General features: G+C 45.8%; 40 protein-coding genes. 25 read left to right on the top strand and 15 right to left on the bottom strand.

What is annotated here, in order from left to right; all coding sequences use genetic code 11:
* Nucleotides 1-402 precede the first annotated feature (402 nt).
* On the bottom strand, nt 403-987 hold the full coding sequence (locus QUB08_RS22170; protein ID WP_333038070.1) for a zf-TFIIB domain-containing protein: 585 nt from the start codon (nt 985-987) through the stop codon (nt 403-405).
* 45 nt (nt 988-1,032) lie between these two features.
* Nucleotides 1,033-1,431 (bottom strand): heterocyst frequency control protein PatD, encoded by a 399-nt coding sequence (patD, locus tag QUB08_RS22165; protein WP_333227157.1) that lies wholly within the window; start codon nt 1,429-1,431, stop codon nt 1,033-1,035.
* A 462-nt stretch (nt 1,432-1,893) separates the two neighbouring features.
* On the opposite strand from patD, the gene QUB08_RS22160 reads away from it, so the two are divergent.
* From QUB08_RS22160 to QUB08_RS22150, 3 genes are read left to right on the top strand one after another with little or no spacing between them, the layout of a single operon-like run.
* The gene (locus tag QUB08_RS22160) at nt 1,894-4,167 is read left to right on the top strand and encodes a bifunctional (p)ppGpp synthetase/guanosine-3',5'-bis(diphosphate) 3'-pyrophosphohydrolase (RefSeq protein ID WP_333227155.1); all 2,274 of its coding nucleotides are present in this window, start codon (nt 1,894-1,896) and stop codon (nt 4,165-4,167) included.
* 15 nt (nt 4,168-4,182) lie between these two features.
* Nucleotides 4,183-4,500 carry a DUF6883 domain-containing protein gene (locus tag QUB08_RS22155; protein WP_333101993.1) on the top strand — a complete coding sequence of 106 codons (318 nt, stop codon included), beginning with the start codon at nt 4,183-4,185 and terminating at the stop codon, nt 4,498-4,500.
* A 16-nt stretch (nt 4,501-4,516) separates the two neighbouring features.
* Nucleotides 4,517-4,741, top strand: a complete 225-nt coding sequence (locus QUB08_RS22150) for a DUF4926 domain-containing protein (protein WP_242719868.1) — start codon at nt 4,517-4,519, stop codon at nt 4,739-4,741.
* On the opposite strand, the gene QUB08_RS22145 is transcribed toward QUB08_RS22150, so the two are convergent.
* Nucleotides 4,742-4,996: a hypothetical protein gene (locus tag QUB08_RS22145; RefSeq protein ID WP_333227153.1), complete on the bottom strand. Its 255-nt coding sequence runs from the start codon at nt 4,994-4,996 to the stop codon at nt 4,742-4,744.
* 91 nt (nt 4,997-5,087) lie between these two features.
* Nucleotides 5,088-6,008, bottom strand: coding sequence for a glycine betaine ABC transporter substrate-binding protein (locus QUB08_RS22140; RefSeq protein WP_333227151.1), 921 nt, complete (start codon nt 6,006-6,008; stop codon nt 5,088-5,090).
* Between the two features lie 162 nt (nt 6,009-6,170).
* On the opposite strand from QUB08_RS22140, the gene QUB08_RS22135 reads away from it, so the two are divergent.
* Nucleotides 6,171-7,538, top strand: coding sequence for an aldehyde dehydrogenase (locus QUB08_RS22135; RefSeq protein ID WP_333227149.1), 1,368 nt, complete (start codon nt 6,171-6,173; stop codon nt 7,536-7,538).
* Between the two features lie 267 nt (nt 7,539-7,805).
* Nucleotides 7,806-8,156, top strand: coding sequence for a 4a-hydroxytetrahydrobiopterin dehydratase (locus tag QUB08_RS22130; protein WP_333227147.1), 351 nt, complete (start codon nt 7,806-7,808; stop codon nt 8,154-8,156).
* A gap of 26 nt (nt 8,157-8,182) precedes the next feature.
* Here the strand turns inward: QUB08_RS22130 and QUB08_RS22125 are convergent, their stop codons facing one another.
* A complete protein-coding gene (locus tag QUB08_RS22125) occupies nt 8,183-8,917 on the bottom strand; it encodes a response regulator transcription factor (RefSeq protein WP_333227145.1) in 735 nt (244 codons plus the stop codon).
* Nucleotides 8,918-9,512: 595 nt separating this feature from the next.
* On the opposite strand from QUB08_RS22125, the gene QUB08_RS22120 reads away from it, so the two are divergent.
* Nucleotides 9,513-9,767 carry a DUF6761 family protein gene (locus QUB08_RS22120; protein WP_333101986.1) on the top strand — a complete coding sequence of 85 codons (255 nt, stop codon included), beginning with the start codon at nt 9,513-9,515 and terminating at the stop codon, nt 9,765-9,767.
* Nucleotides 9,768-10,067: 300 nt separating this feature from the next.
* Here the strand turns inward: QUB08_RS22120 and grxD are convergent, their stop codons facing one another.
* From grxD to QUB08_RS22105, 3 genes are all read right to left on the bottom strand, one after another.
* A complete protein-coding gene (grxD, locus tag QUB08_RS22115) occupies nt 10,068-10,391 on the bottom strand; it encodes a Grx4 family monothiol glutaredoxin (RefSeq protein WP_172192602.1) in 324 nt (107 codons plus the stop codon).
* Between the two features lie 201 nt (nt 10,392-10,592).
* On the bottom strand, nt 10,593-10,853 hold the full coding sequence (locus QUB08_RS22110) for a BolA family protein (RefSeq protein WP_172192604.1): 261 nt from the start codon (nt 10,851-10,853) through the stop codon (nt 10,593-10,595).
* A 42-nt stretch (nt 10,854-10,895) separates the two neighbouring features.
* A complete protein-coding gene (locus QUB08_RS22105) occupies nt 10,896-11,519 on the bottom strand; it encodes a hypothetical protein (protein WP_333227142.1) in 624 nt (207 codons plus the stop codon).
* A gap of 41 nt (nt 11,520-11,560) precedes the next feature.
* On the opposite strand from QUB08_RS22105, the gene QUB08_RS22100 reads away from it, so the two are divergent.
* Complete coding sequence (locus QUB08_RS22100; protein WP_333227140.1) at nt 11,561-12,244, top strand: hypothetical protein; 684 nt, start codon at nt 11,561-11,563, stop codon at nt 12,242-12,244.
* 281 nt (nt 12,245-12,525) lie between these two features.
* On the top strand, nt 12,526-14,853 hold the full coding sequence (locus QUB08_RS22095) for a S8 family serine peptidase (protein WP_333227138.1): 2,328 nt from the start codon (nt 12,526-12,528) through the stop codon (nt 14,851-14,853).
* Between the two features lie 284 nt (nt 14,854-15,137).
* Here QUB08_RS22095 and QUB08_RS22090 read toward each other — a convergent pair whose 3' ends face one another.
* Nucleotides 15,138-15,869: a WecB/TagA/CpsF family glycosyltransferase gene (locus tag QUB08_RS22090; protein ID WP_333227137.1), complete on the bottom strand. Its 732-nt coding sequence runs from the start codon at nt 15,867-15,869 to the stop codon at nt 15,138-15,140.
* A gap of 206 nt (nt 15,870-16,075) precedes the next feature.
* Nucleotides 16,076-16,219 (bottom strand): hypothetical protein, encoded by a 144-nt coding sequence (locus QUB08_RS22085; protein WP_333227135.1) that lies wholly within the window; start codon nt 16,217-16,219, stop codon nt 16,076-16,078.
* A 111-nt stretch (nt 16,220-16,330) separates the two neighbouring features.
* On the opposite strand from QUB08_RS22085, the gene QUB08_RS22080 reads away from it, so the two are divergent.
* From QUB08_RS22080 to QUB08_RS22065, 4 genes are all read left to right on the top strand, one after another.
* Nucleotides 16,331-19,540, top strand: coding sequence for a glycoside hydrolase family 15 protein (locus QUB08_RS22080; protein WP_333227133.1), 3,210 nt, complete (start codon nt 16,331-16,333; stop codon nt 19,538-19,540).
* A 158-nt stretch (nt 19,541-19,698) separates the two neighbouring features.
* Entirely contained in the window at nt 19,699-20,538 is an 840-nt protein-coding gene (locus tag QUB08_RS22075; protein WP_333227131.1) for a TdeIII family type II restriction endonuclease, read from the top strand.
* A 49-nt stretch (nt 20,539-20,587) separates the two neighbouring features.
* A complete protein-coding gene (locus QUB08_RS22070) occupies nt 20,588-21,763 on the top strand; it encodes a DNA cytosine methyltransferase (protein ID WP_333227129.1) in 1,176 nt (391 codons plus the stop codon).
* A 34-nt stretch (nt 21,764-21,797) separates the two neighbouring features.
* Nucleotides 21,798-22,748 (top strand): PmeII family type II restriction endonuclease, encoded by a 951-nt coding sequence (locus QUB08_RS22065; protein WP_333227127.1) that lies wholly within the window; start codon nt 21,798-21,800, stop codon nt 22,746-22,748.
* A 45-nt stretch (nt 22,749-22,793) separates the two neighbouring features.
* Here QUB08_RS22065 and hisB read toward each other — a convergent pair whose 3' ends face one another.
* Together hisB and fabI are read right to left on the bottom strand one after the other, a co-directional pair.
* Nucleotides 22,794-23,432, bottom strand: coding sequence for an imidazoleglycerol-phosphate dehydratase HisB (hisB, locus tag QUB08_RS22060; protein ID WP_445300946.1), 639 nt, complete (start codon nt 23,430-23,432; stop codon nt 22,794-22,796).
* A 310-nt stretch (nt 23,433-23,742) separates the two neighbouring features.
* A complete protein-coding gene (gene fabI / locus QUB08_RS22055; RefSeq protein ID WP_333227123.1) occupies nt 23,743-24,519 on the bottom strand; it encodes an enoyl-ACP reductase FabI in 777 nt (258 codons plus the stop codon).
* A gap of 318 nt (nt 24,520-24,837) precedes the next feature.
* On the opposite strand from fabI, the gene ntcA reads away from it, so the two are divergent.
* The 4 genes from ntcA (at nt 24,838) to QUB08_RS22035 (ending at nt 29,670) form a co-directional block, all read left to right on the top strand.
* A complete protein-coding gene (gene ntcA, locus QUB08_RS22050; protein ID WP_006634020.1) occupies nt 24,838-25,503 on the top strand; it encodes a global nitrogen regulator NtcA in 666 nt (221 codons plus the stop codon).
* A gap of 77 nt (nt 25,504-25,580) precedes the next feature.
* Nucleotides 25,581-27,269, top strand: a complete 1,689-nt coding sequence (locus QUB08_RS22045; RefSeq protein ID WP_333227121.1) for a DUF3084 domain-containing protein — start codon at nt 25,581-25,583, stop codon at nt 27,267-27,269.
* A gap of 363 nt (nt 27,270-27,632) precedes the next feature.
* Nucleotides 27,633-28,757, top strand: a complete 1,125-nt coding sequence (locus tag QUB08_RS22040; RefSeq protein WP_333227120.1) for a formylglycine-generating enzyme family protein — start codon at nt 27,633-27,635, stop codon at nt 28,755-28,757.
* A 502-nt stretch (nt 28,758-29,259) separates the two neighbouring features.
* Entirely contained in the window at nt 29,260-29,670 is a 411-nt protein-coding gene (locus tag QUB08_RS22035) for a pre-16S rRNA-processing nuclease YqgF (RefSeq protein ID WP_333227118.1), read from the top strand.
* Nucleotides 29,671-29,749: 79 nt separating this feature from the next.
* Here the strand turns inward: QUB08_RS22035 and QUB08_RS22030 are convergent, their stop codons facing one another.
* The 3 genes from QUB08_RS22030 to QUB08_RS22020 form a co-directional block, all read right to left on the bottom strand.
* On the bottom strand, nt 29,750-30,349 hold the full coding sequence (locus QUB08_RS22030; protein WP_333227115.1) for a hypothetical protein: 600 nt from the start codon (nt 30,347-30,349) through the stop codon (nt 29,750-29,752).
* Nucleotides 30,350-30,488: 139 nt separating this feature from the next.
* The gene (locus tag QUB08_RS22025; protein WP_333227114.1) at nt 30,489-30,935 is read right to left on the bottom strand and encodes a hypothetical protein; all 447 of its coding nucleotides are present in this window, start codon (nt 30,933-30,935) and stop codon (nt 30,489-30,491) included.
* A gap of 459 nt (nt 30,936-31,394) precedes the next feature.
* Nucleotides 31,395-32,975: a photosystem II high light acclimation radical SAM protein gene (locus QUB08_RS22020; RefSeq protein WP_333227112.1), complete on the bottom strand. Its 1,581-nt coding sequence runs from the start codon at nt 32,973-32,975 to the stop codon at nt 31,395-31,397.
* Nucleotides 32,976-33,349: 374 nt separating this feature from the next.
* Between QUB08_RS22020 and QUB08_RS22015 the strand changes: the two genes are divergently transcribed.
* From QUB08_RS22015 to QUB08_RS21980, 9 genes are all read left to right on the top strand, one after another.
* Nucleotides 33,350-33,739, top strand: a complete 390-nt coding sequence (locus QUB08_RS22015) for a DUF1830 domain-containing protein (RefSeq protein ID WP_333227110.1) — start codon at nt 33,350-33,352, stop codon at nt 33,737-33,739.
* A 238-nt stretch (nt 33,740-33,977) separates the two neighbouring features.
* Complete coding sequence (locus QUB08_RS22010) at nt 33,978-34,568, top strand: hypothetical protein (RefSeq protein WP_333227107.1); 591 nt, start codon at nt 33,978-33,980, stop codon at nt 34,566-34,568.
* Nucleotides 34,569-35,316: 748 nt separating this feature from the next.
* On the top strand, nt 35,317-36,498 hold the full coding sequence (locus tag QUB08_RS22005; protein ID WP_333227105.1) for a BMP family ABC transporter substrate-binding protein: 1,182 nt from the start codon (nt 35,317-35,319) through the stop codon (nt 36,496-36,498).
* Nucleotides 36,499-36,729: 231 nt separating this feature from the next.
* On the top strand, nt 36,730-37,839 hold the full coding sequence (locus QUB08_RS22000; protein WP_333227103.1) for an ABC transporter permease: 1,110 nt from the start codon (nt 36,730-36,732) through the stop codon (nt 37,837-37,839).
* Nucleotides 37,840-37,880: 41 nt separating this feature from the next.
* Complete coding sequence (locus tag QUB08_RS21995; protein ID WP_333227101.1) at nt 37,881-38,807, top strand: ABC transporter permease; 927 nt, start codon at nt 37,881-37,883, stop codon at nt 38,805-38,807.
* A 29-nt stretch (nt 38,808-38,836) separates the two neighbouring features.
* Nucleotides 38,837-39,538 carry a biuret amidohydrolase gene (gene biuH, locus QUB08_RS21990; protein ID WP_333227099.1) on the top strand — a complete coding sequence of 234 codons (702 nt, stop codon included), beginning with the start codon at nt 38,837-38,839 and terminating at the stop codon, nt 39,536-39,538.
* Nucleotides 39,539-39,794: 256 nt separating this feature from the next.
* The gene (locus QUB08_RS21985) at nt 39,795-41,384 is read left to right on the top strand and encodes an ABC transporter ATP-binding protein (protein WP_333227096.1); all 1,590 of its coding nucleotides are present in this window, start codon (nt 39,795-39,797) and stop codon (nt 41,382-41,384) included.
* Between the two features lie 110 nt (nt 41,385-41,494).
* Nucleotides 41,495-41,857, top strand: a complete 363-nt coding sequence (locus QUB08_RS32200) for a cupin domain-containing protein (protein ID WP_445300945.1) — start codon at nt 41,495-41,497, stop codon at nt 41,855-41,857.
* Nucleotides 41,848-42,525 (top strand): cysteine hydrolase, encoded by a 678-nt coding sequence (locus tag QUB08_RS21980; RefSeq protein ID WP_333227094.1) that lies wholly within the window; start codon nt 41,848-41,850, stop codon nt 42,523-42,525. The genes QUB08_RS32200 and QUB08_RS21980 overlap by 10 nt, the downstream gene beginning before the upstream one ends.
* Nucleotides 42,526-42,605: the final 80 nt, after the last annotated feature.

Here is a 42,605-nt window from a genome sequence, read left to right as displayed (position 1 = left end):
CTGTTGTCTGTTGTCTGTTGTCTGTTGTCTGTTGTCTGTTGTCTGTTGTCTGTTGTCTGTTGTCTGTTGTCTGTTGTTATTTATTATTTATCAATCTACTGGCGGTTAGTTGTTAGTTATTAGTATTGTTCAGAACTTATTAGTTATTGGCAAGAGACAGAGATGCTGTTTGTAAATACCAATAGAAATTTCTACAAACAAATATTTTATCACTACATCATTAATTGACCAACTGCTTACTGACAACAGTCAACAGTCAACCGTTAACAGTCAACCGTTAGAAATTGCTACAAACAAAGATTTTATCACTACATCATTAACCGACCAACCGCTTACTAACAACAGTCAACAGTCAACCGTTAACAGTCAACCGTCAACAGTCAACTGTCAACTAATAACTGACTAAATTTCCTTTCGCTTCAACTCAGCTCTCCGCAGTATGTAAGTAGCGGCACAATCTGCGTGAGGATGGTCTGCTAAAACTTCCGCGAGTTCCAACACATATCCGGCGATATCCGGCCCCAGCTTCTCAGTCAGCACTTGACGTTCCCGGGAGGCAAGTTCTTGCACGCGGGCCTTAGCTTGCCAATTCGGAGAAAACATCTTGTCAATCTCGGTGTGGAATCCCAGACTTTCGAGAATGTCCCACTCGCCGTTATCGCACCAAATACCCCCGCACAACATACAGCGCTCTATGTAAAAGGGCACTCTGCTGAAAGGAACTTTCGCCCGCGACAGATAGTGACCGTCTTCGGGACACAGCGCTGCTTTGCTGTCGTAGACAGACGGGGTGAATTCTATGCCGAGAGTCCCTGTCGCATCAGGCTTCTCGGATTTGTTGTACCACTGGCTTTGCTCTTTCTGCCAAGCTTCGTATTCTCTGCCTGGAATCCAGATACCGTAACAGTTGGGACACCACTGCACCGACATACGGCCGGCTAAGGTACCGCCTTCTAAATTGGGATGTTTACATTTTGGACATTCCACCGCTTTATTTCTCCTTGCCTTCTTAATTCCCTGTTAATTCAATTATTAATTCTGTATCTGGGCGGGCCCTGAAGAACCAGAATTTTTTTGCAGCAGCGCGCCACAGTAGCCAATTAGCGTGTTAAGCCGCGCGATCGCCGCAGTTTGCCTCGCCTTTGCTGTCGCTGGCTGGCGCGACGCTTGCAAAAACGTGACATCTGTCCCCAATAACCGCAGTTGCTTGTGAATTTCCGTCAAATAGGACTGCTCTGGGGGTGTTTCTGAGGCGTCTAAGTCATCGCTTTCGGCTCTCATAATTTGGTTTCCGAAAAATTGTTGCACTTTTGTGTATTCGATCGCCAGCGCGGCCCCATCCAGATTATCCTGTGCAGCAGTTCTTTGTAGTTGTTCTAGTGCTTGCTGTAATTCTTGGTAGCACTGGCGGCGGTCTTCGGACAATATCATGATTTTGTAAACAAATTTGTATTTATAATCAAAGTAGATACTTACTTAAGTTTGCTCATATGGAGGGAAGCCAGGGGGTTTTGGAGCAATTCCCTGTTTTGTGACAACTTTTTTTGATTTGCTGCCCTGACTCTACCCTTCTGGCTGCTGCTTTTAGTTTAGCGTTGCCGGTAAATGCCGATCCCCCGCAACCTAAACGGCTACCGCCAAAATATGCTGATTTTACCCGATTTTCCCCGAACGACAGACTGCGGCGGCGGCAGTGGTGTCACTATGTTTTCCTACCTCCGAGGGGGGGCGACTCGGGATTACATAGGTATAGTTTGAGAAAAATCGACTATTTTTTTGAATTGCAAATTGTGGCATTCAATTAGTTTAGTATAGCTAAACACATAATTTCGGCAATTCAACCGGAAACCGGCTTTTAACCATTTGTATTTCTAAGTTTTAAAGGTGTACCCCATGAACGCGAACACTCTGACTCCCTCTCCTTCGATCGATCCTGCTGTAGTTCCCGATTGGCTGCAAGAATGCCTGAATACTCGATCGCAGCCTGATGGGGGTTCTAACCCGAATTGCTCGACGGACGACAGCTTAATTTGTCGGGCCTTTGAATTTGCCCGCGACTTGCACGAAGGACAGTACCGCAAATCGGGAGAACCTTACATTTGCCATCCGGTAGCTGTGGCTGGAATACTCCGGTATATGGGCGGCAACAACGTCATGATTGCCGCGGGCTTCCTCCACGACATTGTTGAAGATACAGATATTACTCTCGAAGAAATAGAACAGCGGTTCGGCGCGGAAGTTCGACAGTTGGTTGAAGGTGTCACCAAGCTTTCTAAGTTTAATTTTTCCAGCAAAACAGAGCGCCTTGCGGAAAATTTCCGCCGAATGTTCCTAGCAATGGCTAAAGATATTCGCGTCATTGTCGTCAAACTCGCAGATCGGCTGCACAACATGAGGACTTTGGAGCATTTGTCCGAAGAAAAGCAGCGCAGTATTGCCCTAGAAACCCGAGATATTTTTGCTCCCCTAGCGAACCGTTTGGGTATCGGCCGCTTTAAGTGGGAATTGGAAGATTTAGCGTTTAAATACCTGGAACCTGAAGCTTACCGCGAAATTCAGGAATTGGTGGCCGAGAAGCGAGTCGATCGAGAAACTCAACTCGCAGAAGTCACAGATAGTTTGCGAGAAAGGCTTGACAATTTAGGCATTAAATGCTATGAAGTTAGCGGTCGTCCCAAACATTTGTACGGGATTTATGGGAAGATGCAGCGCCGCCAAAAAGGGTTTAAGCAAGTGTACGATATTGCTGCGGTGCGGATCATAGTAGAAACCAATGATGACTGTTATCGGGCTTTGGCGATCGTCCACGATTCTTTCCGCCCGATTCCCGGCCGCTTTAAAGATTATATCGGTTTACCAAAAGCCAACCGCTACCAATCTTTGCACACCGGAGTAATCGGAACCAGCGGCCGCCCCATCGAAGTGCAAATTCGCACCGTAGCAATGCACCACATTGCAGAATACGGCATTGCCGCGCACTGGAAATACAAAGAAACCGGCGGTTCTAACACAAAAGTCACCGGCGATGACGAAAAATTTACTTGGCTGCGACAACTCCTTGAATGGCAAAGCGACCTCAAAGACGATCGCGAATATTTACAAAGCATTAAGGACAACTTATTCGACGAAGATATTTACGTTTTTACTCCTAACGGAGACGTGATTGCTCTCAATAGCGGCTCAACTCCCGTAGATTTTGCTTACCGCATTCACACAGAAATTGGCAATCACTGCACCGGTGCCAGAGTAAACGGGCGAATGGTGACACTAGACAAGGTTTTAAAGAACGGCGATATTGTAGAAATCTTGACCCAAAAAAATGGTCATCCGAGCTCCGACTGGCTGAATTTTGTCAAGACAAACGGAGCCAAAAACCGAATTCGCCAGTGGTTGAAGCGATCGCACCGAGATGAAAATCTCGCTCGCGGGCGGGAATTGCTGGAAAAAGAATTAGGTAAAAACGGCTTAGAATCTTTGCTAAAATCTGAACCCATGCAGTCTGTGGCTCAGCGCTGCAACTACCACAGCGTCGAAGATTTAATCGCCGGTTTGGGCTACGGCGAAGTTACCTTAAATCTCGTAGTAAATCGACTGCGAGATTTAGTAAAAGTGCAGCAAAAAATTGAAGCTGCTCCCGCAGGAACCCACGAACTGCCCCAGCTAATACCTGCATCGACGACACCGAAACCAGTACCGAGTTCGTCTCCGAGCAAATCGCCGATCGCAGGTGTAGAGGGATTGCTGTACCATTTATCCGGCTGTTGCTGTCCGATTCCTGGGGAATCAATTATTGGAGTTGTGACTCGCACTCGCGGAATTTCGATTCATCGGCAAGGATGTTCAAATGTTGAGAACGTGCCTGGGGATCGCTTGGTTCCTGTGAGTTGGAATTCCAGCAACCGCAATGAATCTCGACCCAACACTTATCCGGTTAACATTCAAATTGAAGCCCTCGATCGAGTCGGAGTTCTCAATGATGTTTTATCGCATTTAAAAGACAACCAAGTAAACGTCCGCAGCGCTCAAGTCAAAACATATCCCGGATTGCCTGCCTTAATTGACTTGTGCATGGATATCCAGGATAAACAACAGTTCGAGCGCACTTGTATGCAAATTAAAAAGATGAGCGATATTTTGAATTTGCGGAGGCTGAGCGAAGGGACTTAACAGGAAATTCTTCCTATGGCAAAACTCAGCCTTAACTCGGTTATTCCTTCAGCAAAGCTGACCAACTATTTATTAATCCGGCTTCCTAAAGACGACAAATCTCAGTTTCTCGATCGAGGTGGTTACAGCATAGAAAACTGGCAACAGCTCGATCGAGATTTAAGAAGCCAGATACTTCCTCTGGAAGCGGAGCAAATGGAAAACACCAGATACGGTCAAAAGTACATGATTAAAGGCAGTTTAACAGGTCCAAACGGTACGATTTTACAAGTTAAAACCGTTTGGATCGTTACTCCATCCGAAACCAGATTTGTTACATTAGTTCCTGATTGACAAGAGGTTAAACCCCATGAAATTTGAACTGTTTTCACAGGTAGCATTGCGAGAAGATATTCCTAAGTATGGCCTAAAAAAAGGTGATACAGCAACTATCGTTGAACACTACCAGATGCCGGAAGGTGAAGAAGATGGTTATAGCTTAGAGGGTTTCAATATCGAAGCAATTACAGTTGAAGTTGCCGAGTCCCAGATTGAAGCAATAAAAGCTCCTGTTTTGCAGCTTGGAAAATATTGATTACCATTCGCCTTCCACCAGCCTGCGATGAGAGCGACTCATCTTGCGAAGCAAAACTTGTTCTTCTTTAGAGAGAGGTGCTTCGCAAGCAGCATTAATTTTTTCTAACAGTTGTTGATTTTCGCGGCGGCGGATAAATTCTTCAAGCGCTATTTCGATCAAAAAGCTCTGCGAAATTTGCATTTCGCCAGCTAATGTTTCGGCTTGTTCAAATAAAGATGCTGGCAATGAGATAGCAGTTTTGACAGTTGTCATAGCTTTATACCTTCATTTATTTATATGAGTCTAACTAATAGTATAGCTAACCACAATACGTTTCAGCAAACAAGCAGAACAATGAAACCCTTTATTTCGCAGGATCGACAGGCTTTGACACGCCTAACTTTTGCTGCAAAAACTCCTGGGCTACTTGTCCGGCTTCCTGCTGTTTCTTATCAACTTGATAATTCAGTTGTCGCATATCTTCCTCGGAGATTTTGCCGCCCAATTCTGCGAGCACTTGACGCAATTCCGGGTATTTTTCCAAAATTTGCGATCGCACAACCGGAACTGCTTCGTAGGGCGGGAAATAGTTCTTGTCATCTTTGAGAACTACTAAACCTAAACTTTGAATCAAACCATCCGTCGTATTACCAGCAATCACATCTACTTCTTTTTGTTGCAGCGCTTGATAAAGCAATCCTAACAGCAATTCCTTCGGCTGTTCTCGAAACTTAATCCCGTAAGTTTTAGCCAATCCGGGAAATCCATCTTCTCTCTCGTTAAATTCTGGGCCGAAACCAGCCCGGAGGTTAGGTGCAGCTTTCCCAAGTTGCGATAGAGTTTGTAAATTGAGTTTTTTGGCATCATCTCCCCGCACAATAATCGCAAAACTGTTATTAAATCCCAGCGGTTCCGTCCATTCTGCTTGAAACTGTTTGGGATATTCTTGTTTGAGGTAATCGAGGACTTTTTTGGGGTCAGAAATCGGTTTCTGTTTGAGCAGGTTGGCGTAAGCAGTCCCCGTGTATTCGACGTACAAATCGATTTTACCTGTTGTTAGGGATTGATGGCAAAGCGAACCTCCGAGATTCAGCTCTCGTTCTACTTTGATATCTGTTTTAGCTTCGATATGGCGTGCTAAAATTTCTGCGAGGATGACTTGTTCGGTAAAGTCTTTCGAGCAGATGACAACTTGCTTTTGGGGCTTAGAGGTACATCCTGCTACTGCAAGCAAGGAAAGCAGCCAGCAGGAATAGAAAAAAAAATCGTTCTTAGATATTTTCATGACTTAACTCAAATTAAAAATCTACAATTAATACCTTATAAGTTATAGCATAAAGCCCCGATCGCAGACTTATTGAAGAAGTCTGCGCTTTAACAGCATCGCACTTTACCCAAGTTCCGTTTTCCTGTTGTAACATTTATTTATAGACATGGAGGACTAAATATGGTAATCAGCGTCAGCGATATTATCCAGCAGCAGCGGCAATTTTTTGCGACTGGGAAAACGAAAGATGTGGATTTTCGGCTTGAACAACTGAAAAAACTTAAAAGTGCGATCGAACTTAATCAATCACGAATAGTCGATGCCGTCAAGGCAGACCTCGGTCGGCCGGAATTCGAGGCTTATCTTGAAATCGCATCGATTGCCGAAGTTAATTATGCCCTCAAAAACCTCAAATCATGGGTAAAGCCGAGAAAAGTGCCTGCTTCGATAGATCAATTCCCAGCATCGGCCCGCATTTACCCAGAACCTTTGGGCGTAGTGTTAATAATTGGGCCTTGGAATTACCCGTTTCAGTTAATGATATCACCTTTAGTCGGGGCGATCGCCGCCGGTAACTGTGTACTTCTCAAACCTTCGGAAATCGCCTCACACACCTCCGAAGTTATCGCCGACATGATATCCAAAACCTTCGATCCCGCCTACGTAGCCGCCGTCGAAGGAGGCGTGGAAATCAGCCAACAATTATTAGCCGAAAAATTCGACCACATCTTCTTTACCGGAGGCACTAAAATCGGTCGAATTGTCATGGAAGCTGCCGCTAAACACCTGACACCTGTAACCTTGGAATTAGGCGGCAAAAGTCCTTGCATTGTAGACTCAGACATTCAGGTTGAATACACCGCAAAACGCATTGCGTGGGGCAAATTTATCAATGCTGGACAAACTTGCATCGCTCCCGATTACCTATTAGTTGATAAAAAAGTTAAACCTGCTTTGATGACAGCAATTAAAACAGCAATTTACGAATTTTACGGCGACAATCCGCAAACAAGTCCCGACTATTCGCGGATTATCAACCAGCGGCAATTAGACCGTTTGAGTGCGTTTATCAAAGATGGAGAAATTGTCGTCGGTGGGGAAGTTAAGCCGGAAGATAGATATATTGCACCGACGGTTTTAGATCGTGTTTCCTGGGATTCGCCGGTGATGCAGGATGAGATTTTTGGGCCGATTTTGCCAGTTTTGGAGTATGATGATTTCGGAGAGGCGATCGCCCAAATCAACGCCCGTCCCAAACCCTTAGCTTTGTATTTGTTCTCGAAAAATAAAGAGAAACAAGAGCGAGTTTTGCGGGAAACTTCTTCCGGCGGAGTTTGCATAAACGACACGGTTATGCAAGTCGGAGTAAAAGATTTACCTTTTGGCGGAGTTGGCGACAGCGGCATCGGTAGCTATCACGGCCAAGCAAGTTTTGATACTTTTTCTCATTACAAAAGCGTGCTGCAAAAGTCATTTTGGCTTGACTTGAAATGGCGGTATGCTCCCTATAAAGGCAAGTTGGATTTGATTAAGAAAATTATCGGTTGATTGATCGCACTTGGAGGGGCGGGTTCGTCAACGTTTACAATATCAGCGAGAGAGTCAAATCAACCCGCCCGTTCCTGATATTATCGGTTAAGCGATTCTAGGGTGAACGATTATTTGCAGAAATTTTAAATGATTGCTCATCTGTTTTTGTAACGATTTCCCTCACAATCTCTACGTCACTCCTAAATGACAGTTGCCCCATCCAAAATAATTCAAATTAGAAATGTCTATAATATCTTTTAGCATCTTCTCGCTAAACAGCAATTTATGGAACCTTTATCAAAAGAACACTGTGCCGCCTGCCGCCCCAACTCTCCCCGCGTCACAGCTTACGAAATTGTCCAGCTAAAACCTCAAATTCCCGACTGGAATTTCATCGAAAAAAATGGCATTCCCCAAATAGAACGCACTTACGAATTCCAGGATTTCAAAAGTGCGATCGCCTTTACAAACAGCGTCGGCGAAGCAGCAGAAACTGAAGGACATCACCCCGCACTGTTAACCGAGTGGGGGAAAGTTACCGTTACTTGGTGGACTCACGCGATTTCTGGACTGCACCGCAATGATTTTATTATGGCTGCGAAAACAGATGCGATCGCCAATCAATTCCCAAAATAAAATCCGACTTATAGCTCGATCGTAGTCTAAGAAAGCACCGCTTTGGGCACTGGGGAATGCGGTTGATTAGCATTATTCAACAATTCCAGATTCAGCCGGTAGCCGACATTCCGTACAGTTTGAATCAGGCTCGGCTGTCGCGGGTCGATTTCGATTTTTTTACGCAGAGAGAGTACGTGAGTGTCGATCGTCCGGGGGTTATCAATCGCATCAGGCCAAGCCCGACGCAGCAAATCCGAGCGCGACAGCGGCACTCCTCCAGCTTGAGCTAGCACGTACAGCAGGCTAAATTCCTGGGGAGTCAGCTCAATATGTTCCTCGTACAACCTGACTCGGCGCTGCACCAAATCAATTTTCAGCAGCCCGCACTCCAGCGTCGCCGGCGGTAGCATCGTGCGGTTGCGGCGCATCAGAGCTTCCACCCTGGCCATAAACTCTTGCATCCCAAAGGGTTTAGTCAGGTAATCGTCTGCCCCCGCCTTCAAACCTTCAACAATATCCGATTCCGAATTCCGCGCCGACAGCATCAAAATCAGTGACTGCTGCTGCTGTTGCAGCCAGTTGCAAAATTCCAAACCGTCCCCATCCGGCAATTGGGCATCCAGAATGACTAGGGTTGGCTGGCGGCTGAAAAATATTTCCCTAGCGTGACTGATATCCGCTGACTGGTGCACCCAGTGACCGACTTGCTGTAGATGCCAGCCCAAGAGCGATCGCAGGTGCGGATTCCCTTCAACAATTGAAATACTTGCAGATTCCACAGAGGCGAGCTTCCCATATCACTAATTGCTACAAGGTTAACAGAGCTTTTGTCAAGCTTTTGTAACCATCGCTACTCAAGCATGAGCTGCGTTTAAAGCAGCGGACATACCTAGGGTAGGAATTTTAAAGATTGGGTTAATTTGGCAGGGTCAGCCTGCAGAAAGGTTAAATCATTCTGGCGATGAGCTTACAATGAAAATAGGACAGTGTAAAGCCGATCGATCCCATGCCCCAACCGCCTGCCAAAAGCGATCCCCCCGACCCAGCCCCCACTCCCAGGAGGTTGACAAATCGCGCAAGTGAAACTAGAATTCCTCCAACCGTTCGCTCGGTAGCCGGAACACTCAGCCACTTTGACCGTCAAATTCAGCCACATCCCGACTCCATTAAACGCACAGCGAATTATCTAGGTGCGCGCAAAAAGTCGAGCAACTGCATTGCCACGAGTGAAATTTTTTATGGAGGGTAGCCTGTTGAGCAGGGTAAAAACTTTTATTTAGAAATAGTCTCAAGCTGAGCCACTCAGCATCAATCGAGGCCGTTCCTAAATCCCGCCGTCATTATACAAACCACAAAGGATTTCAAACTCACACCATGCTACAAGACACCCAAACAATCCGGCACTACCAAAAACTCACCGACGCCCTCGTCGAAATGTGGAATAGAGGTTATCGCTTTGATGACCTACGGCTTTACTTAGACGGCTATTTAGCAGCCCTGCGGCATTCCAACAGTTTGGAGCCCTATCTGATTCACAGACTAGAGGAAGAAGCAGCCCGTTACATTCACGACCCCTCCAATTTTGCAATGCCACAGACACAGACACAGGCTGAATCAGACTACTATTAAATAGCAAATTCGGTTTGATAAACCCTTGATGAATTGGGAATTGGGAATTGGGAATTGGGAATTGGGAATTGGGAATTGGGAATTTTAACGGGTTCCCTGGCTATGCCTCGGAACCGATGTCCACAGGCTCGACCTCGCTTTGGGAGCCTAAAAATTCGATGCCTAGCCGACTGCATTGCGTTCCTAGGCTTTGCCTGGTAACGAATAATTAAGTAAATCAACCTAATTCAACGTAAAACGCGATTGCTGTTATTTCCCCGACTTCTTTAAGAAGTCGGGGAAATGTTTTTTCTGTCTAACTTAAGAAGCCAAAGCCACTTCTACAACTTCTTGCAATTCGCCCTTTTGATACATCTCGATCATAATATCCGAGCCACCAATAAACTCGCCGTTGATATAAACTTGGGGAATTGTTGGCCATTGAGAATACTCTTTAACGCCTTGACGAATTTCCTGGTCAGCCAAAACATCAACAGTTTCGTAAGGCACTCCCAAAGTATTGAGAATTTGCACCACAGTATTAGAAAAACCGCACTGGGGCATTAACTTATTGCCCTTCATAAACACCATGATTTTGTTTTGCTTAACCAACTCGTCAATTCTTTCATGTGCTGCTGTAGTCATGGTAGCTCCTAATATTGTTTGAAAATTTTTAAACGTAGACTGACGCAGAAACCGGGTTTTTTACGAAAATATTTCGTTACAGCCATAGATTCCGGTAAAACAACCGGGTTTTTATGGTTTTTGTGCGTAAGTGCAGCAGTTGTATTTCAAGCAACTCTTGACACCAGCACAAACTTGTGATACCCAATTGCTACTCAACAATTAAGCAACTTGACTTTTCGCTTCCCATTCTGCAGGAGTTAAGGTTTCCAAGCCCAAAGCGTGGATGGCTTCACTAGCCATTGCCTGTTTGAGAGCGCCGTAAACCAGTTGGTGCTGCTGTACTCGGCTTTTTCCTTCAAAGGCTGCAGAGACGACTCTCGCCTGGTAGTGGTCACCGCCACCGGTCAAATCGTCAACTTGTATTTTAGCGTCGGGCAACCCTGCCTTAATCATTTCTGCTACTTGAGACGGTGTAACCATTGGTTTCTCTGATAAAGGGCTGTAATTTAGATTTTAGTGGAACTATTTTGTCGATGAGCTCGGTTGAGCGCTGGCGGGCCGGGGAAAGGGCGCATCCACAAAACCCAATTCCAGTAACTGCTGGTAAGCTTTCTTGCCCAAGTCGCGAGTTGGCTGCTGCGATCGAATAATCTGAATCAGCAGGGGCACAGCCAGTTCGGGCTTATTTTGCGCCCGGTGTACCAACGCCAGCCGATAGGTAGCTTCGTCGCGCATTTGGGCGGTTTCTACAGCTTTGGTGCGGTGGCTTTCGGCCAATCGGATGTCAATTCCGGCAAAACTGCTACCGAGTTGTTGGTAGAAGTTCGAGAGTTGATTGAAAATTTGGCGGGATTCTTGGAGTTTTTGAGTAGCGAGTGCGTAATTCTGAGAGGAAATAGCACTGCTGGCTTCTGTCATCAAACGCTGGCCTCCTGGGACGCTCAGCAGACTGCTGTCTTGCGTCAGAGGGCGAAGATTGTTGGGGTCTGTGGGGTCGTCGGCGGGCTCGATTTGCGGTTGGTTCTCTGGCCCAGAAGGTTGTTGTGCTTGGACTGGGAGCGGTTGCAATAGGGTAAAAGCTGCGATCGCCCCGATCGTAATCCGGGCAGTGGAGCGAAGCCAACAAACAGTTCCAGAGTATACCATGAAATTACTTTGCGCCTGTGCGCTTTAAAAAAATATTTAGCTTGAGCCGATCTTACCATTGGCGATCGCAACCGGCTAAGTGTAAACCAAATTTGTTGAAATGTCAAAGGGTGCGATGGATTTTGGATTTTAGAGTTTGGATTTTAGATTTTGGATTGAAAAAGGAAATCGCCGGGGATTGGACTGATCCCGCCAATCTAGTCTTGGACGCAGAAACCGGGTTTTTTTACCTAAATACTGCCTTTGAGGCTTTAAAAATGGTGGAAAACCAGGTTTCTTTGGTTTTGATGGGTAAGTCCCGATCTAATTCAACAATCGAACGAACCATGAATATCGCAATTGAAAAAACAGCTTACGGTCAACTGCTGGCTAAATCTCAGCCTAAGCCAATCCTTAACGAAGAAGATAATGATCTTGCCCTCGCAGAAGTCGATTTTCTGATGTCTAAGGAAGAATTAACAGTAGAAGAAGAAACTTTACTGAGTCTCTGGGGGCTGTTGATCGAAGAATACGAATCAAAATATTACCCAGATCCAGAAGTGACTCCCCAGGATGTTCTATTGCATCTCATGGAAGTTCGCGAACTCAAACAAGCCGATTTAGTGGGCGTGATTGGTTCCAAAGGAGTAGTCTCGGAGGTGGTTAATGAAAAACGGGCGATTAGCAAGGCGCAAGCTAAGGCGCTGGGAGAATTCTTTAATGTTAATCCTAGCGTGTTTATTTGACTGAGATGTTCCACCATTCTCAAGAACAGGCAAGATGCCTGTTCCACAAGAAAATTTATCTTTTGTGGAACAGGCATCTTGCCTGTTCCACAAAAGGCTTATTGACAAGGGTGCAAGATGTGAGTTAGAGGGATTTGCTGAATCATTGTTAATAAGCCTTTTACGGGCTAGAAGCCCAACCCCTACTCCCCACAAGAAAATTTATCTTTTGTGGAACAGGCATCCTGCCTGTTCTTGAGAATATAGTAAGACTGAATTAAAATTAAACAGGAACATTTCTGATGGTACAACCAAGCAAACCGACCTCCGACACTCTCCAAAATTATCAAGGAATTGGAGTCCCAGATGAAAGTCTGCCACTGATTTTGCAGCGTGGCGGCGACGAATTGCTGCTGTCAAAAGCGGACGATCGCTTTACAGTCCGCCCCTCATCAACAGCATCAGCCTCAAACGATTGGGCTGCAACAACAGGGGCAAAACTCAACCGTCGCGTCGGCCAAAGCAATCTCGAAGAATATCTCGTTGCGCCCGATCGCCTAGAAGCAGCAATGCAAACAGCCCGCGCCAGCGAGGCTGTAGCTTTTGCCAGCCACGTCTATTGCCCCGCGAACAATCCGAGTACATTCTTTTATATAACCGACCAAATTACCATTCAATTTGGCGAACAAGTAGATGAACAATCGCGAAAGGCGATCGCCAATGCAGCAGCTTTAAAAATAGTCCGGCCAGTAGAAGGAATTCCCAACACTTTCGTCTGCGAAGTCACAAAACAAGCAACAGAAAACCCGGTCAAAATTGCCAACCGCCTGACAAGATATCCAGAAGTTCTGGTAGCGGAACCCAACATTGTAGTAGAGACGCAGCAGCATTACACGCCCCGCGATCCGCTTTATCCCAAACAGTGGTATCTCAACAACAAAGGCGGCAACGAACTTGTCGGCGGTGCTCAAATTTATGCAGAACCAGCTTGGAACATGACTCGCGGAGTTCGATCAATCATAATTGCGATCGCCGACGATTCAGTTGACTTGACACACCCAGATTTTCAAGGCCAAGGCAAAATCGTCTCACCCATCGATTTCAAAGACGGCGACACCTCCCCGATGCCAGTCGCCGACTCAGACAACCACGGCACAAGTTGTGCCGGCGTCGCCGTTGCTGAAGAAAACGGCAAAGGCATTGTCGGCGTCGCCCCCGGATGCGCCCTGATGCCCATCCGTACCAGTGGTTTTCTCGATGACGATTCTGTTGAAAAAATGTTTAATTGGGCGATCGCAAAAGGTGCCGCCGTCATTTCTTGCAGTTGGGGGCCTGCTGCAGTTTACTATCCCCTTTCCCTGCGGCAGAGTGCCGTTATCACCAAAGCAGCAACCCAAGGGCGGGGCGGCAGAGGCTGCGTTATTCTGTTCGCGGCGGGGAATGCCAACCGCCCAGTTAACGGCACAATTAACGAAAAAGGCTGGCCCAACAACATCCTGGGCGGTCAAACTAGATGGCTGGCAGGATTTGCCGTTCACCCAGACGTAATTGCCGTCAGCGCTTCCACTTCCCTCAACAAAAAAGCAGCCTACAGCAATTGGGGCAGCAGCATCTCGGTTTGCGCCCCCAGCAACAACGCACCGCCGGGAACTTGGTTGCCAGAAACCGGATTTATCGCCACGCCGCCGGAGGTGACGCAGTATTTGCCCGGTTTGGGGGTGTTTACTGCCGATCGAGTCGGGGTTGCCGGCTACGACTGGGGGGACTATACGGATACTTTTGGCGGTACTTCCAGCGCCACCCCAGTAGTCGCTGGGGTTGCAGGGTTGATACTTTCGGCTAACCCCCGTTTGACGGCGCGAGAAGTGCGGGGAATTCTCGAACAAACTGCTGAGAAAATTGTCGATCCCGATCCCGATCCCCAGTTGGGCAATCAGATGGGAAATTACGATCCTAACAACGGCCGCAGCGATTGGTTTGGTTACGGGAAAGTGAATGCTTTTAAAGCTGTGCAAGCTGCGGTGAGAAAGGGCGGCGGCAATCCGAATATCGGGGGTCTGGTGTTCAGCGATATTTCTGGACATTGGGCACAGAAGTTTATTGAAGCTTTGGCTGCGGCGAATATAATTAGCGGTTTTCCTGACGGTTCTTTTCGGCCTGATGACAGTTTAAATCGTGCTCAATATGCGGCGCTGTTGGTGAGTGCGTTTAGCCCGATTCCGAGGGTGCCGGCTACAAATTTTATTGATGTTTCTGCTACTTTTTGGGCGAGAAGTGCGATCGAACGGGCAAATCGGGGGGGGTTTTTGGCGGGGTTTCCGGGGTTGAAGTTCGGCCCGAATCAGAATTTAACTAAGGCTGACGCGATCGTGTCTTTGGTTAACGGTTTGGAACTTAAGGGCGGCAATCCTGATTCTTTGAAAGTTTACACCGATCGCTCTCAAATTCCTAATTATGCTTTGAGTGCGATCGCCACAGCAACTGTTTTGAAGATTGTGGTTAATTATCCTTCCCGCGATTGGCTTTCGCCGCAGCGGGATATTACCCGCGCTGAGATTTCGGCTTTGATTTACCAGACTTTGGTGGCGATTAATCGGGCAAAGGCGATCGATTCTCCTTACATTGTCTAATGGCAATAGGTTTGTATTGATTAGAATCGGCGGTTGAAACCGCTACTACATACACAAAGTCCGCGTAGGCGGACTGAAAAAATAACACGATTTATGTCGCTTGTAGTCGAGTCTAGATCCCCTCGAATCCCCCTTAATAAGGAAAATTTTGACGACATTCTTGTCCCCCCCTTGTTAAGGGGGGATCGAGAGGATTGTGACTCAATTCTTGTCCCCCCCTTGTTAAGGGGGGTTAGGGGGGATCGAGAGGATTGTGAATCAGACAGAAGATTAATGCTATTAACTTACCCTCGCAAATCCCCCAAAGCTTTCAATGCAAATTGTGGCAAAGCTAACATCCTGCGCCACCGCCAAGGTTCTTGATAAAGTCGGTACAGCCATTCTAAATGATTGTCGCAAAACCAAGCCGGCGCGCGGGTTTTTGTTCCCGCCCAAATATCGAAACTGCCGCCAACTCCCACCCAAATCGAATCAGGACAAAGGTGTCGGTGTTCGGCAATCCAAAATTCTTGGCGCGGCACTCCCAAGCCTACAAAAATCAGTTTTGGCTGCATTTGTTTGAGGCTTTCACGGAAGTCTTTCTCTTCATCTGCTGAAAGATAACCGTGTTGAGAAGCAATCGACAATCCGTTAACTTTTTGCTGCCAAGTTTTTGCCGCCGCAGCCGCCACTCCTGGGGAACCTCCAAAGAAAAATAGTGGTTCCGAATCAGGCAATTGTCCGGCTTGTTGCAGCAGCGATTCTGCTAATTCAATCCCCGGATAGCGCTGTGCCGGTTTGCCACGCAACCGCAAGTACAACACTACTCCCGAACCGTCGGGAATCACCAGTTCAGCAGAGCGAATTACATCCGCTAAGGCCTGATTTTGCTCGGCTTGCATGGCCATTTCAGCATTCAAAGTCACCACATGACTTCCTAACCCTTGATGCAGACGCTCCATCAGCCAACCTGCATAATCATCTAATATGTGAACTGGTAGTCCCAGCACTGAAAATTGCGGGCGCGATCGATCCATATTTTTTTCTTTTAGATTCCTACACACCTAGTTATTTAAATTAGCTTAGATTGGCGATCGACGCTAGAGCAGTTTTGGTCGCAAAAAACCTGGTTTGTGGCACCAAGAGTCTGTTAAGTCATCGTTCTGTGACCCAGAAACCGGGTTTTTGTAAGCGACGGGTCGCGCAAGTTCATTAGAGTTAGGCGGCCAAGTGCGATCGCTCATTAGTGTTCGATTTTTTTGACCGACCCGTCAGCGTACCATTCCATCGGTACTAGCTCAATTTTACCATTAATTTTCACTGTAGAGTAGACAACTTTCACGAAAGGAACGCTGTTGTTATTGTTGTTGTTGTTGCGGCTAGACATGGCAATTACCTTTTTGTGTTTGGATAACTGGAGAAATGATCTAATCTCTGATATATTTAAAAGTCTATTCCCCGCAAATCTACTCGCATCAGGAAAAAGAAGGAAAACGAAATGGCGATCGCAAAAACCCAGCGGCAAACCAGGTTAGATTATTACTACCAGCAAATCAAAAACATCATCCTCAAGCGCCAAAATCCAATTACTGGGTTGCTGCCGGCGAGTACCGCCGTTAACGCCCACGGCGACTACACAGATGCCTGGGTGCGCGACAACGTGTACAGCATTCTCGCGGTTTGGGGTTTGGGTTTAGCTTACCGCAAAATTGATGGCGATCAGGGCAGGACATTTGAACTAGAACACAGCACAGTCAAACTGATGCGCGGCTTGCTGTTTGCGATGATGCAGCAATCGAGCAAAGTAGAACGTTTTAAAAATACTCAGTCGCCGCTAGATGCCCTGCACGCTAAATACAATACTCAAACTGGAAGTATTGTTGTCGGTGATGACAAGTGGGGACATTTACAGTTAGACGCTACATCTATATTCTTATTAATTCTTGCTCAAATGACGGCTTCCGGGCTGCACGTAATTTTTACAATTGATGAAGTCAATTTCGTGCAAAATTTAGTTTACTACATCGGTAGAGCCTACCGCACGCCGGATTACGGAATTTGGGAAAGAGGTCATAAAATTAATCGCGGCAACGCAGAATTGAACGCCAGTTCAGTTGGCATGGCCAAAGCCGCCCTAGAAGCAATAAATGGGTTGGATTTGTTCGGGATTAAAGGCTCTCAAGCATCGGTCATTCACGTTTTGCCAGACGAAATTGCCAGAAGTCGCATAACTTTGGAATCGCTTTTGCCTCGCGAATCTAGCTCAAAAGAAGTAGATGCCGCTTTATTGAGCGTGATTAGTTTTCCGGCTTTTGCTGTTGAAGACCGAGAATTAATAGAACGGACTCGAAATAAGATTATTGACAAATTGCAAGGAAAATACGGCTGCAAGCGGTTTCTGCGCGACGGACACCAAACAGTTTTGGAAGATGCCGATCGCCTGCACTACGAACCCACAGAATTAAGGCAGTTCGAGCACATTGAATGCGAGTGGCCGCTATTTTTCACTTATTTATTGTTGGACGGCATATTTCAGGGAAATCAAGCTCAAGTGCAGGAGTACCAGCAGCGTTTGGAATCTCTAGCAGTCGATCGCTCTGGTTTGCCACTGTTACCAGAATTGTACTACGTCCCCGCCGAAAATATAGAAGCAGAAAAGCTAAATCCCCGCAGCCAGCAGCGCTTGCCCAATGAAAATATTCCCCTAGTTTGGGCGCAAAGTTTGTATTTTCTCGGTCAATTGCTGAACGAAGGATTAATCGCAGTTGGCGACATCGACCCGCTGGGAAGGCATTTGTCAGTGGGCCAACACAGAGAACCTTTAGTGCAAATTGCACTGTTAGCTGAAGACGAAGATTTGCAAGCAGAATTAGCCACTAACGGCATTGCCGCGCAAACCCCCAAACAGGTAGAACCAATTCAAGTCCGCCAGACTAAAGAATTATCAGCTATTTACACCCAAATTGGACGCAACGACCAATTAGGCTTAACTGGCCGCCCCGTGCGTCGTTTGCGGAGTTTAACAACTTCTCGGGTGTTTAAAATTCGCGAAGAGGCGATCGTATTTCTCCCCTCATTTTTGAACAGACAAGAGTTTTACTTAACTTTAGATTACCATTTTTTAGTAGCTCAAATCAAGAGCGAAATAGCTCAAATTCACCGCCACTGGTATCAGTTGGGACGCCCTACGGTAACGCTGATGCTGACTCACACGATGCTGGAAACTGGCCGGGAAGCGTTGTTAGAATTAATGAAGGAATTCCGGGATGGACACTGTAACAACACGCCAGTTAAACTCGGAAATCTTAAGCAGTTAATGCTGACCGCTGGCACAGAAAGAATTGATTTCATGCACGATTTTGAATTTACAGAATCTCCGGTGACAGGTGCAGTAGAAACGCGCAGCTATCTAACTTACAATCCTGAAAAAACTTGGCCTTTGGGACACACGCAAGAATTTAAATTAGAGTGCGAAACTAATACTCAATTCTTGCTAACTAGCCTCCGAGATTCAGAAAATTTGTACGAACAAATAGAGTTGCTGCACACGTTAGTTCGACTCAAAGGATTAAATTATGATACAGGATTTGGAGGTACAGAAGCCACTGTACAAGTTGTGGATTTGCTCAACGAAGTTTATACAAAAGCTGGAGAAAGTTCGCAATCAAAAATCCAATGGGCAGTCATCCGCCATGCCGCAGGTTTGCTGGACAAGGTTGATATCAGCTTGTCGGATGCGGTGACAGACATTTTGGTGCGGCAAAAACAGATTGCTGTGGGGAAAGCTTACAGCGAAGATTCGATAATTTCGCGGCCGGGTTCTTACACGGAAGTGATGGACAAAATTCGCCAATTCTGCGGAGAAGACATTCGCGATCGAGTTCTAACTCAAGAAGTTCTCATCTACCTTGGCCTGCTAATTAAAGCCGAACCGCAGTTATTTAAAGGCCTGCTGACGCTGAGAGTTAGCTACTTTATTTTGCTGCTGACTAGCGAGTTTGCCCGCGAATTGGGAGTTACGCAAAATGAAGCTTACGAACATTTAATGCAGCTAAGTCCCTTTGAAATCAAAAATCGCCTGCGCCAAGTGTTGACAGAATACGAGGAAATGAATCAAATCCTCAAACAGCAAGAATCCCTGCGCGTCAAACAGCCGGAAAAAGATATTGAATGGGTAGTAGCGCCAGTTTCTGAAGAACCAACAATGCCTGGGGGAGGATGGCGCCGGAAACGGCAAATGGAAGGTACTGTCAATCGCGTACCGAAGGATTTTTATCCGAGTGTTTGGGGACTGCTGCGGCACTGCAAAGGCTTGATTATTGGCGACAAATTAGAGCGGCGCAATCGGTTAGATAGCCATATCATTTTATCGGAAATGACCCCGGGCGAAAAGAATTTCGCGCTGCAAATCGAGCATTTGCTGAATAAAATTGTGGCGCCCGAATACCGACAAGTGAATATTGAGGCGCTGATGGAGTTGGCTGCGATCGCCCAGCGCAACCCTGAATTAAAAGTAGAAGAATACATCGTTTTAGATGTATTAGTCGGTCACGCAGTGCGGCTGAATTGGCAAGGAAAACATCCGGAAAGAGCCGATAAATACGACGAAGATAAAGCGGCGGCTTGGCAAGCTTTTTACAATACTTCGCCTTACGTTTGCGCGAGTCATGTACTCGATGCTTTCCGATTCTTGACAAAGTTTGGATAGATTGAGTGCGGGTGGTTAATACAAGTCTCGATTGACCGGTTTGTAGTAACGACTTCCGTCCTTTCTTTGCCAACTCATCAGCAAGGGCTAAAGTCCTAACTACACAGTTATTACATTTTTGCAACAAGTAAAGTAAACTGAATATTGGCAGTAAAATAATGTCAGCTATTAGCTCAATTACACGCGCCATCATCAAAGCATACTTAGAAGTTTTCATCGAAAACCTTATCAATCAATACAGAGGACGGCTAATACCGAAACTTGATATTCCAGCAGCATATTTATCATGCAAATCCTCTACAGAGCAATCCGAACTATTACAAACTGCTATCGTCCCGTCAGAGTTGCTCAGAATTAACGAGTTTGAAAGAGCTTTCAGCAGCCGCTTGGGCACAACCTATGAAGAATGTGCCAAACTCATTGCTTTGGAACATCACCAAGAAGCAAGCAGAAGCTATGAAATTTCTGGCGAAGTTAGCATAGAGGCTATTAATGAAATTGAGCGTCAGATAGCACTATTTGAGCAGTCAGCAGACAAAAACACAAATAAACCTGCTTTTGAAGAAATGATAGAAGCTGTTCTGGAGGCTCAAAAAACTAACCATTTAGTTCGGCGATCTGCCAAAGCAGATTTGTACGTGCTATCCCATGACGGGAGCCAATTTTTCTTTGAAATTAAAGGCTCAAAACCCAACAAAGGACAATGTTTGGAGGTAATTCAACGACTGCTGAGATTTCATTTACTTTGCGGACAGTCTCGCCCCGCTGCTCAATGTTATTATGCTATGGCTTACAATCCTTACGGGCCAAATCGTTCAGATTATAAATGGTCAGTGGCAAGGAAGTATACGCCTTTTGAACAAGCTGTCATTATGGGACATGAGTTTTGGAATATTATAGGGGGAGAGACTGCCTACGAAGAACTTTTGGATATATATCAAGAAGTTGGGCGGGAGAAGGGTAAGCATATGCTTGATGCTCTTGCTTTTGGATTTTAGTAAAGTACAATTTTCATTCCAGCAATATCTAGTCTTGAGGCAAAAACCTGTGATTAACAACAAACCGATAACTATTAGCCTCTTTGCTGGAGCATACGGTTTAGATTTAGGTCTAGAAAAAGCAGGATTTCAGACAGTAAGTTTAGTAGAAATCGAACCTGATGCTACCAAAACAATCTCTCTAAATCGTCCTCATTTATCCGTATCTGCTGTACCGAGAGATATTTGCGAAGTCCGCGCCCAAACTTTATTAGAAGAAGGCGGACAAATCTTAGGTTTAGATAGGCCTCTGCGCGCTGATGAAGTAGATTTAGTGACTGGTGGCCCCCCGTGCCAACCTTTCAGCACAGCCGGAAAACGGGGATCTGTTGGCGATCCGCGCGGCAGCTTATTTATGGATTTCATACGCATCGTTGACGAAATCAAACCCCGCTTTTTTATCATGGAAAATGTTAAGGGGTTGCTGTCAGCTCCGATTCGACATCGACCTCACGATCGCAGAGGTTTAGGTTGCCCCCAGTTAGAAGCTGATGAGATGCCCGGTGCAGCTTTACAAGTGATTTTGGCAGAGATGAAACGCATTGGTTATGAAGTTGTGTATGATTTGCTCAATACTGCTGATTACGGCGTTCCTCAAGTTAGAGAAAGAGTAATCTTTATTGGTTATAAAAGTAATGATTCAGTTACTCTCCCCCTCCCAAATTACAGTCAAAAAGGTACTGGTAAAAAAACCAAATGGCTGACGCTTAGAGAAGGATTAAAAGATTTAGTTGACCCTCAGCCAGAATTTGTCCCTTACTCAGAAAATCGTCTCAAGTATTTGCGTTTGTTAACCGCCGGCCAAAACTGGAGGGATTTACCCAGCGAATTAAAAGAAGCAGCAATGGGAGGGGCATATAAATCTGAAGGCGGTAAAGTTGGTTTTTATCGACGCTTAGCGTGGGAGAAACCGTCGCCTACTGTCACAACGAGTCCCCATCAAAAGGCTACAGATATGTGTCACCCTGATGAATTACGTCCTTTGAGTGTCAGAGAGTGCGCGCGAATTCAGACATTTCCGGATGAGTGGGTTTTTCATGGCTCAACAACTTCTAAATACCGACAGATTGGGAATGCGGTTCCTGTATTATTGGGAAAGGCGATCGGTGAATATCTTTACCAGGTCATTAAAGGCGATCGAGTACAAGGGCGAGAAATATTTAAACAACTTTCCTTGTTCGCATAACTCAAACTTGAATTTAACTTGAGGATACATAAAAGTGTCAGATCAACTTCATGAATTGTTAACATTTGTCTTGGAAAAGGAAGTGGGATTACCTGGCAGAAAGTCTCAATCTTTCGCGGGTCACTTTGCAGATTTAGAAGAATTCATGAGTTTGACAGCACAAACACTTAGAAACGGTATCAGCAGTATTTCTGGCAAAAGAGCTCTTAAATTTACTCCTGATGAGATTGAACGCATTTTAGCATTTATATCTTCAGGCAAGCTTTCGCTGCAACTTACGATCGCTGAAAATTTTTTAGGCAGTATTTGTCGAGATTTTACTGGGCGACAGCTAGTTATGGTGGAAAATCTGACTTTAGGGAAAATTCATCCCAACCCATTTTTAATCAGGGCGTTAAATCTGGACACTCCCGAAGAAGTTGTCAGGCTTAATGTTTATATGACTGCTACTAGGTCTATTGTAACTTCAATGGGATTTTTTATCCAAAAACTATTGATATCTTGCTCTGAAAGTGCAGAAAGTCCGCCGGAAGAGTCAGGATGGGACGCAATTAAAACTACCAGTGATGGCGAGAAATGCTGGATACAGGTAAAAAGCGGCCCGAATGATATGGATAAAGACCAGATAGTATATTGGGCGGCGAAAATTGAGGAAAAAATTCAGGAGGGCGATCGCGCTTATATTGGTATAGCTTACGGCAAAAGAACTAATAAAACTGTAACACTTGGTTTACTGAAGCAAATTTTGCCCAATTCGGAAATGATAACTTTAATCGGTCGAGAACTGTGGGATTTTGTTAGTGAAGATACTCGCTATACTGTGAATCTGTTTGAAGTTTTGCGTCAGTCAGCTAGTCAAGTTTTAGCGCAAAGTTCTATTGATGAAGCTATAGAAAGGTGTAGCGATCGACTAATCGCTGAATTTATCGGGAAGTACGGCGAGGGAAGTCAAGGTGTTTTTAACTATATAGCAGATATATTTTGAGTGACAGCTTTGCAGTAGCCCAGAAGCGCTACTGCAAACCCCATACTACAAAACCCCTTTAGAACTAGGAATCCGACTGGCGCGCCGCGGATCGATTTCCACCGCCATCCGCAGAGCTCGCGCAAATGCCTTAAACGCCGCTTCTACAATGTGATGAGAATTCCCGCCCTGCAACTGTCGAATGTGCAGTGTCATCTGAGTGTGGTTCACCACCGCCGAAAAAAACTCTCTCACTAATTCAGTATCGTAAGTGCCGATCCGCTGGTTGGGAATTTCCAAGCCGTAACTTAAGTGAGGCCGTCCCGAAAAGTCTAGCACTACTTCAATTAAAGCTTCATCCAAAGGTGCGATGAAATGCCCGAAGCGAGAAATGCCCGATCGATCCCCGACAGCTTTTGCTAGCGCCTGGCCCAAGGTAATTCCCACATCTTCGTTCGTGTGGTGGTCGTCAATCTCCAAATCCCCGATCGCCTGCACGTCCAAATCGATCAATCCGTGAGAAGCAATCTGGTGCAACATATGGTCTAAAAACGGAATCCCCGTAGACGCCTTGCAAGTTCCCACACCGTCGAGATTGAGGCTGGCAGTGACATCCGTTTCCAGTGTCGTGCGTTTCACCAAGGCGGCCCTAGCTGGTTGAACTGAAGTTGCAGGAGGTACAGAAGGGCGATCGATTATCTCCATAATTCGCAATTGGTCATTCATTAGTTATTGATAATTAGTAATTTGAGAACGGGATTTTTTTAGTGTTGAGTCTCAAGCGAGGGGCTGGTTCTGCATGCAACTGACATCAGATACCAATGTCAATCAAGGGATTTTTGGTGGGTGGGGGCGGGTTTATTTAACCTGTCTGTCACCGGAGAAAGTTTTTGGTGAACCCGCCCCTACAGGTTCTTGAAAATGGTGCAAGAAGATGCGAGATAAAACTTACTTGTTAAAGTTAAAGTTTATGATCTCAACCCGCCCCTGAATAACTCAAAATTTTCGACAACTGTTACATTCCCATGATTTCGTAACCGGCATCGACATACAAAATTTGACCCGTAATTCCGCTAGCGAGATTGCTGCACAGAAAAGCCGCAGCATTTCCCACTTCCTGCTGAGTCACCGTCCGCCGCAGCGGGGCCACTTCCTCAACGTGGTGGATCATGTCCAGAATACCGCCAACTGCTGACGAAGCCAGAGTCCGAATCGGGCCAGAAGAAATCGCATTTACCCGAATATTTAACGGGCCCAGTTCAGCAGCCAGATAGCGAACATTCATTTCCAAAGCCGCCTTAGCAATTCCCATCACATTATAGTTAGGAACTACCCGGACGCCGCCCAAATAAGTCAGGGTCACAATACTGCCACCCTCGGCCATCAGGGGTTTAGCAGCAGCACAAAGCCGCACCAGCGAGTAAGCGCTAATATCCAAAGCATTGGAGAAACCTTGGCGCGAAGTGTTGGTGAAATCTCCCGACAACTCGTCCTTGCCGGCAAAAGCCAGACAGTGGATCAGGACATCTAACTTGCCCCATTTTTCGGCGATGGTTTGAAAAGTAGACTCAATTTCGCTCTCGTCTTGGACATTGCAGGGCAAATACAGACTGGGATTGAGCGGTTCCACCAGTTCAGCGACTTTGCGCTCGTGCTTGCCTTTCTCGTCCTTCAAATAAGTTATGCCGAGGTTTGCCCCAGCTTTGTGGAGCTGCTGAGCGATGCCCCAGGCGATCGAGCGATTGTTGGCAATGCCCGTAACAAGAGCATTTTTTCCGGTCAAATCTATCATCTGTAGTTTATCTAAAAGCAACTTGCACCGTTCTCATTGGCTCTCTGCGACAACCCCGCCAGTTTAGACACAACTGATTCAGATTTAACTGATTGAGACACAATTGAGACACAATTGATATTAATTTTGCTGTGGAGCTACATGGGGGCGGAATTGAAAAAGTTAAGAGAAGGGCTAGATTTAATCATACAGTGCGTGTTTACCTTAACATTAGATGGAAGTAACAGAATCCTTGGATATTGGAGGTTGGGCAGTATATTTACTCAATAAGGTTAATCGGCAAGTTATAAAGTATTGATTAGTACAAAGGATCTAGTCGTGACGCATGATAGACCGCTAGCAGCCGTGTTCCGCCAAATCAGCGGCGGGGCGTTTCCACCCATTGTGGAAACCTTTGAACGGGGCAAGACAATTTTTTTCCCTGGAGACCCGGCTGAGCGCGTCTACGTTCTCATTAGAGGTGCTGTGAAGCTCTCCAGGGTGTACGAAGCAGGGGAAGAAATTACAGTCGCCCTCCTGCGCGAAAATAGCGTATTTGGGGTGCTGTCTCTGATTACGGGACACCGATCGGACAGGTTTTACCACGCGGTAGCCTTTACACCGGTGGAATTGATCTCGCTGCCGATCGAACAAGTCGAGAAAGCGCTCAAGGAAGACCCGGAATTGTCGATGGTGATGCTGCGGGGGCTGTCGTCTCGGATTTTGCAAACCGAGATGATGATCGAAACGCTGGCTCACCGAGATATGGGTTCGAGACTCGTCAGCTTTTTGCTGATTCTGTGCCGGGACTTTGGCGTACCCGGTACAGAGGGGATTACGATTGATTTGAAGCTGTCCCACCAGGCGATCGCCGAAGCGATCGGCTCGACGCGGGTAACGGTGACTCGTTTGCTCGGAGATCTCAGGCAAGAAACAATGATCTCGATCCACAAGAAAAAGATCACAGTCCACAACCCGGTGGCCCTAAGCCAGCAATTCACTTGATGCCGAGAAAGTATAGGATTTTGGATTTTGGATTTTAGATTCAATCCAAAATCCAAAATCCAAAATCTAAAATCGGAATGACTGCTGGATACATCCTGGTATTTGTAATTTTAGTGTTGGGGGGTGTGATCGCCACTGTCAGCGATCGCCTTGGGACGAAAGTCGGCAAGGCAAGGTTGAGTTTGTTCAAGCTTCGCCCCCGCGATACTGCTGTTGTTGTGACAGTAATGGCCGGCAGCATCCTGTCAGCACTGACTCTGGGCATTTTGTTTGCTACTAGCAAGCCGCTGCGAACGGGAGTTTTTAGAATAGACGAGATTCAAAAAAGGCTCAACAACGCCCGCCGAGAAATCAACCAGGCCACTCAAGAAAAAAATCTAGTTGAAAGTGAATTAGCTCAAGCCAGAGCCGCTCAAGCGCAAGCTAGAGCCAATTTAGAGCAAATTAATCAATCCCTCCAAGCAGCTAATGCCGAGCAAGCTCGGACGCAAACAAAATTAAACTCGCTGCGGGCCCAGCTCAACAGCGTGCAAGCAGCCAAGTCTAAAACTGAAGAGCAGTTAAGTCAGGTAGAAGCGGCTAAATCTAAGACAGAAGAACAGCTCAGCAGTGTGGAAGCGGCTAAATCCCGCACCGAAGAACAATTGAAACTGGTTGAAACGGCCCGATCGACTACACAAGCTCAGCTCGATCGCACCGAGAACCAATTGAAAACAGTTTCTGCTCAAAAAACGACTTTAGGCTCGGAAATCGCCCAACTGCAAGAAGAGCGCCAACAGTTAATCGAGCAGCGAGATCAGGTAAAAACTCAAATTGCCCAGCGCGATCAAGAAATTGCCAAGCGAGAGAGAGAAATTGCCAAGCGAGACGCAGCAATTGTCGATCGCAACGAACTAATTGCCCAGCGAGACAAGGAAATTGCTCAGCGGGTGCAAAATCTGGCAGAGCGCGATCGAACTATTGTCGAGCGCGACAAAGTAATTGCCGAGAGGGAAGCACTCCTAGAAACCTTGGCACAGCAACAAGCTCAACTCGAACAGCAACAAACTTTATTGCAGCAACAAGTGCAAGTTTTGGAACGCGATTTTCAGGCAATCCGCGAGGGTACAGTTGCCATCAGGCGCGGTCAAATTTTAGCTGCTGGCGTGGTTCGCATTATCGAACCCGGTATGGCGAGTGGCGCGATCGATCGACTTTTGCAAGAAGCAAATAAAACCACCGTCGGACTGATGCAGCCGGAAAATACCAAGGTTAGGGATCAGGTTATTCAAATTACTAAAGCAGAAATCGATCAACTCATTAGTCAGATTAAAGACGGTCAAGACTACGTGGTGCGAATTGTTGCCGGCGCTAATTACCTGCGGGAAGAAAAGCTAATTAAGGTATTTGCAGAAGCAGAAATCAATCGAGTGGTTTTCCGGGCTGGAGATGTGATTGCAGGGGTTGCTGTCGATCCGGTGACTTTGACCGACGAACAGGTGCGGCAGCAGTTGCTGCAATTGATAGAAGCTTGTCAATTTCGCGCTCGCCTGATCGGCGTTGTCGGCGGTAGAGTCCAAGTGGCCGACAGTCAGATTGAAACTTTAGCTGGTTTTATCGAGCGATTGCAGCAGTACGAGAAACCGCTGGACGTTCAGGCGATCGCCGCAGATGTCACTTACATTGCCGGCCCGCTTAAAATAGATTTAGTTGCTCTTGAAAACGGAGTCGTTGTTTTCCGCACCGGACAACAACCACCGGGGAGCGGAGATGTGAAAGTTAAATAATAAGTGCGATCGATCTATCGAATTTTAGCAAAAATTTTGGGCGATAAAATTACAATTTTGCTTGACATTTTCGCGCCCTTGAGATATCATTAAATCATGGGAATCCGTGCCGCCATATATATAGCAATCGTAGGGTGTGTCGCCACCAAAAATCTGGAAGCACCACCAACAATCTCACAGCGACGCACCATACCCAATTAGTAGGGTGTGTCGCCACCAAAAATCTGGAAGCACCACCAACAATCTCACAGCGACGCACCGCACCGCTAAGAGCGCAAAGAGAGAAAATAAGAATCGATCCCTGAGATATTGACATCACAGAACAAAATTTTGCTCAATTAAAATGCAGGAGCGTGCGGTGTAATGTCAGAGAATCAAAATCAACCCAGAGAATACGATGCCGTCCTTGGCGGTCAAAATTCAATTCCTGTCAATGCTGCGGTACTCGGAGGCATACCCGGTGTTAAAAGCCGCTTAGTCTCACCCATTGTCGAAGTGAGAATCGCCGCCCTCTCTGAAGCACTGAAATATGGAGAAGCAGGTTTAGATTTGATAATTCAAGCATTGCACGATGAATCGATGCAGGTGAAATTCGCTGCCTATTTACTCCTGAAAGATAGAGATGACTTAAAGACTAAACCTCCGTTTCAAGACTATCTCCCTGTATTTGAATTTGATGTCATCACAGTCGATGCCTATGGAAAAGAAAACAGTCGTAGAAAGTCTTCTGCTCATTACCTCAGAGAAGACTTAGGTAATGGAGTTGTACTCGAAATGGTTTACATTCCCGGAGGCACATTTATGATGGGTTCGCCCCCCACAGAGGCAGGTAGCCGGCATCACGAACGTCCGCAGCATCAAGTAACTGTACCAACTTTTTATCTAGGAAAATACCCCATCACTCAAGAACAGTGGCAAGCAGTGATGGGACATAACCCATCGAAATTTAAAGGTGCGAAACGACCTGTAGAAAAAGTAACTTGGAGGGGTGTGGTATCTTTTTGTCAGAAGTTGTCCGAGAAAACAGGGAAAAACTATAACTTGCCGAGTGAGGCCGAATGGGAATATGCTTGTCGGGTCGGTACGACAACAGCTTTTCACTTCGGGGAAACTATTACTCCAGATTTAGTGAATTATCAGGGCTATTATCCTTACGCTTGGGCGCCGAAAGGACTTGACCGCCGAGAAACTACTCCCGTGGGAAGTTTTCCCCCAAATGGGTTTGGCTTGTACGATATGCACGGCAATGTTTGGGAGTTGTGTCAGGATCGCTGGCATGATAACTACAATGGCGCACCCTCTTTCGGCAGCGCTTGGGACACAAGCGGTTCTCTCGATCGAGTGCGTCGTGGAGGTTCGTGGGACTACGATGCGTTCGATTGCCGTGCTGCCAACCGTTCCTACACTGTTGGGGGCGGCTCGAACAGGAATTTGGGTTTTCGCGTTGCTGCTTTGCTGCGGCTTCCGGTTTTCTCCTCTTCCCTGTGAGGACTCTTCTTTGCCCTTTATCCTGTTTCCCTTTTTCCCTTTGCACTATTTCATCTTTCCCCTTTTGCGTGCGTCAGCGCGCTTTAATTTTTTTTTTGCACTCATCTTTGCACCCGATTCAAAATAGTAGGGTGCGTCGCCATCTGCAATTTGCAAATCAAATAGACAATTTCATAGCGACGCACCGCCTGCACAGGGGTGAGAGAAACCGGTTTTTTTGCGCGGGGAGTCAAAGAAACCGGGTTTTTTCGATAAATTAAAACGGGAAGTAAAGATTATGGCAAAAACCCGGTTTCTGATTTTAGGCATTATATGGCGGCACGGATTCCCATGATGATATAATATGTCAATCCTGCAAAAAAGTCAAGCAAAATAAGTGCGATCGCCCGCAAAGATTTTGAGACATTCAAGAATGCAAGTGTCAGATTAGATATAAGTTGGCGATGGGTTTACTCGACTACAACAGCGCAACTACAAACTTATTAATACAGAACTAATAAATATGATTTTAGGTTTCGATCCAGGTAAAGACAAGTGCGGCATAGCTGTAATGGGTAGAGATAAGAAGGTCTGCTACCATCAAGTTGTGCAGTCGGAAGCAGCGATATCTACTATTCAATCTTTGTGCGAACAGTTTTCGATTGAGTTATTGGTACTCGGAGATCAAACGACTTCTAAGAGTTGGAAACAAAAATTGACGCAGAGTTTGTCGCCTGCGCTCAAAATTGTTCAGGTGGACGAGAGGTACAGCAGTTTAGAAGCGAGGGAACGCTACTGGCAAATGTACCCTCCGACTGGGCTTTCTCGCTTGATTCCGAAGGGAATGCGGACGCCGCCGAGACCAGTGGACGATATTGTGGCGATTGTCCTAATTGAAAGATATTTGAACAAAGAGTTGACAGTTGACAGTTGACAGCGAGGTTTTCAAGCAAGTTCTAAAAACTTTGGGTTTCGTGGGAAATCCTATTTTTTACTGAATCAGTTAAATCTAGCTAATCTTGTTGAACCATCCACACCAAGAATCCTAAAATGGTTTCCACAGGAAGCAGCGGATAATCGGTAAGGTCGATCGTCACTGTGGTTCCTGAAAGCTTGAGAAAGCGCCATTGAGTGCCGCTGCTGATACAACCGTAGATAGTTGCGATCGGGTGTTCTGCTGCTTCATTAAAGCGCTGTGCCGCTACCATTTCAGCAATACATTGACCGATACCTTCGTTCAGATCGGCTTTTTTTGCTTCCACAACTACGATCGCGGGTGCTTCTACGGTAAGCTGTTCGGGCGATCGGCTAATTAAAAAATCGACGTATCCGGTGAGCTCGCAACTGGGGTCAACATTGAATTCCCGTCCCGAAAATAAACTGATTTGGCGGTTCATCAAGCGCCGGACTTCTTGCAAAACTGGGTAGACAATGGCTTCCGATCTGGCTTTTTCTGAACCAACTGCGATCGTCCAAGGCAAATCTTCTAATTCGCTACTCAATCTCGGACTGGGATTAATTGATTCTACCTCTGGAAAAAACCGAGTTCCCTCCACGATAGTTAACTTAAAGTCTTTTTTAGCTCTAGTAATTGTAAATTGACTGTAAGGCATAATCTGATAGCTTTTTTGATAATACAGACTTTTATTCTTATAATTATGCCTAAATTTGAAAGAATCTGCAATTTGTTTGAGTTCAGCTAATAAAATGTACCCTGAATTAATCAGAGCGATCGTTGAATAACACTTAGTGCTACTTAATGACAGCTTCGGTCAAAATTACCTTACCATTCTGCCGGACTTGCAGGCGTTGGGGGTTAATCGAATATATAATATTGCCGTTAGTCGCTTCATAAGTTCCGTCGTCACCTGTAGTTACTTGCATTACATTGATTTGGCTGCCATTGAGTTTGCTGAGGCCTCGGTAAAAAATATCCCCTTCCTGGGTTTTGCAAATGTATATAGAAAAGTTGGGCGTGGCGAAAAATTGCACCATTTCGGCCCTCGGACATCCTTCAACTTGAGCAATTTGCAGCGGTTGATTATTGCCCAAAGTGTTGGGTGCGATCGCCCCAAATTTGGCAATTGGTTGATTTAGTGCAGTTGCTTTTGCTGAGGCTGTCAAAAAGCAGATCGCACTAATGCCTGCCATAACTAGAACTACTCCTTTAATGCCCTTAACTCTCTCTTTATAAAACATCTTGTCACTCCTGGTTTTGACTATATAATTACATCTTAAGCTATCTTTGCTGGATATTAATAATATTTAATATCAGAGGTGAAAGGTGCAGGAATACGGTACACCCTCGGTTTAAGTAAGGTGTGAACTGTGTACGCTACACCAGTGAAAATACATAAGTGTGTCAATGCGATCGATGGAAAGCAATCTCTTGTATTTATGACAGTTTTAAGATTTTATGACTTGTTCACGCTGATCTGAGAAACCGGGGTTCTTGATATATTTCTCGTTACTAAACCTTTGATTTTCCTAGAAACCGGGTTTCTCGCCCCCGATGCGATCGCGAACTAACTCAGTTACACAGTAATTGTTTATTGGCGCTTAGCTATTTAGTGAATAATAAAAAGGGAAACAGAAGATACATTTTTCCTCCCATTTCCCATTTTTTAAATAACCGTCGTCCTGACTGCAAACCTGTAATTAATTAACTGCTGCCAAGTGTTTGCCTTTGATTTCCACAGGCGCGGTTAATGCCTCTTCCAAATCCGCACAGCCGAGTTTCTCCTCCAAAATAGCCATCACTTCGCGCCCGAAATCATTGGAATTGCGCTGCCAAGCTTCTAAACAAATTTGCCCGAAAAACGAACCCAAAGGTTCGGGATTCCACAGCAACTTGCGCGCTGTCCAAGGCATCAAACTCATGGGATCGTAACCAGGTTGCAGAATCTCCTTTTTAAAGGCGTATTCTTCTAAAATAGTGTGCGGCTGCAACCCGATAAAGAAAATCGCGGGTTCTACTTTATCGGCTCCGAAAATCCGCTCTAATTCTCGGTGATAAGCAATAGTTTGTCGGATGGTTTCAAAGGTTTCGTCTATGACGTTAAACGAGTAATTCACGGAAACCACATCGTTGTAACCGGCTGCTTTTAAATCGCGGCAATTTTCCAAAACGACTCGCAAGTTGTAGCCCATCCGCATTTTACGAACCAGTTCCTGGGAACCGCTGGTGATGCCGATTTCAAAATAATTCATCCCCGTTTTTACCATCAAATCGCACAATTCGGGTGTGAGATTATCCGCACGGATGTAAGCAGCCCAGTGTATGTCGTCCATACCGGCGGCGATGATTTTTTGCAATAATTCAACTGCATCATCGATGAATTTGCGTGCCGGGATAAATTGAGCGTCGGTAAACCAGAAATTGCGGATACCTCGATCGTACAATTGCCGAATCTCCGCCACCACCTCATCCGCCGGATTGATCCGCACTTGTTTCCCTTCAATCACCGTATAAATGCAGTAACAGCAATTATGAGGACAGCCGCGCTTGGTTTGGACTCCGACGTAGAAGTCCATATCCTGTAGATAATAGGAAAATTCCGGCCAAATCGTTTCGATGTAGTTATAATCGCAGGCAGTTTTCTCGATGTTGGCTGGCTTTTCGTGAATTAGCTTCGCGCGCGGCACAGTTTCTCCCACCACATAACACCTTTCCTCGGCCAAATCTTCGCCCTTAATCAACTTCTCCAGCAAAGCTTCGCCTTCCCCCACCGAAACCACAGTTCCCGTCGGCAAACTGCGTCCCAACTGCTCGTAAAACACGCTCACAGCACCGCCGCCGACCACTGCACGAGCTTCGGGGCGGTATTTCCGGGCCCGCTTCAATCCGCGCTTAACCAGTCCCAGATTGCGCCAGAGTTCGGTGTAGTAAGACGCTGCTAAACGCAGTCCTCCGAGGGCTCCCCGGAACTTGATCAGCAGATTTTTGGCGTAGTAAAACTCGAAGGCATTTTGCAACGGGTTGCCGCCTCTGCCGCCCACGGGCGCGTAAATTTGAATGTCCCGCCAAGAGAAAACCAGCAGAGTCGGCTTAAACTCGTCTATGCTGGCATCTAAAGCTTTAGCGAAATCCAGGGGTGGTACGGCACCTAAATCGAAAATGCGCTGTTCGACATCGGGAAACAGCTTGTGTACGTGATCCGAAAGATAGACAACTCCGATCGGGAAAATCGGATTGCAAGGGAGGCGAACGTACAGGACTCGGTTTTCTCGGTTTTCCATGATTGCCATATCCTAAAGTGGAACTTTTTCAGCTATGTTAATATTCTTTTAATATAACTTTACAATATGTCTAATTTTCGCAATTTGATATTAAATATTCTTAAATTTTTAGAGCGGGCTAAAAGCCGAGCTTGTTGGTGTCGATCGGCGAGAGCAGCAGAAAAAAGCTAATTTTTAAGTCAATACAGCGTATTTTGAATGAAAATCCCAGCGGGGAGTCAAAAAAACCATATTTATCCGATGAGAGTTTAAGTTAAGTTCGATCGGTCTCTCATGTATTAGGGAGTTGGTAGTCGGCTTTACAGTAGGCGGGATCACCTAGTGTTAGCCTGAGAAGATAACTAAAACTTTTAGGCAAGGCTCCCTCAGCAGTTATGGCTCAAATTCTTGACCCCGTACCCTCAGACACCGACAGCAAGATTCTGTGCTGCTACGTCAACGCCACCAGTCAGATTCAGATTGCTCGCATCGCCAACATTCCTAACTGGTACTTTGAACGAGTAGTTTTTCCCGGACAGCGCTTAGTGTTTGAAGCGATGCCCGCTGCAGCATTGGAAATTCACACCGGGATGATGGCCAGTGCAATTTTGTCGGATAAAATTCCTTGCGATCGCTTGCAGATTAACGAAGGCCCCTATTCAAAAGTCAATCCTAGCAGATCCCCAGAGGCAGTTCCGGGCGATCGAACAGCAATGACGGGCCGCCCCAAATCGCGAGAAATCTCAGAACCTTTGACTGTTCCAGCGCTAACCGCCGTTGATTAATCGGAGTTGTGAGTTTTGAGTTATATAATTGTCAGTTAATTGATAACTCCGCGCTCAAAATTCCAACTTCTGCAAAGCGGTAAAAACTCAACACTTAAGAATCAAAGTTTCTGAAATGAATTTTAGATCAAAACTCACAACTGCAAAGATTGTCCGGTTTTTCGTATTTCTCTGAGTTTTGTTGGCGGGCTCGACAACTGTGCAAAAATATCATGAAACAGCTTCTCGAATTTCAGCCATGTCAGCACAACCTATCGCCTCTTCCCCATCTTCGGCCCCAGTATTTGAGCCGGCGGTATTCCGGCTTTCTCCCCTAATTAGAATCACGCTGTTGAGCTTGTACACAGCGCTGACAATTCCCTTGCCCTTTTTGTCGGAAGTAACGAAAGCAGCCGTTCCTCCCGCCGCACTCTGGGCGGCAATTATTGTCGGCGCTGCAGGCCTGTACGGCGTGCTCAGTGAAAGGGTAATTTTGAGCGAGGAAGGGATTGAAGTCACATATCCCAAGTGGTTTCCGCGTTTTTTTCGCAAGGGTTGGTCGCTACCTTGGACTGAGGTGAAAGCTCTTAAACCTCGATCGACCGGTCAAGGAGGTTTAGTTTACTATTTTTTGAGTCATTCGGGTGAAGGTTATTTGCTGCCAATGCGAGTGGCTGGGTTTGGTAAATTAGTCGGTTTGGTGGAAGCAAAAACAGGTATTGATACTAGAGATGTCCGCCCTTTGTCGCAGCCTTGGATGTATCTTATTTTACTTTTATGTACGCTGCTGTTGCTGTTGGTGGATGCGTGGACTATTGTTACGGCGATCGGGCTTAAAGGCAATCTGTAATATTATCTCCGGTACAACTCACCGAAGAGCACCATTCTCGCTTAACAGGCTTTCCGGCCTGTTCCACAAGAAAATTCAGTCTTTGTGGAATAGGCCGGAAAGCCTGTTCATAAAAAGCTTATTGAGAATGGTGCAATATCTCCGGTACAAGAACCGTTATAGAGTTGGTAGTGAAGACTTCAGTCCTCATAAAACTTGCTCGGATTATTGACTGTTATTAGAAATCAATGACAGTTTTTCTGATTTTATAAGATCGATTTCTATTTTTTTTGATTCAGCCTCGACTTATTTTTAAGTTGCCTCCAAGACTGAAAAGCTAGTTGCGTACCCGAACTCAAAACTTGTTTTTTGTTTGTGATGAACATTATTGTTTAATTTTGTTTATAGCGAACTTTTCGGAAGCCAATTTTGCTAATATTATTAAGTTTTTATAAAAAAACATACCACTACAAGTAATTGGGATAAAATAAACATCATTGATTTTTGGGTGTTAGACTTCCCTCAGACAAAACTTACCCGAAATACTAATTTTATCTTAGAATTAGTTGTGGTTCATCATGTATTTTTTCATTAAATTCACGATGTGATGTGAATGTAAATAGTTATTAACGCATTTAATCTCATTGTTGAATAGATCGACTAAAAGCTGACAAATTTAGCGTGAATATATTTAGCAATTCCCAGCAAGTATCAGCGTTAAAGCTTAGCTATGAATTCCTCTTAAAGACTTTTAGTGAGAACATAGAGAATGAGTACCAAAAAGTCATTGTTTATACCTCGGCGTCAAGTAATTCGTGGGATTTTATCTACTACAGCGTTTGCAGTCACATCGCGCCTTTGGACTGGATGTACTCCTGCTAAAGAGGTTCAAGCTACATCATCTGGCAAAGATAAGCCAATTGTGATGGGATTTATTTATGTGGGTCCCAAAGATGACTACGGCTACAATCAAGCCCAAGCCGAAGGGAACGCTGGGGTTTCAAAATTAGCCTGGGTAAAAACCGTAGAGGAAGCAAATGTTCCTGAAACTACATCGGTACAAGAAACCATGAGGAACATGATTGAACAGGATGGGGCAACGGTTCTGTTCCCTACGTCCTTCGGGTACTTTGACCCCCATATTCTGAAACTGGCAAAGGATTACCCGGAGGTACAATTCTTCCACTGCGGTGGACTTTATCAAGAAGGTAAACATCCAAATAACGTTGGCAGCTATTTTGGCTACATTGATGAGGGTGAGTATGTAGCAGGCATTGTTGCCGCCCACGCATCTAAAACCGGAAAATTAGGATTTATTGCTGCTAAACCCATACCCCAAGTATTACGCAATATCAATAGCTTTACATTAGGGGCACGGAGTATTAAGCCAGAAGTTACAACTCAGGTAATTTTTACAGGAGATTGGTCTTTGCCTGTTAAAGAAGCTGATGCTGCTAATAGTATGGCTGACCAGGGTGTTGATGTAATTACCTGTCACGTAGATAGCCCCAAAGTGGTGATGGAAACGGCAGAGAAACGAGGCATTTTCTGTACTGGCTACCATGCGAGTCAAGCCCAACTTGCGCCCAAAGGATATTTAACAGGTGCCGAGTGGGACTGGACGAATGTCTATTCTAAGTATGCTGAAATGCTTAATGCTGGCAAGACGCTGATGAACGGAGGCATTCCCCATTTAGTACGTGGTGGTTTGAAGGATGGTTTTTTGAAGCTGTCGCCCTACGGTAGCACTGTAACGGCGGAAGCGAAAAAGGATGCTGATGCTGCTAAGAGTAAGTTTCTTGATGGCAGCATGGTCATTTATAAGGGGGAAATAAAAGATAACACCGGGAAAGTTGTGATTGCTGAAGGTAAGGATTACAAGCAGCAAGACGCAGAACTAGAAAAGATGAATTGGCTGGCATCAGGCGTCATCGGTAAAGTTACGAGTTAATTAGGATCGCGAATTAAATAATTTACACTCTTGAAAGTGGGGAGTAGGGGTTGGGCGTCCCGCCCGCCCTTTCTGGACGGGCGGGACGCCCATCCCACAAGAACCATCACGCATTGTAAGTTATTTAATTCTCATTCCTAAGAAAGTATTTCAGGCCCGTCGGCAACTGCTATACAAGCAAGTTTTTCATTCAACACTCATCATTTTCTTAGTAATTCATCTTTTATTCTGATGATGATTAACCGTCAAAACTGGCGTACAACTTTGGAAGCGGTTTGTATCCCGATCGCCGCCATCGTCTTCTCATTGGTATTGTTTGGAATTTTTTGTGCGGCGGCTGGATCTAATCCCTTTGCTGTCTATGCCTCAATCTACAAAGCAGCGTTTGGCAGTTGGCATTCATTCCAAAACACCCTGATCAGGGCTGCACCGTTGATGTTGAGTTCTCTGTGTACGGCTTTGCCTGCCCGTTTGGGGTTGATGATTATCGGCAACGAAGGCGCTTTAGTAGTTGGGGGTCTGGGGGCTGTCGCCGCTGGACTGGCTTTATCTTCTGCACCGCCGACGTTAGTGCAAATTGCAATGGCGCTGGCAGGAATTGTCTGTGGAGGTGTGTGGATTGGTGCAGTGGGAGCTTTGCGCTATTACCGGGCAGTGAATGAGACAATTAGCAGCTTGTTGTTGAATTATATTGCGATCGCCCTGCTGAATCATTTAGTCGGCGGCGTGATGCGTGACCTCAGCAGTCTCAATAAAATTTCTAGTTACCCGATTCCTGATGTGAATATGTTGGGGAATATTCCAGGAACCCGCGTTCACTACGGTCTAATTTATGGGTTGGTTGCTTGTGCGATCGCCTACTTCCTGATCCAACGTACTACATTTGGCTTTGCAGCTAGAACAGCAGGAGGTAACATCCGCGCTGCTCGAATTGCCGGACTTCCTGTCGGCAAGTTGACAATGGCAATCTGTTTCCTAGCTGGCTCTTGTGCGGGTTTAGCAGGCATGGTGGAAGTCGCAGCCGTGCATGGTCGAGCTAACGAATCACTTAATGCTAACTATGGCTACAGCGGTATCTTAGTCGCATTCATTGCTCGACACAACCCTATTGCTGCAACTATTGTGGCAATTCTGCTTGGTGGCATTCTTGCTAGTGGTGGCATCTTGCAACGGGCACATGGACTGCCCGATGCAACGGTTTTAGTGTTCCAAGGGTTGGTTTTTTTGGTAGTTCTGTATAGCGAATCGCTCTACGGACGTTTGCCATTTTTCAAAGAACGGTCAACCGATCGCCCTCAGCAGCCACCTTCTAGCGAGCAGCCATCAATAGCCACTGTCTAAGCAATACGTTAAGCCAAAATCTCAAATCGGAGGAATCCACAATGGCAGCAGAAGTATTAGGTTGGTGGGGAGTACCTTTAGGTATCTTGGCAGGAACTTTGCGGGGTAGCGCTCCATTTTTGTTCGTCAGTTTGGGCGAATGCCTAACTGAAAAAAGCGGCAAGATTAATTTGGGGTTAGAAGGGACACTGTTAACGGGTGCGATGAGTGCCTATGCTATTTCTTATCAGACTGGATCGCCTTGGTTAGGTGTTTTAGCCGCTGGTCTAGCGGGCATGGTACTAGGTTGTATCCACGCTTGGCTGTGCATACAACCAAAAGTAAACGACATTGCCGTAGGCATCGCCATGATTATTTTTGGTAGCGGCATTGCTTTCTTTTTTGGCAAACCTTTTATTCAACCAAGTGCCCCCCAGTTGCCTAGTTTCCCTCTGGGTGCTTGGAGTCATCTGCCTCCGGTGCAATCAGCGCTACAAATTTGTCCCCTATTTTTGTTAGGTGTAGCGATCGCACCTCTAATGCAGTGGTTTTTTAAATCAACTCGCTGGGGGTTATTCATTCGTGCAGTTGGGGATAGTCCCGATGCGGCCAAAGCAATGGGAATCTCCATTAATAAAGTTCGTGTGCTCTGCATTATCGCGGGCAGTTTTTTAGCGGGAATTGGTGGTGCTTATTTATCCCTTTACTATCCCGGTAGTTGGACAGAACGGATCTCTAGCGGTCAAGGACTCATGGCGGTAGCGCTGGTAATTTTCGCCCGTTGGAATCCAGTTCAGTGCTTATACGCCTCGTTGCTATTTGGGGGGGCGCAGGCGATCGGCCCCGCTTTGCAATCAGTAGGGGTGGATTCCTATTACTACTTATTCAATGCTTCCCCCTACATCCTGACGCTGGCGATCATGATTATTACTTGTTCGCCGAAACGAACTTTGACAGGCGCCCCTGGATCTTTAGGAACTAACACGTAAAACAGGAATTTCTAGCAAGGAAGATAAACATGGGACGTTTTGTAGAAGCTGAACCATATCCTTATCCTTACAATGGCGATTTGCGCCCAGAAAATACGGTGCTGCTGATAATTGATATGCAAATTGATTTCTGCGGCATTGGTGGATATGTTGATAAGATGGGCTACGACTTGTCACTGACTCGCGCTCCTATTGAGCCAATCAAGCAAGTCTTAGCAGTCGCACGGGCGAAGCACTTCCATATCATGCACACCCGCGAAGGACACCGCCCCGACTTAGCAGATTTACCAGAAAACAAGCAGTGGCGATCGCGCCAAATTCAAGCCGGAATCGGCGATCCCGGACCCTGCGGCCGAATTCTCGTTCGAGGTGAACCAGGATGGGAAATTATTCCAGAACTCGCGCCTTTGCCTGGGGAAGCGGTAATCGATAAGCCTGGAAAAGGTTCGTTTTATGCTACGGATCTAGATCTGTTACTGAAACGTAAGGGAATTCAAAATATTGTTTTGGCTGGCATTACAACCGATGTTTGCGTCCATACCACAATGCGAGATGCAAACGATCGCGGTTATGAATGTTTGCTTTTATCTGACTGTACAGGCGCAACAGATTATGGCAACCATTTGGCGGCACTTAAGATGATCCAGATGCAGGGAGGAGTGTTTGGAACTGTTGCTGATTCAGAAGCATTTATTAAAGCTTTAAATGATGATTTTTTAGGGAAAAGTTAAGTTATATTATGTTGGGTTGCATCGGTCGTGTAAGAGTGCGGTGAAAAATCGTCTGTAGGAATCAGGGGTTAAGTTTTAACCGCAGATGAAAATAGATTAACGCAGATTAACGCAGATAAGAAACGAGATAAGAAGGCAGATATTACTAAAGGTGAAATTAATAGTTCAAACATTGAAATAAACCCTGCTATCTCACTAAAAAATTAAATCTCATCAGTAGCCGATAAGTTGGAAACTTTACAGGAGAGACAAAAATATGACAGAAGTAACTGATTCTATAGATCGAAAATCTGCACTGCAAACTAAACACTCAAAATTCAAAACTCAAAACTTTATTCAACCACCAGAACTAGAGGTGGTTAACATGACTAAGCGGTTTGGCACGATGACTGCACTTGATAACTTCTCGATGACGCTAAAACCAGGGACGTTTCATGCTTTACTGGGCGAGAACGGAGCAGGCAAAAGTACCCTTGTTAAATGTGTTATGGGTTTCTATAATCCTACTTCAGGCCAAGTTTTGATTGATAAGCAGGAAACCACGATCGCAAGTCCTCGCGATGCTCATAAGTATGGCATTGGCATGGTTTACCAGCACTTCACCTCTGTGCCTGCCATGACTGTAGCCGAAAATCTGGTTTTGTCCCGCTTTGATAGCCCCAATTTGATTAATTGGAAAGCCGAGTACGAGCGGTTAAAGGCTTTTATGAAAACTGCTCCTTTCCGAGTTCCTCTAGATACCCCGGTATTTCAATTAGCTGCCGGGGAAAAACAAAAGCTAGAAATTCTTAAACAGATATATCTTCAGAGTCGGATCTTGATTCTGGACGAACCTACTTCGGTGCTTACTCCGCAGGAAGCCGATGAGGTTTTAGGTTTACTGCGCGCAGAAGTTACAGCCGGAAGATTAAGCGTGTTAATTATCAGCCACAAATTCCGGGAAGTGATGGCGTTTTGCGATAGCATCACGGTGCTGCGTAAAGGAAAGTTTGCCGGTCAGGGTTTGGTAAAGGATCTGACTGTCTCGGATATGTCTGAAATGATGATGGGTGAAAGGCGTGAGCCAAAACAAGTTGAAAAGACAGCCCCCCCAACGACTCTTCCTATCCTTGAGGTTAAAGAGCTTCATGCTAATAAAGACAACGGTCTGGAGGTATTGACAGGAGTAAATCTCACGGTTCACAGTGGCGAAATTGTTGGGATTGCAGGTATCTCTGGCAATGGTCAGCGGGAACTGGTGGAGGTGTTGGCAGGTCAGCGTTCTGCTACAGGTGGAGATGTGCTGGTCAATGGCGAAGTTTATACAGCAACACGAGCCGAGATGTTTAAACATCAGGTCTTCGCACTACCAGAAGAACCCCTTCATAATGCTTGCGTGCCACACATGAGTGTGGCAGAAAATTTAGCCCTGCGGACGTTTGACCGCCCTCCTCAAGCTAAAGCAAGTATCTTACTCATCCTCAAAGAAATTAGGCAGGCGGCTAAGAACTTAATTAATACTTTCAAAATAAAAACGCCTTCGCCAGATACCCCTGTAGGCAATCTGTCGGGGGGAAATATACAGCGCACAGTGCTAGCGCGGGAACTCTCTGCCGAACATATTAAGTTACTAATTGCCGCGAATCCTTGCTTTGGTCTTGATTTTGCTGCTGTGGAGTACATTCACGGTCAGATTATTGAGGCTCGCAACCGAGGAGTAGCTGTGTTGCTGGTGAGCGAAGATTTAGATGAACTGCTGAAATTGTCCGATCGGGTTTTGGTAATCAGTGGCGGGAATTTTACTTATGAAAGTGCGATCGCAGATGCAGATTTTGTTCAGATAGGTAAGAGCATGGCAGGACACTAATCAATTTTGGATTTTGGATTGTTGACGAAGAAAACGCGGCGGTGCTTCATAGTTTCTTGTCATTCTCCGCGTCTTTCTATCTCCGTGTATCTTTCATTCGAGGCATACCTATGACTGAACTACTGAAGCAAGTTTTGCTTCTTAAAGATCTACCTAATATCGCAACATGGCAGGATAAGTTGCCTTGGCAACCATTTCGTGATGGGGTTGAAATCTACCGACTTTATGGTGACAACAAAAGTGGACCGGCTACTGCTCTACTGCGGTATGAGCCGGGAGCAAGTGTCCCAAGGCACACGCATACTGGTTTTGAACATATTTATGTACTCACTGGATCGCAAACTGACCAGAATGGCGAACACCAAGCCGGAACCTTTGTCATTAACCCCCCTCACAGTAACCACAGTGTTGTCAGCCAAGCTGGCTGCATAGTCCTAGTAATTTGGGAAAAACCTATATCGCTATGGTCTTAATATCTGCCCAACCTTATGATTATGAACTGCCAGTCTCAGGCGGTGTGGCTTTGGTTATCATCGATATGCAGCGAGATTTTTTGGAGCGTGGGGGATTTGGTGAAGCTTTAGGCAATGATGTCAGCCAACTACAGGCAATCGTGCCCACGGTAAAGCAGTTGTTAGAGGCATTTCGCGATCGCCATCTTCCTATTGTTCACACTATTGAAGGTCATCAACCTGACCTTTCTGATTGTCCTCTATCTAAGCAAAAGCGGGGTCAAAGTAAACTAAAAATTGGCGATCGAGGCCCAATGGGACGAATTTTAATTTTGGGTGAGCCTGGTAATTCAATTATCTCAGAATTGACACCTATGCCTGATGAAATAGTAATTAATAAACCAGGCAAGGGCGCTTTTTATCACACTGATTTGGAATTAATACTTCGTGAAAAAGCGATTACTCACCTAATTTTTACTGGAGTCACGACTGAAGTTTGCGTTCAAACCACTATACGTGAGGCTAACGATCGGGGGTTTGAATGTTTACTCGTTGAGGATGCTACAGCTAGCTACTTTCCAGAATTTAAACAGAGTGCGATCGATATGATTCGCGCCCAAGGCGGTATTATTGGTTGGACTGCAAAGGCTGAAGTAGTAATACAAGCTGTGGAAAAATCGCAGTCTTAAATTTAAAACCCACATTCCGCAGTTCTGGCTTTGATGACTAAGGATTTTCATACCTTCACTGTAGGAAAAATATCTGTGCC

The organism is Microcoleus sp. BR0-C5 (assembly GCF_036705045.1).
Classification (GTDB): domain Bacteria; phylum Cyanobacteriota; class Cyanobacteriia; order Cyanobacteriales; family Microcoleaceae; genus Microcoleus.
This window is presented reverse-complemented; position numbering and strand designations above follow the sequence as displayed.

Bases quoted from the DNA above. Each gene is read 5' to 3' on its own strand.
- patD (WP_333227157.1), bottom strand. From the start codon at position 1,431: ATGATATTGTCCGAAGACCGCCGCCAGTGCTACCAAGAATTACAGCAA.
- QUB08_RS22160 (WP_333227155.1), top strand. From the start codon at position 1,894: ATGAACGCGAACACTCTGACTCCCTCTCCTTCGATCGATCCTGCTGTA.
- QUB08_RS22155 (WP_333101993.1), top strand. From the start codon at position 4,183: ATGGCAAAACTCAGCCTTAACTCGGTTATTCCTTCAGCAAAGCTGACC.
- QUB08_RS22150 (WP_242719868.1), top strand. From the start codon at position 4,517: ATGAAATTTGAACTGTTTTCACAGGTAGCATTGCGAGAAGATATTCCT.
- QUB08_RS22145 (WP_333227153.1), bottom strand. From the start codon at position 4,996: ATGACAACTGTCAAAACTGCTATCTCATTGCCAGCATCTTTATTTGAA.
- QUB08_RS22140 (WP_333227151.1), bottom strand. From the start codon at position 6,008: ATGAAAATATCTAAGAACGATTTTTTTTTCTATTCCTGCTGGCTGCTT.
- QUB08_RS22135 (WP_333227149.1), top strand. From the start codon at position 6,171: ATGGTAATCAGCGTCAGCGATATTATCCAGCAGCAGCGGCAATTTTTT.
- QUB08_RS22130 (WP_333227147.1), top strand. From the start codon at position 7,806: ATGGAACCTTTATCAAAAGAACACTGTGCCGCCTGCCGCCCCAACTCT.
- QUB08_RS22120 (WP_333101986.1), top strand. From the start codon at position 9,513: ATGCTACAAGACACCCAAACAATCCGGCACTACCAAAAACTCACCGAC.
- grxD (WP_172192602.1), bottom strand. From the start codon at position 10,391: ATGACTACAGCAGCACATGAAAGAATTGACGAGTTGGTTAAGCAAAAC.
- QUB08_RS22110 (WP_172192604.1), bottom strand. From the start codon at position 10,853: ATGGTTACACCGTCTCAAGTAGCAGAAATGATTAAGGCAGGGTTGCCC.
- QUB08_RS22105 (WP_333227142.1), bottom strand. From the start codon at position 11,519: ATGGTATACTCTGGAACTGTTTGTTGGCTTCGCTCCACTGCCCGGATT.
- QUB08_RS22095 (WP_333227138.1), top strand. From the start codon at position 12,526: ATGGTACAACCAAGCAAACCGACCTCCGACACTCTCCAAAATTATCAA.
- QUB08_RS22090 (WP_333227137.1), bottom strand. From the start codon at position 15,869: ATGGATCGATCGCGCCCGCAATTTTCAGTGCTGGGACTACCAGTTCAC.
- QUB08_RS22085 (WP_333227135.1), bottom strand. From the start codon at position 16,219: ATGTCTAGCCGCAACAACAACAACAATAACAACAGCGTTCCTTTCGTG.
- QUB08_RS22080 (WP_333227133.1), top strand. From the start codon at position 16,331: ATGGCGATCGCAAAAACCCAGCGGCAAACCAGGTTAGATTATTACTAC.
- QUB08_RS22075 (WP_333227131.1), top strand. From the start codon at position 19,699: ATGTCAGCTATTAGCTCAATTACACGCGCCATCATCAAAGCATACTTA.
- hisB (WP_445300946.1), bottom strand. From the start codon at position 23,432: ATGGAGATAATCGATCGCCCTTCTGTACCTCCTGCAACTTCAGTTCAA.
- fabI (WP_333227123.1), bottom strand. From the start codon at position 24,519: ATGATAGATTTGACCGGAAAAAATGCTCTTGTTACGGGCATTGCCAAC.
- QUB08_RS22045 (WP_333227121.1), top strand. From the start codon at position 25,581: ATGACTGCTGGATACATCCTGGTATTTGTAATTTTAGTGTTGGGGGGT.
- QUB08_RS22040 (WP_333227120.1), top strand. From the start codon at position 27,633: ATGTCAGAGAATCAAAATCAACCCAGAGAATACGATGCCGTCCTTGGC.
- QUB08_RS22035 (WP_333227118.1), top strand. From the start codon at position 29,260: ATGATTTTAGGTTTCGATCCAGGTAAAGACAAGTGCGGCATAGCTGTA.
- QUB08_RS22030 (WP_333227115.1), bottom strand. From the start codon at position 30,349: ATGCCTTACAGTCAATTTACAATTACTAGAGCTAAAAAAGACTTTAAG.
- QUB08_RS22025 (WP_333227114.1), bottom strand. From the start codon at position 30,935: ATGTTTTATAAAGAGAGAGTTAAGGGCATTAAAGGAGTAGTTCTAGTT.
- QUB08_RS22020 (WP_333227112.1), bottom strand. From the start codon at position 32,975: ATGGAAAACCGAGAAAACCGAGTCCTGTACGTTCGCCTCCCTTGCAAT.
- QUB08_RS22015 (WP_333227110.1), top strand. From the start codon at position 33,350: ATGGCTCAAATTCTTGACCCCGTACCCTCAGACACCGACAGCAAGATT.
- QUB08_RS22010 (WP_333227107.1), top strand. From the start codon at position 33,978: ATGTCAGCACAACCTATCGCCTCTTCCCCATCTTCGGCCCCAGTATTT.
- QUB08_RS22005 (WP_333227105.1), top strand. From the start codon at position 35,317: ATGAGTACCAAAAAGTCATTGTTTATACCTCGGCGTCAAGTAATTCGT.
- QUB08_RS22000 (WP_333227103.1), top strand. From the start codon at position 36,730: ATGATGATTAACCGTCAAAACTGGCGTACAACTTTGGAAGCGGTTTGT.
- QUB08_RS21995 (WP_333227101.1), top strand. From the start codon at position 37,881: ATGGCAGCAGAAGTATTAGGTTGGTGGGGAGTACCTTTAGGTATCTTG.
- biuH (WP_333227099.1), top strand. From the start codon at position 38,837: ATGGGACGTTTTGTAGAAGCTGAACCATATCCTTATCCTTACAATGGC.
- QUB08_RS21985 (WP_333227096.1), top strand. From the start codon at position 39,795: ATGACAGAAGTAACTGATTCTATAGATCGAAAATCTGCACTGCAAACT.
- QUB08_RS32200 (WP_445300945.1), top strand. From the start codon at position 41,495: ATGACTGAACTACTGAAGCAAGTTTTGCTTCTTAAAGATCTACCTAAT.
- QUB08_RS21980 (WP_333227094.1), top strand. From the start codon at position 41,848: ATGGTCTTAATATCTGCCCAACCTTATGATTATGAACTGCCAGTCTCA.